Source organism: Paraburkholderia sp. JPY465 (genome assembly GCF_050436725.1).
GTDB classification, from domain to species: Bacteria; Pseudomonadota; Gammaproteobacteria; order Burkholderiales; family Burkholderiaceae; genus Paraburkholderia; species Paraburkholderia youngii.
Genome location: NZ_JBNDMT010000003.1, coordinates 3508842 through 3566512, shown reverse-complemented (window position 1 = coordinate 3566512; position 57671 = coordinate 3508842). Strand labels below are relative to the sequence as shown.

General features: G+C 64.1%; 52 protein-coding genes, 2 tRNA genes and 1 pseudogene (2 of these 55 cut by a window edge). 27 read left to right on the top strand and 28 right to left on the bottom strand.

The annotated features are described in order from the left end of the window. The 6 genes from xerC to hslU form a co-directional block, all read left to right on the top strand. Positions 1–829 carry the 3' portion of a tyrosine recombinase XerC gene (xerC, locus tag QFZ94_RS31090; protein ID WP_410850712.1) on the top strand. 95 nt of this gene lie to the left of the window's left edge, so the window shows 829 of its 924 coding nt (coding positions 96–924); its start codon lies off the left edge, out of view; its stop codon occupies positions 827–829. A gap of 63 nt (positions 830–892) precedes the next feature. Beyond that, positions 893–2095, top strand: coding sequence for a class I SAM-dependent rRNA methyltransferase (locus tag QFZ94_RS31085; RefSeq protein WP_410850711.1), 1203 nt, complete (start codon positions 893–895; stop codon positions 2093–2095). A gap of 233 nt (positions 2096–2328) precedes the next feature. Further along, positions 2329–3429 (top strand): CobW family GTP-binding protein, encoded by a 1101-nt coding sequence (locus tag QFZ94_RS31080; protein WP_368583236.1) that lies wholly within the window; start codon positions 2329–2331, stop codon positions 3427–3429. A 684-nt stretch (positions 3430–4113) separates the two neighbouring features. After that, positions 4114–4533 carry an RNA polymerase-binding protein DksA gene (dksA, locus tag QFZ94_RS31075; RefSeq protein ID WP_429461598.1) on the top strand — a complete coding sequence of 140 codons (420 nt, stop codon included), beginning with the start codon at positions 4114–4116 and terminating at the stop codon, positions 4531–4533. A gap of 339 nt (positions 4534–4872) precedes the next feature. After that, positions 4873–5409 (top strand): ATP-dependent protease subunit HslV, encoded by a 537-nt coding sequence (hslV, locus tag QFZ94_RS31070; protein WP_429461596.1) that lies wholly within the window; start codon positions 4873–4875, stop codon positions 5407–5409. A gap of 10 nt (positions 5410–5419) precedes the next feature. Then, positions 5420–6766, top strand: coding sequence for an ATP-dependent protease ATPase subunit HslU (hslU, locus tag QFZ94_RS31065; RefSeq protein WP_368583235.1), 1347 nt, complete (start codon positions 5420–5422; stop codon positions 6764–6766). 99 nt (positions 6767–6865) lie between these two features. Here the strand turns inward: hslU and QFZ94_RS31060 are convergent, their stop codons facing one another. Together QFZ94_RS31060 and QFZ94_RS31055 are read right to left on the bottom strand one after the other, a co-directional pair. Beyond that, a complete protein-coding gene (locus tag QFZ94_RS31060) occupies positions 6866–7408 on the bottom strand; it encodes a response regulator transcription factor (protein ID WP_013088076.1) in 543 nt (180 codons plus the stop codon). Continuing rightward, entirely contained in the window at positions 7405–8715 is a 1311-nt protein-coding gene (locus tag QFZ94_RS31055; protein WP_429461594.1) for an ATP-binding protein, read from the bottom strand. Before QFZ94_RS31055 ends, QFZ94_RS31060 begins: the two co-directional genes overlap by 4 nt. Before the next feature lie 126 nt (positions 8716–8841). On the opposite strand from QFZ94_RS31055, the pseudogene QFZ94_RS31050 reads away from it, so the two are divergent. Beyond that, positions 8842–9788 (top strand): annotated as a pseudogene (locus QFZ94_RS31050) (tetratricopeptide repeat protein). A 34-nt stretch (positions 9789–9822) separates the two neighbouring features. Here the strand turns inward: QFZ94_RS31050 and QFZ94_RS31045 are convergent. Further along, the gene (locus QFZ94_RS31045) at positions 9823–10050 is read right to left on the bottom strand and encodes a cysteine-rich CWC family protein (RefSeq protein ID WP_368583354.1); all 228 of its coding nucleotides are present in this window, start codon (positions 10048–10050) and stop codon (positions 9823–9825) included. A 265-nt stretch (positions 10051–10315) separates the two neighbouring features. Between QFZ94_RS31045 and argB the strand changes: the two genes are divergently transcribed. From argB to QFZ94_RS31010, 7 genes are all read left to right on the top strand, one after another. Further along, the gene (gene argB / locus QFZ94_RS31040) at positions 10316–11215 is read left to right on the top strand and encodes an acetylglutamate kinase (protein WP_013088074.1); all 900 of its coding nucleotides are present in this window, start codon (positions 10316–10318) and stop codon (positions 11213–11215) included. Between the two features lie 163 nt (positions 11216–11378). Further along, positions 11379–12146 carry a pyrimidine 5'-nucleotidase gene (locus QFZ94_RS31035; RefSeq protein ID WP_368583233.1) on the top strand — a complete coding sequence of 256 codons (768 nt, stop codon included), beginning with the start codon at positions 11379–11381 and terminating at the stop codon, positions 12144–12146. Between the two features lie 41 nt (positions 12147–12187). Next, a complete protein-coding gene (slmA, locus tag QFZ94_RS31030) occupies positions 12188–12898 on the top strand; it encodes a nucleoid occlusion factor SlmA (RefSeq protein ID WP_429461592.1) in 711 nt (236 codons plus the stop codon). Between the two features lie 321 nt (positions 12899–13219). After that, positions 13220–14365 (top strand): homoserine O-succinyltransferase MetX, encoded by a 1146-nt coding sequence (gene metX / locus QFZ94_RS31025; RefSeq protein ID WP_368583231.1) that lies wholly within the window; start codon positions 13220–13222, stop codon positions 14363–14365. Next, positions 14362–14970, top strand: a complete 609-nt coding sequence (gene metW, locus QFZ94_RS31020) for a methionine biosynthesis protein MetW (RefSeq protein WP_368583230.1) — start codon at positions 14362–14364, stop codon at positions 14968–14970. Before metX ends, metW begins: the two co-directional genes overlap by 4 nt. 14 nt (positions 14971–14984) lie before the next feature. Continuing rightward, a complete protein-coding gene (locus QFZ94_RS31015; RefSeq protein ID WP_429461589.1) occupies positions 14985–16379 on the top strand; it encodes an AmpG family muropeptide MFS transporter in 1395 nt (464 codons plus the stop codon). Beyond that, positions 16376–17605 (top strand): M48 family metallopeptidase, encoded by a 1230-nt coding sequence (locus tag QFZ94_RS31010; RefSeq protein WP_429461587.1) that lies wholly within the window; start codon positions 16376–16378, stop codon positions 17603–17605. The genes QFZ94_RS31015 and QFZ94_RS31010 overlap by 4 nt, the downstream gene beginning before the upstream one ends. A 61-nt stretch (positions 17606–17666) precedes the next feature. Here QFZ94_RS31010 and QFZ94_RS31005 read toward each other — a convergent pair whose 3' ends face one another. The 5 genes from QFZ94_RS31005 to gatC all read right to left on the bottom strand — a co-directional run bounded on the left by QFZ94_RS31005 (position 17667) and on the right by gatC (position 22897). After that, entirely contained in the window at positions 17667–18446 is a 780-nt protein-coding gene (locus QFZ94_RS31005; protein ID WP_368583227.1) for an exodeoxyribonuclease III, read from the bottom strand. A 52-nt stretch (positions 18447–18498) separates the two neighbouring features. Then, positions 18499–19338, bottom strand: a complete 840-nt coding sequence (locus QFZ94_RS31000; RefSeq protein WP_429461585.1) for a PPK2 family polyphosphate kinase — start codon at positions 19336–19338, stop codon at positions 18499–18501. Positions 19339–19470: 132 nt separating this feature from the next. Continuing rightward, positions 19471–20946, bottom strand: a complete 1476-nt coding sequence (gene gatB / locus QFZ94_RS30995) for an Asp-tRNA(Asn)/Glu-tRNA(Gln) amidotransferase subunit GatB (protein WP_368583225.1) — start codon at positions 20944–20946, stop codon at positions 19471–19473. A gap of 5 nt (positions 20947–20951) precedes the next feature. After that, complete coding sequence (gatA, locus tag QFZ94_RS30990) at positions 20952–22439, bottom strand: Asp-tRNA(Asn)/Glu-tRNA(Gln) amidotransferase subunit GatA (RefSeq protein ID WP_410850702.1); 1488 nt, start codon at positions 22437–22439, stop codon at positions 20952–20954. A 158-nt stretch (positions 22440–22597) separates the two neighbouring features. Next, entirely contained in the window at positions 22598–22897 is a 300-nt protein-coding gene (gatC, locus tag QFZ94_RS30985; protein ID WP_013088063.1) for an Asp-tRNA(Asn)/Glu-tRNA(Gln) amidotransferase subunit GatC, read from the bottom strand. A 373-nt stretch (positions 22898–23270) separates the two neighbouring features. Here gatC and QFZ94_RS30980 point away from each other — a divergent pair, with 373 nt between their 5' ends. From QFZ94_RS30980 to rodA, 5 genes are all read left to right on the top strand, one after another. Continuing rightward, positions 23271–24314 carry a rod shape-determining protein gene (locus QFZ94_RS30980; protein WP_004189550.1) on the top strand — a complete coding sequence of 348 codons (1044 nt, stop codon included), beginning with the start codon at positions 23271–23273 and terminating at the stop codon, positions 24312–24314. Between the two features lie 154 nt (positions 24315–24468). Further along, complete coding sequence (gene mreC / locus QFZ94_RS30975) at positions 24469–25632, top strand: rod shape-determining protein MreC (RefSeq protein ID WP_429461581.1); 1164 nt, start codon at positions 24469–24471, stop codon at positions 25630–25632. After that, positions 25629–26141, top strand: coding sequence for a rod shape-determining protein MreD (gene mreD / locus QFZ94_RS30970; protein ID WP_176109827.1), 513 nt, complete (start codon positions 25629–25631; stop codon positions 26139–26141). The genes mreC and mreD overlap by 4 nt, the downstream gene beginning before the upstream one ends. 79 nt (positions 26142–26220) lie before the next feature. After that, a complete protein-coding gene (gene mrdA, locus QFZ94_RS30965; protein WP_429461579.1) occupies positions 26221–28596 on the top strand; it encodes a penicillin-binding protein 2 in 2376 nt (791 codons plus the stop codon). A gap of 10 nt (positions 28597–28606) precedes the next feature. Beyond that, positions 28607–29755, top strand: a complete 1149-nt coding sequence (rodA, locus tag QFZ94_RS30960) for a rod shape-determining protein RodA (RefSeq protein WP_368583221.1) — start codon at positions 28607–28609, stop codon at positions 29753–29755. A 79-nt stretch (positions 29756–29834) separates the two neighbouring features. On the opposite strand, the gene QFZ94_RS30955 is transcribed toward rodA, so the two are convergent. From QFZ94_RS30955 to def, 14 genes are all read right to left on the bottom strand, one after another. Continuing rightward, positions 29835–30572 (bottom strand): tetratricopeptide repeat protein, encoded by a 738-nt coding sequence (locus QFZ94_RS30955; protein WP_429461577.1) that lies wholly within the window; start codon positions 30570–30572, stop codon positions 29835–29837. After that, positions 30569–31351 (bottom strand): HpcH/HpaI aldolase family protein, encoded by a 783-nt coding sequence (locus tag QFZ94_RS30950; protein WP_429461575.1) that lies wholly within the window; start codon positions 31349–31351, stop codon positions 30569–30571. The genes QFZ94_RS30955 and QFZ94_RS30950 overlap by 4 nt, the downstream gene beginning before the upstream one ends. Positions 31352–31554: 203 nt before the next feature. Continuing rightward, a complete protein-coding gene (queD, locus tag QFZ94_RS30945) occupies positions 31555–32001 on the bottom strand; it encodes a 6-carboxytetrahydropterin synthase QueD (RefSeq protein WP_429461573.1) in 447 nt (148 codons plus the stop codon). A gap of 6 nt (positions 32002–32007) precedes the next feature. After that, on the bottom strand, positions 32008–32640 hold the full coding sequence (queE, locus tag QFZ94_RS30940; protein ID WP_013088055.1) for a 7-carboxy-7-deazaguanine synthase: 633 nt from the start codon (positions 32638–32640) through the stop codon (positions 32008–32010). A gap of 54 nt (positions 32641–32694) precedes the next feature. Next, positions 32695–33426: a 7-cyano-7-deazaguanine synthase QueC gene (gene queC / locus QFZ94_RS30935; RefSeq protein ID WP_429461570.1), complete on the bottom strand. Its 732-nt coding sequence runs from the start codon at positions 33424–33426 to the stop codon at positions 32695–32697. A gap of 394 nt (positions 33427–33820) precedes the next feature. Then, positions 33821–33896 (bottom strand) — tRNA-Phe (locus QFZ94_RS30930). A 94-nt stretch (positions 33897–33990) separates the two neighbouring features. Then, positions 33991–34680, bottom strand: coding sequence for a response regulator transcription factor EsaR (gene esaR, locus QFZ94_RS30925; RefSeq protein WP_176109833.1), 690 nt, complete (start codon positions 34678–34680; stop codon positions 33991–33993). After that, positions 34681–37107, bottom strand: coding sequence for a sensor histidine kinase (locus tag QFZ94_RS30920; RefSeq protein WP_410850696.1), 2427 nt, complete (start codon positions 37105–37107; stop codon positions 34681–34683). After that, on the bottom strand, positions 37097–37696 hold the full coding sequence (locus QFZ94_RS30915) for a DUF4390 domain-containing protein (protein ID WP_176109835.1): 600 nt from the start codon (positions 37694–37696) through the stop codon (positions 37097–37099). Before QFZ94_RS30915 ends, QFZ94_RS30920 begins: the two co-directional genes overlap by 11 nt. Further along, complete coding sequence (gene rsmB / locus QFZ94_RS30910) at positions 37693–39132, bottom strand: 16S rRNA (cytosine(967)-C(5))-methyltransferase RsmB (protein ID WP_429461567.1); 1440 nt, start codon at positions 39130–39132, stop codon at positions 37693–37695. Before rsmB ends, QFZ94_RS30915 begins: the two co-directional genes overlap by 4 nt. 197 nt (positions 39133–39329) lie before the next feature. After that, positions 39330–40187 (bottom strand): zinc metalloprotease HtpX, encoded by an 858-nt coding sequence (gene htpX, locus QFZ94_RS30905; protein WP_429461565.1) that lies wholly within the window; start codon positions 40185–40187, stop codon positions 39330–39332. Between the two features lie 105 nt (positions 40188–40292). Further along, a complete protein-coding gene (locus QFZ94_RS30900; RefSeq protein WP_410850694.1) occupies positions 40293–40934 on the bottom strand; it encodes a LysE family translocator in 642 nt (213 codons plus the stop codon). A 115-nt stretch (positions 40935–41049) separates the two neighbouring features. After that, on the bottom strand, positions 41050–42045 hold the full coding sequence (fmt, locus tag QFZ94_RS30895; protein WP_429461563.1) for a methionyl-tRNA formyltransferase: 996 nt from the start codon (positions 42043–42045) through the stop codon (positions 41050–41052). A gap of 29 nt (positions 42046–42074) precedes the next feature. After that, the gene (def, locus tag QFZ94_RS30890) at positions 42075–42578 is read right to left on the bottom strand and encodes a peptide deformylase (RefSeq protein WP_176122366.1); all 504 of its coding nucleotides are present in this window, start codon (positions 42576–42578) and stop codon (positions 42075–42077) included. Between the two features lie 275 nt (positions 42579–42853). Here def and dprA point away from each other — a divergent pair, with 275 nt between their 5' ends. From dprA to QFZ94_RS30875, 3 genes are all read left to right on the top strand, one after another. Continuing rightward, the gene (gene dprA, locus QFZ94_RS30885) at positions 42854–44083 is read left to right on the top strand and encodes a DNA-processing protein DprA (protein WP_429461561.1); all 1230 of its coding nucleotides are present in this window, start codon (positions 42854–42856) and stop codon (positions 44081–44083) included. A 101-nt stretch (positions 44084–44184) separates the two neighbouring features. Beyond that, on the top strand, positions 44185–44562 hold the full coding sequence (locus QFZ94_RS30880; protein WP_013088044.1) for a thioredoxin family protein: 378 nt from the start codon (positions 44185–44187) through the stop codon (positions 44560–44562). 310 nt (positions 44563–44872) lie between these two features. Further along, on the top strand, positions 44873–47539 hold the full coding sequence (locus QFZ94_RS30875) for a DNA topoisomerase III (protein ID WP_368587356.1): 2667 nt from the start codon (positions 44873–44875) through the stop codon (positions 47537–47539). A 208-nt stretch (positions 47540–47747) separates the two neighbouring features. Here the strand turns inward: QFZ94_RS30875 and QFZ94_RS30870 are convergent, their stop codons facing one another. Next, complete coding sequence (locus tag QFZ94_RS30870; RefSeq protein ID WP_368587355.1) at positions 47748–48851, bottom strand: LysR family transcriptional regulator; 1104 nt, start codon at positions 48849–48851, stop codon at positions 47748–47750. A 39-nt stretch (positions 48852–48890) separates the two neighbouring features. Here QFZ94_RS30870 and QFZ94_RS30865 point away from each other — a divergent pair, with 39 nt between their 5' ends. Then, positions 48891–49175 (top strand): hypothetical protein, encoded by a 285-nt coding sequence (locus QFZ94_RS30865; RefSeq protein WP_429461558.1) that lies wholly within the window; start codon positions 48891–48893, stop codon positions 49173–49175. A 16-nt stretch (positions 49176–49191) separates the two neighbouring features. On the opposite strand, the gene QFZ94_RS30860 is transcribed toward QFZ94_RS30865, so the two are convergent. Then, positions 49192–51048 carry a phosphoenolpyruvate carboxykinase (GTP) gene (locus tag QFZ94_RS30860; RefSeq protein WP_429461556.1) on the bottom strand — a complete coding sequence of 619 codons (1857 nt, stop codon included), beginning with the start codon at positions 51046–51048 and terminating at the stop codon, positions 49192–49194. Between the two features lie 386 nt (positions 51049–51434). Here QFZ94_RS30860 and QFZ94_RS30855 point away from each other — a divergent pair, with 386 nt between their 5' ends. Next, positions 51435–52448, top strand: a complete 1014-nt coding sequence (locus QFZ94_RS30855) for a D-2-hydroxyacid dehydrogenase family protein (RefSeq protein ID WP_176109845.1) — start codon at positions 51435–51437, stop codon at positions 52446–52448. Positions 52449–52504: 56 nt separating this feature from the next. Here QFZ94_RS30855 and QFZ94_RS30850 read toward each other — a convergent pair whose 3' ends face one another. Both QFZ94_RS30850 and QFZ94_RS30845 read right to left on the bottom strand, forming a co-directional pair. Further along, positions 52505–53383, bottom strand: a complete 879-nt coding sequence (locus tag QFZ94_RS30850; protein ID WP_368587352.1) for a patatin-like phospholipase family protein — start codon at positions 53381–53383, stop codon at positions 52505–52507. 75 nt (positions 53384–53458) lie between these two features. Further along, positions 53459–53863: a PaaI family thioesterase gene (locus tag QFZ94_RS30845; protein WP_429461553.1), complete on the bottom strand. Its 405-nt coding sequence runs from the start codon at positions 53861–53863 to the stop codon at positions 53459–53461. Between the two features lie 200 nt (positions 53864–54063). On the opposite strand from QFZ94_RS30845, the gene QFZ94_RS30840 reads away from it, so the two are divergent. Then, positions 54064–54139, top strand: a tRNA-Lys gene (locus tag QFZ94_RS30840). A 207-nt stretch (positions 54140–54346) separates the two neighbouring features. Further along, positions 54347–55150, top strand: coding sequence for a complement resistance protein TraT (locus QFZ94_RS30835; RefSeq protein WP_429461551.1), 804 nt, complete (start codon positions 54347–54349; stop codon positions 55148–55150). Positions 55151–55261: 111 nt separating this feature from the next. Here the strand turns inward: QFZ94_RS30835 and QFZ94_RS30830 are convergent, their stop codons facing one another. Further along, positions 55262–56779 carry a sensor domain-containing diguanylate cyclase gene (locus QFZ94_RS30830; RefSeq protein WP_429461549.1) on the bottom strand — a complete coding sequence of 506 codons (1518 nt, stop codon included), beginning with the start codon at positions 56777–56779 and terminating at the stop codon, positions 55262–55264. Positions 56780–56805: 26 nt separating this feature from the next. Next, entirely contained in the window at positions 56806–57060 is a 255-nt protein-coding gene (locus QFZ94_RS30825) for a hypothetical protein (protein WP_429461547.1), read from the bottom strand. Positions 57061–57522: 462 nt separating this feature from the next. Between QFZ94_RS30825 and QFZ94_RS30820 the strand changes: the two genes are divergently transcribed. After that, positions 57523–57671 carry the beginning of a LysE family translocator gene (locus QFZ94_RS30820; RefSeq protein WP_429461545.1) on the top strand. It continues 439 nt past the right edge of the window, so only the first 149 of its 588 coding nucleotides appear in the window; its start codon is at positions 57523–57525; its stop codon lies off the right edge, out of view.

Sequence of the window (57671 nt, the reverse complement as noted above, 5' to 3'; positions counted from 1 at the left end):
CGCGGAACTGAAGCAACTCGCCAAAGGCCGACCGCTGGAAAGCCTCACCGCCGTCGACATCCGCGGCGCCGTCGCGCGCGCGCATGCGGGCGGCCTCACCGCGCGCTCGATCGGCCATCGGCTGTCGGCGTGGCGCGCGTTTTATCGCTGGCTCGCGGGCCATGTCGAGCTGCCGGCCAATCCGGTCGCCGCGGTGCGCGCGCCGAAGCAGGCAAAAATGCTGCCGAAGGCGCTTTCCGTCGACGACACCGCACGCCTGATGGACAACCCGCCCGCCGAGTCCCCCGAAGGCCTGCGCGATCACGCGATGCTCGAACTGTTCTACTCGTCGGGCCTGCGCCTCGCCGAACTGGTCGGCCTCGACGTGCGTTTCGCCGACGTCGACGGCTATCGCTCGGCCGGCTGGCTGAAGCTCGATTCCGCCGAAGTCGAAGTACTCGGCAAAGGCAACCGGCGCCGCGTCGTGCCGGTGGGCAGCAAGGCCATCGCGGCGCTGAACGCATGGCTCGCGGTGCGCGAACGGATGGTCCGCCACGATCCGCATCCGCTCTTCCTGTCGGCGCGCGGCAACCGGTTGTCGCCGAACGTCGTGCGCGAGCGCGTAAAGCGCGCGGCGCTCGTGGCCGGCATTCCTGCCAACGTGCATCCGCACGTGCTGCGTCATTCGTTCGCGACGCACGTGCTGCAGTCGAGCGGCGATCTGCGCGCCGTGCAGGAGCTGCTAGGACACGCGAGCATCACCGCGACCCAGGTGTATACGGGCCTCGATTTCCAGCACCTCGCTCACGTCTACGACAGCGCGCATCCTCGCGCGAAGAAACGCAACTGATCACGCGACTGCCGCCGCGCGCCACCACGCGCCGCCCCATCGCTAGTACCTCACCGACACCTGATGAATACCGTTACGCTCAAACCGTCGAAAGAAAAATCGCTGCTGCGCCGCCATCCGTGGGTTTATGCCAATGCGATCGAACATGTCGACGGTCGCCCCGCGCCCGGCGCGACCGTGCTCGTGCGCGCGCACGATGGCCGCTTTCTCGCGCGCGCCGCCTACAGCCCGCACTCGCAGATCCGCGCACGGGTGTGGAGCTTCGACGAAGCCGAGCCGATCGATCACGCGTTCTTCAAGCGCCGCGTGCAGCGCGCGTTCGCGCATCGTCAGGCGATGGTGCGCGACACCGGCGCCGTACGGCTGATCTTCGGCGAGGCGGACGGTCTGCCGGGCCTGATCGTCGATTACTACGTCGCCGAGGACGCGGGTCAGCGCAGCCAGATCGTCTGTCAGTTCATGGCGGCCGGCGTCGAGGCGTGGAAGGACGCGATCGTCGCGGCGCTGATCGGCGCGACCGGCTGCTCGAACGTCTACGAGCGCTCGGACGTGTCGATCCGTCAGAAGGAAGGGCTCGAACAGATCACCGGCGTGCTCGCGGGCGAGCCGCCTTCGGAGCAGCTGATCGCGAGCGAAAACGGCGTGCGCTATCACGTCGACGTGCGCAACGGCCACAAGACCGGCTTCTATGTCGACCAGCGCGATAACCGACTGCTCGTGCAGCAGTTCGCGAAAGATCGCGACGTACTGAACTGCTTCTGCTACACCGGCGGCTTTTCGCTCGCGGCGCTCAAGGGTGGCGCGAAGCGCGTGGTGTCGGTCGATTCGTCGGGGGAAGCGCTCGCGCTCGCGCAGCAGAACGTCGCGGCCAACGGCTTCGACGCCGATCGCGCGAGCTGGCTCGACGCCGACGCGTTCAAGACACTGCGACGCCTCTACGACGAAGGCGAGCGCTTCGACCTGATCGTGCTCGATCCGCCGAAGTTCGCGCCATCGCGCGAGCACGTGGATCGCGCGTCGCGCGCGTACAAGGACATCAATCTGACGGGCCTGAAGCTGCTGCGTCCGGGCGGACTGCTGTTCACCTACTCGTGCTCGGGCGCGATCGATCCCGAACTGTTCCAGAAGATCGTGTCCGGCGCTGCTGCCGATGCCCGCGTCGACGCTCGCATCCTGAAGCGGCTGGGCGCGGGCGTCGATCATCCGCTGCTCACGGCGTTCCCCGAGGGGGAGTATCTGAAGGGGCTGCTGTTGCAAATCGCCTGATCGCCCATATTTCGTGGGCAATTGCGCGTGCCGGCGGCGGCAGCGGCCACCCTCCGCGCAGCCCGCCATCGGCCGGCCGCAAGGCGGCCGCCCTGCGCCCGCCAGGCAAATATGTTTCAATAACCGGCTAGACAGGGCCGCGCCATCTGGCTGCGGCGGCCGGCCTCACGCTTCTGGCTAGCCTTGCGCTAGCGTTCGATCACGCACCGTTTCACGACTTACAGGCGACCCACATGATTCCAGTCACCATCCTGACCGGCTTCCTCGGCAGCGGTAAAACCACCCTGCTCAAGCGCATCCTGAACGAAAAGCACGGCATGAAGATCGCCGTCATCGAGAACGAGTTCGGCGAAGAGAACATCGACAACGAGATCCTCGTGCAGGACACGACCGAGCAGATCATCCAGATGAGCAATGGCTGCATCTGCTGCACGATTCGCGGCGACCTGTCGCGCGTGCTCAACGATCTGGCCGCGAAGAAGCAGGCGGGCGAAGTGGACTTCGACCGTGTCGTGATCGAAACCACCGGCCTCGCGAATCCGGGCCCGGTCGCGCAAACCTTCTTCATGGACGATCAGATTGCGAGCGACTTCCTGCTCGACGCGATCATCACGCTGGTCGATGCAAAGCACGCGGACCGTCAGCTCGACGAGCATGAAGTGGTGCAGCGCCAGGTCGGTTTCGCCGACCGCCTGTTCATCACCAAGGCCGATCTCGTCGATGAGCGGCAACTGGGCGATCTGCGCCACCGTCTGCTGCACATGAACCCGAAGGCGGCGATCAGGGTCGTCAATTTCGGCGAAGCGGACATCAAGGAAATTTTCGATCTGCGCGGCTTCAACCTGAACTCGAAGCTCGAAATCGACCCGGACTTCCTCGCCGAAGACGAACACGCGCACAGCCACGCGCATGCGCACGACGAACACGGCCACACGCATGGCGACCATGATCATGATCACGCGAATTGCGATCACGACCATGGCCACTGCGATCACGAAGGCCACGATCATGGGCATCACCACCATGCGCATCACGACGACAAGATCAAGTCGTTCGTGTACCGCAGCGATCGTCCGTTCGATCCGAACAAGCTCGAAGACTTCCTCGGCGGCATTCTGCAGATCTACGGCGAGCACCTGCTGCGCTACAAGGGCGTGCTGTACATGAAGGGCGTCGATCGCAAGGTCGTGTTTCAGGGCGTGCATCAAATGATGGGCAGCGACCTCGCCGCCAAATGGCAACCGGCCGAAAAGAAGACCAACAAGATGGTGTTCATCGGCATCGAACTGCCGCGCGACCTGATCACCGACGGTCTCGACGCCTGCCTCGCCTGAGCGGGCGCAGCGCAGTCACACAGGCAAGCCCCGTAGAAGTCCCACGACATGCCGCGCGTAACGCGGCATGCGTCGTGCTACTGCTATTGCGCCGAGACACCCGAGGTCGACTGCGCGGGCGTGAATCCTCTGCAGAAACTGCGATGCCGTGGCACCAAAACCGCGCGATTGCCGGCTATATGAAAAACACGTGAAAACCCTGCTGCATTAAAGCGTGCACGACCATCGCTTTTTGGCTTTGTGCGCGTTATATTTTCGGGATATCGCTGCGCCGCAGGCAGAATTCGGCAGTTGCGGTGCCGGATTGTGATTCAGTTACAATACGTGCCCACTGGAGAATGACAACGAATTGCCCGGTCGCGCGTATCCCGCGACGGGCCTGAAACGGCGCCGGAAAATCTTGTCCGGAGACACGCCGAAAACGCCGGCGGGCACGGCCTGAAAGGGCACGCGCTGGTCGGCGAGCGATGCCTCAGGAGCATGTGTGAATCGGTTTCCAGAGGAGTTCGGCCCCGCAGCGGCGTAGCTAGCAACGCCCGGTGTGTGTGGGCGCCAGGCGCTTCGGCGTCACGACAGCCTAACGTTCGTGACCACCCCTGCGCTGCGCGTTCACTCGACGCGTTTGCGGGCAATACGAAAGTGCGGGCACTATGAGTTTTGCCTCACATTGAAGAAGTAAGCCAGATGACGACGAAACGACTCTTGACCGAAGCCGAAATCCTGAAGATGAGCGACAAGGATTACATGAATGAGGATCAGCTCGCCTTCTTCAAGAACAGGCTCGAACAGTTGCAGGCGGACATTCTCCGCAATGCCGGCCAGACGACCGAGAACCTGCGTGAAACGGTCATCGTGCCGGACCCGGTCGATCGCGCCACGATCGAGGAAGAGCATGCGCTCGAACTGCGCACGCGCGACCGCGAACGCAAGCTGCTGAAGAAGGTGCAGCAATCGATCGCACGCATCGAGGCGGGCGACTACGGCTGGTGCGAAGAAACCGGCGAGCCGATCGGCATTCCGCGTCTGCTCGCACGGCCCACGGCCACGCTGTCGCTCGAAGCACAAGAGCGCCGCGAATTGCGCCAGAAGCTGTTCGGCGACTGATGAGCTGAGGCGCGGCTCCGGCCTGGCGCCCTGAAAACGCTGCTTCGTCGAGAGGCGCACGGTGAACCGTGCGCCTTTTCTTTTTGCGCGACATCCGCGCGAGCTCCGCCATCCCTCCTGTCCCACCACGCCTTCCCGCCTCATTTCTCAGGCTTCCTGAGCGGATTTTCAGTTTTTCTCCCTAGGCCTTCCGGCGGATCTTGATATGACCGCGCCCGCCCTAAAATAGATCGGACATGCGCTCACGAGCGCGCCAGCCGGCGCGCCGTCCGCTGACTGGATTCATGCGGTAGCGCGCAGCGCTGCCGCGTCCTACCCGTTTTGCAAAGAGGAACGCATATGGAGCAATTTCACGGCACGACGATCGTTTCCGTGCGCCGCGGCAACAAGGTGGCGCTCGGCGGTGACGGCCAGGTGACGCTCGGCAACATCGTCATGAAAGGCGGCGCGAAGAAGGTCCGGCGCATCTATAACGGCAAGGTGCTGGTCGGCTTCGCTGGCGGCACGGCGGATGCCTTCTCGCTGCTCGACCGCTTCGAGGCGAAGCTCGAAAAGCATCAGGGCAATCTGACGCGCGCGGCCGTGGAGCTCGCGAAAGACTGGCGCACCGACCGCATGCTGCGTCGTCTGGAAGCGATGCTGATCACCGCGGACGCGACCACCACGCTCGTCATCACGGGCAACGGCGACGTGCTCGATCCCGAAGGCGGCATCTGCGCGATCGGTTCGGGCGGTGCGTACGCGCAGGCGGCCGCGAAGGCGCTTGCCGACAACACCGAGCTGTCGCCGCGCGACATCGTGGAGAAATCGCTGGCAATCGCCGGCGACATGTGCATCTACACGAACCATAACCGCGTCATTGAGACGATCGAGTAAGGACCCATCGATGAGCACCATGACCCCCGCCGAGATCGTCTCCGAGCTCGACAAACACATCATCGGCCAAGGCCGCGCGAAGAAAGCCGTGGCCGTCGCGCTGCGCAACCGCTGGCGCCGTCAGCAGGTCGACGAACCGCTGCGCCAGGAAATCACCCCGAAGAACATCCTGATGATCGGACCGACCGGCGTCGGCAAGACCGAAATCGCGCGGCGTCTCGCGAAGCTCGCGGACGCGCCGTTCATCAAGATCGAAGCGACCAAGTTCACCGAAGTCGGTTACGTGGGCCGCGACGTCGACAGCATCGTGCGCGACCTGATCGAAATTTCGGTCAAGCAGACCCGCGAAACCGAAATGCGCAAAGTGCGGACCAAGGCCGGCGATCTCGCCGAAGACCGCATTCTCGACATCCTGCTGCCGACCGCACGGCCGGTCGGCTTCGGTTCGAGCACGAGTTCGACCGATACCGCCGATGAAGGCAGCACGACGCGTCAGACGTTCCGCAAGCGCCTGCGCGAAGGCCAGCTCGACGACAAGGAAATCGAGCTCGACGTCGAGCAGCCACAGGTCGGCATGGACATCATGGGGCCGCCGGGCATGGAAGACATGACCGAGCAGATCCGCTCGATGTTCGCCAACATCGGCGGCGGCAAGAAGACGCGCCGCAAGATGAAGGTCAAGGAAGCGCTGAAGGTGCTCACCGACGAAGAAGCCGGCAAGATGCTGAACGACGAAGAGGTGAAGTCCAAGGCGGTGCAGAACGTCGAGCAGAACGGCATCGTGTTTCTCGACGAAATCGACAAGATCGCGTCGCGCAACGAAGCGGGCGGTGGTGAAGTGTCCCGTCAGGGCGTGCAGCGCGATCTGCTGCCGCTCGTCGAAGGCACGACGATCAACACCAAGTACGGCATGGTGAAAACCGATCACATCCTGTTCATCGCGAGCGGCGCGTTCCATCTCGCGAAGCCGAGCGATCTGATTCCCGAGCTGCAAGGGCGCTTCCCGATTCGCGTCGAACTCGATTCGCTGTCGGTCAACGACTTCGAATCGATCCTCGTATCGACGGATGCGAGCCTCGTCAAGCAATACCAGGCGCTGCTCGCGACCGAAGACGTGCACCTCGAATTCGCCGACGACGGCATCCGCCGTCTTGCCGAGATCGCGTACTCGGTCAACGAGAAGACCGAGAACATCGGCGCGCGGCGTCTTTATACCGTCATCGAAAAGCTGCTAGAGGAAGTGTCGTTCTCGGCCGGCAATCATTCCGGCCGTACGGTGCAAATCGACGCGGCGTATGTCGATCGCGCGTTGAACGAAGTCGCGCAAGACGAGGATCTGTCGCGCTACGTGCTGTGATGTGCGCGGTCACAGCGCCGAGCGCTGATGCATGAAAAACGGGCTGCCTTCGGATATCGGATAGGCAGCCCGTTTTGCTTTGTGCTGTTCGATCGCGGCCTACTGCCTCACCGGCCGCTTCGCCAGCTTGCGCTGCAACGTGCGCCGATGCATGTTCAACGCGCGCGCGGTCGCCGAGATATTGCCGTTGTGTTCGGCGAGCACGCGCTGGATATGCTCCCATTCGAGCCGCGCCACCGACAGCGGCTGCGGATGCTCGATCGCCTCCTCGGCTTGCAACGCGCTCGCCTCGCTTTGCAGCGCCGACAGGATCGTCTCGACGTTGGCGGGCTTCGCGAGATAGTTGTCGGCGCCGTCCTTGACCGCCTGCACCGCGGTGGCGATGCTCGCGTAGCCGGTCAGCACCAGCATGCGCGCATCGGGCTGCAGATCGCGTAACGGTGCGACGAGCGTCAGGCCGGAGTCGTTGCCCAGATGCAGGTCCACGGTGATCTCGCTGAACTTCTGCTGATTCGCGAGCCGGATCGCCTCGTCCGCGTTGTGCGCTTCGCTCACCGTGTAGCCGCGCCGCGTCAAGCCGCGCGCCAGGATGCCGGAGAACACTTCGTCGTCGTCGATCACCAGAAAATTCTTTTCGCTCATGCCTGTTTCTCCGTGTTGGATGGCGCGGCGCCTTGCGGGCTCGCTCCGGAAATCTTGCGCGCGCCGAGCGGCAGTCGCAGCACCGCACGCGTGCCGCGCGGCCGCCCGCCGTTGGCGTCGGTAAGTTCAATCGATCCCTTCAGACGCGCCGCCGCCGAAAACGCCAGATACAGGCCGACGCCGTGACCGCCCTGCGTGCTCTCCACGGGCATCGTGCCGAGCGAGCCGCGTAGCGCGACCGGAATGCCAGGACCGTGGTCGCATACTTCGAACTCTATTTGGTCGCCGCGTGGTGCGAGCGTGCAGGACAGCGTCACGTGATCGCGGCTCGCGCGCGCGGCGTTGTCGAGCAGGATCGTCAGTATCTGGCTGACGGCCACCGTGTCGTTGAGACTGACATCGGCGGGCGGCGTGCCGAGCCGCTCGAACTTCACGTGCGGATGGCGCAGGCGCCATTGCTCGGCAAACGACTCTAGCCATTCGTCGACCGGCTCACGGTTCGTCGTGGTCGTCGCGCGGCTGCGCAAGCGCGCGAGTGCCGACGTGCACAACGTCATCTGCTGCTCGAGCAGTTCGAGATCGGCGCGGTAGGGCGCGAGTCCCGCGTCGGTGCGCGCCGCGTCGCGCAATTCCTCTGACAACATCGCGATTGTAGACAGAGGGGTGCCGATTTCGTGTGCCACGGTGGCCGCCTGAACACCGAGCGCGACCGCCCGTTCGTCCTGGAGCAAGCGCTGCTGCGCTTCCCCAAGCGCTGCGTCACGTAGCCGCAGCGCCCGCGACATGCGCGCGACGAACCACGCGATCAGCCCTACGCTGACCATGAAGTTGACCCACATGCCCGAGCGGTAGTAGTCGAACAGGTTGGCGGGATTCTCGAGATTGAGCGGCACCGAATCGAAACTGAGCATCGCGTAGCAGGCGACCGCGAACGCCGCGAGCCAGGCCATCAGGTACCACGGCAGCACGGCGGCCGCGATCGCAAGCGATGGCAGGTATAGCGACACGAACGGGTTGGTGGTGCCGCCGGACAGGAACAGCAGCGCCGACAACGCGCCGAGATCGACCCAGATCTGCCCGAACAGCTCGATGTTGGACTCGGGACGCTGCTGCGACACGCGAAACCATGTGAGCGCATTGAACAGCACTTCGAGCCCGATCACGAGCAGCATCGCGGGCAAGGGCAGATTGGCGCCGATGAAGATCTGCACGAACGCGATCGTCAGCAGCTGACCGATGATCGCGAGGCTGCGCAGCCAGAACAGGTGACCGAGATTGACGCGGCCGGTGTTGGTTATACGTTGCATGACCCTAGTCTACCCGTTCGGACCCGCATGGCTGACCACGCGGCCGAGTGCCGGTAACATGACTGTGTTCGAAATAGCATTGCACGCCGCCGCGCTGCATCGACGACTGTTCCGCGCCATCCCTTCATGCCGCCCACCGCGATTCGAGAAGCCGACGCTTCCTCCGCATACCTGACTTTACTGCGCGATGCCGCCGCGGCCCGAGCCAGTGGCGCCACGGCGGACGAAGCCCGTTACCTCGACGCCGCGGCCAAGCTGCATCCGCTCGACGGCGCCTCGCCCGACGCGCTGATCGCCGCATGGCTCGCGCAGCAGCGCCATGCGGAGGCGATCGAACTCGCCGCCATTATTGCCAAACTCGATGCGGGGAGCGCCGTCGCGCACTTCCGCGCCGGCTACACGCTGCAGATGGCCGGCCGGCATGCCGACGCGATCGCTCCGTATCGTCGCGCGCTGGCGCTCGATCCGGCACTGCCGCAATTACGCAACAATCTCGCGAGCGCGCTGACGCTTACCGACGGCGATCTGAGCGAACAGCTCGCGCTGCTCGAAGCCGCGATCCGCGATACCCCCGACGATGGCAACGCATGGATCAACTTCGCCAACGCGTATCGCCAGAGTCTGGACCTGCCGCACGCGCTCGAAGCCGGCGCGCAGGCCGTGCAGTACGCGCCTCGCAGTCCGCTGGCTTACAACAACTATGCGCTGACGTTACGTGAAGCGCAACGCTGGGACGACGCCGAACAGGCCGCCGCGACGGCCTGCGAGCTCGCCCCGCAGAACCCGGCGATGCGCTCGAACCCTTCGACGACACCGCCGCCTTCGTCGGCGCGCTCGACCTCGTGATCACCGTATGCACATCGGTCGCGCATCTGAGCGGCGCGCTCGGTCAGCGCACGTGGGTGCTGCTCGACGTCAATCCGCATTGGGTCTGGTTGCTGGAGCGCGGCGACAGCCCGTGGTATCCGAGCGCCACGTTGTATCGGCAGCCGCGGTTCGGCGAATGGGAGCCGGCGCTGGAAGCAGTGGCGCGCGATCTGCGAGCGCTGGCGGCGCAGCATCGCGGCGCGTAGCCGGGTGCGGATCGGCTGTTGGCAAAAGCAGCGTTTACGGGGGTTCAACGCCACTTGCCTCGCGTGTCGCCTGGGCGATCTCAGCGGCGAGACATTCCGGGCACAAGCACGGGCCGCCCGGCTTCAGCCGCTCCGCCGGCAGCGGCGGCAGAGCACGGCACCAGCACGGAGATGTTGTCTCGCCCTGCATGCCGCAGTCGAAGGCATTGCCGCAGCGCGGACAGCGCGCGCTGCGCCCGGAACGGGTAGAAGACGGTTTCATAGCGGATGGGCGCGAAAGGCCGGGGGCATCGGTCAGATCATGATGCCATGACTGATACGCCTGGGTGCAGCCGTCCGTTCGGCCAATGCACGGCCGTCACGCAAGTGCGTTACGCTTGCCGTTTACCCGTCCCGTGACCCGTCATGGTGCGGTACGCCAAACCTGCACCGCCCGTCGCTCGCGCTGCTGCCGAAAACCCTGTTGCAGCGCGCCAGTCCTGTACAATTCGCGCTGTTTTAACTGTTCCGTGCCCGAGCCTGCCGCCATGTCCGAGCTTCCCGACCTCTCGCAGATTGCGCCCACCCTGAAAGCCGAAATTCTGGCCGAGGCGCTGCCCTACATCCGCCAGTATCACGGCAAGACCGTGGTCATCAAATACGGCGGCAACGCCATGACCGAAGAGCGTCTGAAGCAGGGCTTCGCGCGCGACGTGATTCTGCTGAAGCTGGTCGGCATCAACCCGGTCATCGTGCACGGCGGTGGTCCGCAAATCGACCAGGCGCTTAAGAAAATTGGTAAACAGGGCACGTTCATCCAGGGCATGCGCGTCACCGACGAAGAGACGATGGAAGTCGTCGAGTGGGTGCTCGGCGGCGAGGTGCAGCAGGACATCGTGATGCTGATCAACCACTTCGGCGGCCACGCGGTCGGCCTGACCGGCAAGGATGGCGGCCTGATCCACGCGCGCAAGATGCTGATGCCGGATCGGGAAAAGCCCGGCCAGTACGTCGACATCGGCCAGGTCGGCGAAGTCGAAGCGATCAACCCGGCGGTCGTGAAGGCACTGCAGGACGACGCGTTCATTCCGGTGATCTCGCCGATCGGCTTCGGCGAAGACGGTCTGTCGTACAACATCAACGCGGACCTCGTCGCGGGCAAGCTGGCGGTCGTGCTGAACGCCGAAAAGCTCGTGATGATGACCAACATCCCCGGCGTGATGGACAAGGAAGGCAATCTGCTGACCGACCTGTCAGCGCGCGAAATCGACGGCCTGTTCGAAGACGGCACGATCTCCGGCGGCATGCTGCCGAAAATTTCGTCCGCGCTCGATGCGGCGAAGAGCGGCGTGCGCTCGGTGCACATCATCGACGGTCGCATCGAGCACTCGGTGCTGCTCGAAATTCTGACCGAACAGCCGTTCGGCACGATGATCCGCTCGCATTGAGCGTTGCTGCATCCCCGGCACAGGGGTTGCGTCACTGTGGCGCGCCCCTGTGCCCCACCTCGCGGCTGGCAGCCTATGCGCGCCGCCGAGCGTCGCTGCGGCACACTCCCCGCATCCGCATCCGCAGCATGAAACGCCCGTCAGCGGCTGAAGACCCTCCACCATGCGCACCCCCACTTCGCGGCGCCGCCGTCCTGACATCGCGAGCGGCAAGCCAGTCTGGCTGTTCGACCTCGACAACACGCTGCATCGTGCGTCGCATGCCATTTTTCCCGCGATCAATCGCGGCATGACCCAGTACATCATCGACGCGCTGCAAGTCGACATCGACGAAGCCAACCGTCTGCGCACCGGCTACACGCTGCGCTACGGCGCGGCACTGCTCGGGCTCACGCGCCACCATCCGCTCGACGCGCACGACTTCCTGAAGGTCGTGCACACGTTCCCTGACCTCGGTTCGATGATCCGCCACGAGCGCGGCGTCGCGCGGCTGGTCGCGGCGCTGCCGGGCCGCAAGATCGTGCTGACCAATGCGCCCGAAACCTACGCGCGCGCCGTGCTCGCCGAGCTGCGCATCGAGCGGCTGTTCGAGCGGGTGATCGCGATCGAGCACATGCGCGATCGCCGCCAATGGCGCGCGAAGCCCGATCACGCGATGCTGCGCCGCGCGATGCGCGACGCGCACGTGTCGCTGAAAGACGCGATCCTCGTCGAGGACACGCGTTCGCACCTGAAAAATTATCGGCGGCTCGGCATCCGCACCGTGTGGATCACCGGGCACCTGCCGCGCAAGCCGCACGCGGCCGGCGTACCGACGCGCCTGCCGGGCACCGGCCGGCCGCATTATGTCGACCGCAGCATTCGTTCGCTAAAATCGCTACGACTGGGCACGCGCTCGGTTCGATGGAAGGGACGCAAGCCTGGACAGTAGGGACGAAAGCCGCCAACGACATCAGCCGGGGGACGACAGCCATGCAGCCGATCGACAAGCCTGACGAAGCCTCAGCCGCAGCCTCCCCCGCGGCGCCCGCCGCGACACGCGCAACGCGTCCGAAGCCGGGCGAGCGCCGCGTGCACATCCTGCAAACGCTCGCCAGCATGCTCGAGGCGCCGAAGAGCGAAAAGGTCACCACCGCCGCGCTCGCCGCCCGGCTCGGTGTGTCGGAAGCCGCGCTGTATCGCCATTTCGCCAGCAAGGCGCAGATGTTCGAAGGGCTGATCGAGTTCATCGAGCAGACGCTCTTCGGGCTCATCAACCAGATCACCGGTCACGAAAGCAACGGCGTGCTGCAGGCGCGCTCGATCGCGCTGATGCTGCTCAACTTCCCCGCGAAAAATCCCGGCATGACGCGCGTGCTGACCTGCGAGGCGCTGGTCGGCGAGCACGAACGGCTGACCGAGCGCGTGAACCAGATGCTCGAACGGGTCGAGGCATCGCTGAAGCAGTGCTTGCGGCTCGCGCAAACCGAAGCGCTTGCCCGTGCTGATAACCACGCCACAGGCCATACCGACCCGCAGACCGCGCCGCCATGCGCCGCACTGCCCGCCGGCTACGATCCCGCGATTCGCGCGAGCCTGCTGGTGAGCTACGTGATCGGCCGCTGGCATCGCTATGTGCGCAGCGGTTTCGCGCGGCCGCCCGCCGAACACGCGGACGAGCAACTGCTGCTGATTCTTCAGTAGTCCGCGAGGACTCGCCCTCCTTCGCGCGGCGCCGTCCGCGCCGCTGCCGCGTGGAATTTTCCGCTATACTTTGCGCCTGACGCCGCCGCGGTCCCACGATGAACAACAGACCGCGCCAAGGCATCACGAACACGTTGCACCCGGTTTCACACCCTTTCACGCGCCGATTTGCTGACTCGATTGCGGGCGCGCGAACCTTGGGCCTCAGGCCCGCGGTTCACTATAAATGCGGCTAAAGAGGTCGTCAGCTGCGCACACCGCCCTTCTCTCCGTGCTTCGCCGACGCCGTTTAGCCGCCCTGTTGACTCAATGGCGGAATGAATGGACTCCATCGGCATCGTCGCTCCCCAAAAAATGCATTTCACCGAGCCGCTGCGCTTGCGCAACGGCAGCTCGCTCGCGGGCTACGACCTGATGGTCGAGACCTACGGCACGCTCAATGCCGCGCGCAGCAATGCGGTGCTCGTGTGTCACGCGCTAAACGCATCGCATCACGTGGCGGGCGTGTACGCCGACAATCCGAAGGACATCGGCTGGTGGGACAACATGGTGGGCCCCGGCAAGCCGCTCGATACCGACAAATTCTTCGTGATCGGCGTGAACAACCTCGGCTCGTGCTTCGGCTCGACCGGGCCGATGAGCATCGACCCCGCCACCGGTAAGCCGTATGGCGCGACGTTTCCGGTCGTCACCGTCGAAGACTGGGTCAACGCGCAGGCGCGCGTCGCCGACGCGTTCGGCATCACGCGCTTCGCCGCCGTGATGGGCGGCAGCCTCGGCGGCATGCAGGCGCTCGCATGGAGCATGATGTACCCCGAGCGGATCGCGCATTGCATCGTGATCGCATCGACGCCGAAGCTGTCCGCGCAGAACATCGCGTTCAACGAGGTCGCGCGCTCGGCGATCCTGTCGGACCCCGACTTCCACGGCGGCAACTACTACGCGCACGGCGTGAAGCCGAAGCGCGGCCTGCGCGTCGCGCGGATGATCGGCCACATCACTTATCTGTCGGACGACGACATGGCCGAGAAATTCGGCCGCTCGCTGCGTCGCGCGGAAGGCGCGCTCGATGACTACAACTTCAGCTTCGACGTCGAGTTCGAAGTGGAATCGTATCTGCGCTATCAGGGCGACAAATTCGCCGACTACTTCGACGCCAACACCTACCTGCTGATCACGCGCGCGCTCGACTACTTCGATCCCGCCAAGGCCTTCGACGGCGATCTGACCGCCGCGCTCGCGCACACCACCGCGAAGTATCTGATCGCGAGCTTCTCGACCGACTGGCGTTTCGCGCCGGCTCGCTCGCGTGAACTGGTGAAGGCGCTGCTCGACCACAAGCGCACGGTCACCTACGCGGAGATCGACGCGCCGCATGGCCACGACGCCTTCCTGCTCGACGACGCACGCTATCACAACCTGCTGCGCGCCTACTACGAACGCATTGCAAACGAGGTCAACGCATGAACCAGCGAGCACTTGATTACCTGGCATCGCGCCCGGACTTCCGCGCGATCGCCCGCTGGGTCGAACCGCATTCAACAGTGCTCGATCTCGGCTGCGGCGACGGCTCGCTGCTGTCGCTGCTGAACGAGGAACTGGAGGTGCAGGGTTACGGCATCGAGATCAACGACGCCGGCGTGCTCGCCGCGACGCAGAACGGCGTCAACGTGATCCAGCAGAATCTCGAAGACGGCCTGCGCCTGTTCGAAGACGGCAGCTTCGATTTCGCGGTGCTGTCGCAGACGCTGCAGACCATTCATCAGACCGCGGCGATCCTGCGCGAGACGGTGCGGGTCGGCAAGCAATGCATTGTGTCGTTTCCGAATTTCGGCTACTGGGCGCATCGGCTGTCGGTGCTCCAGGGGCGCATGCCGGTGTCGAAGTCGCTGCCTTATCAATGGCACAACACGCCGAACGTGCGCGTGCTGACGATCAAGGACTTCGAAGCGCTCGCGCCCGAAGTCGGCATCGAAATTCTCGATCGTGTCGTGCTGCACGACGGACAGGTGGTGCGGTGGGGCGTGAACTGGCGTGGTAGTCTTGCGGTCTATCGCGTCAAGAAAAGCTAACCTCAGTTATCCACATGTCGAACCCGCCGCACGAGGCGCCCGCACTTACCGCTCACGAAGAACACCCCGGCTGGCGCGCGTTTTTGAATACGCGCATGCTGATTTGCGTCTTTCTCGGCTTTACGTCGGGATTGCCGCTGTTTACGCTCGTCTACCTCGTGCAGGCGTGGCTGCGCTCGGAAGGCGTCAATCTGAAGGAAATCGGCCTGTTCGCGCTGATCCAGTTTCCGTACACCTGGAAATTCGTGTGGGCGCCGCTGATGGACCGCTACGTGCCGCGCGTGCCCGGCTGGCGGCCCGGCAGACGGCGCGGCTGGATGCTCCTCACACAATTGCTCGTGGCCGGCGCGATGGCGACGCTCGGTTTCGTGTCGCCGCGCGAAGCGATCTGGAGCGTCGCCGCGCTGACCGCGCTGGTCGCGTTCTTCGGCGCGAGCTCCGACATCGTGATCGACGCGTACCGGCGTGAATTGCTCAGCGACACGCAGCAGGGCCTCGGCAACGCGGTGCATGTGAACGCGTACAAGATCGCGGCGCTCGTGCCCGGTTCGCTCGCGCTGATTTTGTCCGATCATCTGCCGTGGAGCACCGTGTTCATCGTGACGGCCGCGTTCATGCTGCCTGGCGTTCTGATGACTCTGGTCGTGCGCGAGCCCGAGGTGCACGGCCAGCCGCCGAAGAATCTGCGCGAGGCGATCGTCGAGCCGTTCAGGGAATTCATTCAGCGCGACGGCTGGCGCGGTGCACTCTTCGTACTCGGCTTCATCTTTCTCTACAAGCTCGGCGATACGATGGCGACCACGCTGTCCACGTCGTTTTTCCTCGACATCGGCTTTTCGCGCACGCAGATCGGCGTGATCGCGAAGACCACGGCATTCGGCGCGAGTCTCGCGGGCGGCATCGTCGGCGGCATCTGGCTGATGAGGATCGGCATCGGCCGTGGGTTGTGGATCTTCGGTTTGCTGCAGATGGTGTCGACGCTCGGCTTCGCGTGGCTCGCGCATCTCGGTCCCGATTCGCCCGGACTTGCCGCGATTTACAACATCGCCGTCGCGCTGAGCCAGGGGACAACGAAGCTGCTGTCGTTGATCGGCATCGACTGGAGCGTGCAGCTCGATCCGCGCTCGGTCGCGCTCGCGCTCGTCTACGGCTTCGAGACCTTCGCCACCGGTCTGACGATGGCCGCGTTCACCGCTTACATCGCGAGCACCACCGATCCGCGCTATACCGCGACGCAGTTCGCGCTGTTCACGAGCCTCGCGTCGGTGCCGCGCACGCTCGCGTCGGCGGCGAGCGGCTTCGTGGTCGCGCGGATCGGCTGGTTCGACTACTTCATCCTCTGTACCGCGCTCGCGGTGCCAGGCATGCTGCTGCTGGTGCGCATCGCGCCGTGGAGGGAGCGGTCGTGAAGGTACCGTTTCCGGCTCGCGCGCGCCGCGCCTCATTCCGCGCGGTACGTGTGCTCGGCTGCGCGAGCGTCGCGCTGGCGATGCCGATGGGCGCCTATGCGACCGGCGCCCCAGCGACTGGCGCCAGCCCGGTGAGCGGCGCGCAAGCGCCTGCGCCGGCTGCCGCCGCCGCGACCACGAGCGGTGCAACAGCCAACCCGGCCCCGACGCCTGCGGCCAAGTCCGCGCCAAGCGGCGCCAGCGCAGAAAACGCAACCTCGGCTGCGGCCGGCAACAGCGGCACCGGCGGCGCCAATCCTGGCGCGAATAACAGCACCGGCGCCAACGCCGGTGCCGCGGGCGCGTCCGGCGCTAGCGGCAGCGCTCCGAGCGCCGGCGCGTCGGCCCCCCCGGCCGTCCCGCCGCCCTACTACGTGAGCCCGCAGCTTCGCTACGGCGGCTACATGGTGTTCCGCAACCTGATCCCGTCGTCGATGCTCGAGGCGCAGGCCGCCGAGGAGTTCAACCAGATAGTCTACGGCGCCAGCCACGCGAACCGCCTGTACGGCGACACGGACGCGCGCGTGACGCGCGTGCGCTCGATCATCGACCGGATGATTCCGTACTCGCTGAAATGGAACGAGCGAGCCAAGGGCTGGAAGTGGGAAGTCGCGGTGGTGCGCTCGAACGACATCCGCATGTACTGCCTGCCGGGCGGCAAGATCGTCGTCTATAGCGGGATACTCGATCGCGTGCGCCTGAACGACAACGAGGTCGGCATGCTGATCGGCCACGAGATCGCGCACGCGTTGCGCGAGCACGCGCGCATGCGGCTCGGTCAGTTGCAGGCGAGCCAGCTCGATTCGTCCGGCACGATCCCGCAACTGTTCGGTCTCGCCGACCTGGGCATGGCGCCGCTCGGCATCGGTTCGCGTCTGCTGGAAATGAAGTACGAGAGCACCGACGAAACCGAAGCCGACGTGATCGGCAGCGATATCGCGTCGCGCGCCGGCTTCGATCCGCGCGCGGCGGTCACGCTGTGGGACAAGCTCGCGCAAGCGACGCGCGGCAATCGCGAGCAGGGCTTCATCTACGTGCACCCGTTTACACCGGCGCGCCGCGACGACATCATCAAGCGGCTGCCGGACATGCTGTCGCTGTACGCGAAAGCAATCGGCAAGAACGTCGACGAGTTGCCCGATTACGCGGGCATCGGCCGTCCGGCGCGCAAGACGGCGCGCGACTGAGACGCCGTTTCTACCGGCTGCTGGCAGTCGACGGCGCTGCACGCGCCGGCGGCCGATGGGCTTACTTGCTGACCTTGTGGTCGTAGTCGACGGTCAGCGGCGCATGGTCGCTGAACTTGATGTCGCGGAACACATCGGTGCGCTTCGCCTTGCTTGCGATGCCCGGCGTCGCGATCTGGTAATCGATCCGCCACCCGACGTTCTTCGCATACGCCTGACCGCGATTGCTCCACCACGTGTACTGCTCGGGCCGCGGGTCGAGCGTGCGGAACACGTCCACATAACCGACTTCGTCGAACAGTTTATCGAGCCACGCGCGCTCTTCGGGCAGGCAGCCCGAATTCTTCTGGTTGCTCTTCCAGTTCTTGATGTCGATTTCCTTGTGCACGATGTTCACGTCGCCGCACACGATCACCTCGCGCTCCTTCGCCAGCTCGGCGAGATGCGGCATGAACTCGTCCATGAAACGGAACTTGGCCTGCTGGCGCTCGTCGCCGCTCGACCCCGACGGCACATACACCGAAACCACCGACAGCTTGCCGAAACGCAGCTCGACATAGCGCCCTTCCGGGTCGAACTCCTCGCTGCCGAAGCCGATCACCACTTCGTCCGGCTCATGACGCGTATAGACGCCCGCGCCGCTGTAGCCCTTTTTCACCGCGTGCTGGAAATAGCCGGTGAAATCGTGCGGCGCCATGAACTCCGGCGTCATGTCGTCCTGCGAGCATTTGATTTCCTGCACGCACAGCACATCGGCGCCTTGTTCGCCGAACCATTCGAAAAAGCCCTTCTTGGCCGCCGAGCGGATGCCATTGAGGTTGGCGGTAATCACACGCAACATGTCGTTCCTCTTTTGTTCGATTCGTTTCTGGAGCCAAAGGGCGCGGTCGAGTTCATTCGACCTTGACGCCCTTCAGCGATTCCTTCGCTGGCGGATATTCGAGTTTCAGCGCATTGAGCGTGCGCAGCAGCAGTTCGGCGACCATCACGTTGCGATGCGTCTTCGAGTCGGCCGGAATCACGTACCACGGCGCGTATTCGGTCGACGTCGCGGCCAGCGCGTCGCGATACGCGGACTGATATGCGTCCCACTGCTTGCGCGCTTCGAGATCCGACACGTCGAATTTCCAGTGCTTCAGCGGATCGTCGATGCGCTCCTGCAAACGCACACGCTGCTCGTCCTTCGAAATGTGCAGCATGCACTTGAGGATCGTCGCGCCGCTGTAGGCGAGCAACTGCTCGAACTGACGGATGTGGCAGCAGCGCTGCTGGAAGGCGTCGGCGTCGAGTTCGCCCTGCACGGTCGGAACGAGCAGGTCTTCGTAGTGACTGCGATTGAAGATCGTCAGCTCGCCAGCCGCGGGTGCCTGCGAATGCACGCGCCACAGGAAGTCATGCGCGAGCTCGACGGGCGTCGGCGCCTTGAACGGCACGATGCGCAAGCCGAGCGGGTCGACTTCGTGAAATACCGCGCGAATCGTGCCGTCCTTGCCGCTCGTGTCCATGCCTTGCAGCACCAGCAGAACGCGACGCTTGCGCTGCGCGTGCAGCCGCTCCTGCAGGTTGTCGAGCAGCAGGCCCACTTCCGACAGACGCGCGCGGTCCGCGTCTTTCGAGCCGCTCGAAAACGGCTTGGCCTTAGGATCGAAATGGTCGAGCGAGAAATGGTTTTTCTTCTTGCCGTCGTCGAAGTACGGCACGCGGAAATCGTCGAGATCGGGATGCTTTGTCATGCACACACTCCGTGGTCTGCGCTTAACCGGCTGAAGCGGGTCCGCAAAATAAAACGGGCCGTTGCCCTGCTTCGATCCGGCAACGGCCCGTGATGACTCGGGCGTGACCACGCCCGGCCGCGGCACTTCAACTCAGGACAACTTCTTCTTTAGCAATTCATTGACCTGAGCAGGGTTGGCCTTACCCTTGGTTGCTTTCATCGCCTGGCCGATCAGCGCGTTGAACGCCTTTTCCTTGCCGGCGCGATATTCGTCGACCGACTTCTGGTTCGCGGCGAGCACTTCGTCGATGATCGCTTCGAGCGCGCCGGTGTCCGAAATCTGCTTCAGGCCCTTCGCCTCGATGATGCGATCGGCGGCGGCTTCGTCGGTGGCCTTCTCTTCCCAGATCGCGAGGAAGATTTCCTTCGCGATCTTGTTCGAGATCGTACCGTCGGCAATGCGTTGCAGAACCAGCGCGAGCTGTGCGGCCGAGACCGGGCACGCGGCAATGTCGAGGCCTTCGCGATTGAGCTGCGACGACACTTCGCCCATCACCCAGTTCGCCGCGACCTTCGCGTTGGCCGGACCGACCTTCGCGACCACCGCTTCATAGTACGCGGCCGTCGCCTTGCTCGAGGTCAGCACGTTCGCGTCGTACGGCGTGAGGCCGTACTGCGACACGAAGCGCCGCTGGATCGCTTCGGGCAGCTCCGGCATCTCGCTCTTCACGCGCTCGACCCATGCTGCGTCGATCACGAGCGGCATCAGGTCGGGGTCGGGGAAATAGCGATAGTCGTGCGCGTCTTCCTTGCTGCGCATCGAGCGCGTTTCGCGCTTGTCCGGATCGTACAGACGCGTTTCCTGCACCACCGTACCGCCGTCTTCGATCAGCTCGATCTGGCGACGCACTTCGTACTGGATCGCTTCTTCGAGGAAGCGGAACGAGTTCAGGTTCTTGATCTCGGCGCGCGTGCCGAATTCTTTCTGGCCGAGCGGACGCACCGACACGTTCGCGTCGCAGCGGAACGAGCCTTCCTGCATGTTGCCGTCGCAAATCCCGAGCCACACGACGAGCGTGTGCAGCGATTTCGCGTAGGCAACGGCCTCGGCCGCGCTGCGCATTTCCGGCTCGGTGACGATTTCGAGCAGCGGCGTGCCGGCACGATTCAGATCGATGCCGGTCATGCCAGCGAAGTCTTCGTGCAGCGACTTGCCCGCGTCTTCCTCGAGGTGGGCACGCGTCAGGTTGATGGTTTTCTCGTACGCTTCCTTGCCCGCCTTTTCATTGGCCGGCACCTGGATCGTCACCTGACCGCCCTGCACGACGGGAATTTCGTACTGGCTGATCTGGTAGCCCTTCGGCAAATCCGGGTAGAAGTAATTCTTGCGCGCGAAGATGCTGCGCGGCGCGACCGTTGCGCCGATCGCGAGGCCGAACTGAATCGCACGTTCGACCGCGCCGCGGTTCATCACCGGCAGCGTGCCCGGCAAGGCCAGATCGACGGGGCTTGCCTGCGTGTTCGGCGCGGCGCCGAATTGGGTCGCGGTGCCCGAGAAGATTTTCGAATGCGTCGACAACTGCGTGTGGGTCTCCAGACCGATCACGACTTCCCATTGTTTCGTCATGGTGCTCACACTCCTGCCGGTGCCTGACGGTGCCAGTCGGTCGCGCGCTGGAACGCGTCGGCCACCTGCAGCATCCGGGCTTCATTGAAATAGTTGCCGATGATCTGCAGACCGACCGGGCGCTGAGCATTCGTGCCCGCGCCAAAACCGCACGGCACGCTCATGCCCGGCAGGCCAGCGAGGCTCACCGACAGCGTGTAGATGTCGGCCAGATACATCTGCACCGGATCGTCGCCCTTCGCGCCGATGTCCCACGCCACCGACGGCGCGACCGGTCCCATGATCACGTCGCACTGCTTGAACGCTTCCTGGAAGTCCTGCGCGATGATGCGGCGGATCTTCTGCGCCTGCAGGTAGTACGCGTCGTAGTAGCCGTGCGACAGCACGTAAGTGCCGACCAGAATGCGGCGCTTCACTTCGGGGCCGAAGCCTTCGGCGCGCGACTTCTTGTACATGTCCAGCAGATCGCGGTACTCGGCCGCGCGGTGGCCGAAGCGCACGCCGTCGAAACGCGACAGGTTCGACGAGGCTTCGGCCGGCGCGATCACGTAGTAGACCGGGATCGACAGTTCGGTTTTCGGCAGCGACACCTCGACGAGCGTCGCGCCGAGCGCTTCGTACTGCTTCAACGCGGCGTCGATCGACGCGCGCACGTCGTCGGCGAGACCGGCGCCGAAGTACTCCTTCGGCAGGCCGATGCGCAGGCCGGCGAGCGGCTTGTCCGCGCCGCCGTCACGCCACGACTTGCCGAGGTAGCGCGTGTAATCCTCGTGCTCGTGCGACAGGCTCGTCGAGTCGCGCTCGTCGAAGCCGGCCATCGCGTTGAGCAGCGTCGCGCAGTCCGCGGCGCTTTGCGCCATCGGGCCGCCCTGATCGAGCGACGACGCGAACGCGATCATGCCGTAGCGCGACACGCGGCCATACGTCGGCTTGATGCCCGTGATACCCGAGAACGACGCCGGCTGACGGATCGAGCCGCCAGTGTCGGTGCCGGTCGCGGCGGGCGCGAGTCGCGCGGCCACGGCGGCCGCCGAGCCGCCCGACGAGCCGCCCGGCACGGCCTTGCGGTCCCACGGATTCTGGACGGCGCCAAAGTACGAATTCTCGTTGGACGAGCCCATCGCGAACTCGTCCATGTTGGTCTTGCCCACGCACACCATGCCGGCGTTCTGCAGACGCGCGACCACGGTCGCATCGAACGGGCTCTCGTAGTTCGCGAGCATCTTCGAGCCGGCCGTGGAGCGCCAGCCCTTCGTGACGAACACATCCTTGTGCGCGATCGGCACGCCGACGAGCGGGCCGGCGTGGCCGGTGTGCAGCAGCGCGTCGGCGGCTTTCGCCTGCGCGAGCGTCAGTTCGGGATCGACCTGGATGAACGCGTTCAGGCTGTTGGCCGCGTCGATCCGCTTGAGGTACAACTGCGCCAGTTCGACTGCGGAGCATTCCTTGGCCGCGAGCGCGGCGCGCAGTTCGGTCAAACTTTTTTCATGCATTGCGTTTTATCCTGGAAAGCGCGGCAGCGTAGTGACGCTGCCGTGGAGGCGTTCGGTTGCCCGTCGGCAGACGGCCCGGCAAGGTACGCGGCGACGCCGCGCGGCTGCGGCACGAAAGACTCGCGCCGACGCCGGGCCGAGGGTCTGCCCGGCGGGTCTTATTCGATCACCTTCGGCACGAGATACAAGCCGTCCTGAACGGCCGGCGCGGGGCGCTGGAAAGCCTCGCGCTCGACCGTCTCGGTGACGGCGTCGTCACGCAGACGCAGCGCGACGTCTTCGATCTGCTCGATCGGGTGGGCAAGCGGGGCGATGCCGGTGGTATCGACCGCCTGCATCTGCTCGACGAGGCCGAAAAAATCATTGAGCTGGGCACGCGTGTGCTCTGCGTCGGAATCGGCCAGTTCGAGCCGCGCGAGATGCGCGATGCGTTTTACATCGGTCAGGGTCAGAGCCATGCAGTCACCGGAAAGGGTGGAATCCCACAACAGTTAAAAAGTCGCGCTGTAACAGCGGGTTACGACAAGATAGGACAATCTGAAAAAAGGAGCGGCAACGGAAAAATGTACGCTCCGTTTCCTTCAAAACATCCAAAATTATAAGGTATCATTACGCGTTCGACCCAAACCCGGACCGACTTACCAAGGCCTTACGGACAATTCAAAGAACGTCCGGCGTTTTCCGCCCTGGCTTTGCAACGGCCTCCGGTAGACTCCCCCGCGGCTTCAAGTTCATGTGGCGTCGCTACCGCCCGGTTGAAGCTGTTATTTATTCCGCTGCCGTCCTACGCATACGGTGCGAGGCCCGGCCCCCAGCGAGACAGGATTTTGAATGTTCGGTTTTTTGCGCAGCTACTTCTCCAACGATCTGGCCATTGACCTCGGCACCGCCAACACGCTTATCTACATGCGCGGCAAGGGCATCGTTCTCGACGAACCGTCGGTCGTGTCGATCCGCCAGGAAGGCGGCCCGAACGGCAAGAAGACCATTCAGGCAGTCGGCAAGGAAGCCAAGCAGATGCTCGGCAAGGTGCCGGGCAACATCGAGGCGATCCGCCCGATGAAAGACGGCGTGATCGCCGACTTCACCGTCACCGAGCAGATGATCAAGCAGTTCATCAAGACTGCTCACGAATCGCGCATGTTCTCGCCGTCGCCGCGCATCATCATCTGCGTGCCGTGCGGTTCGACCCAGGTAGAGCGTCGCGCGATCAAGGAAGCCGCCCACGGCGCGGGCGCCTCGCAGGTGTACCTGATCGAAGAGCCGATGGCCGCCGCGATCGGCGCGGGCCTGCCGGTGTCGGAAGCAACGGGTTCGATGGTCGTCGACATCGGCGGCGGCACGACCGAAGTCGGCGTGATCTCGCTCGGCGGTATCGTGTACAAGGGCTCGGTGCGCGTCGGCGGTGACAAATTCGACGAAGCGATCGTCAACTACATCCGCCGCAACTACGGCATGCTGATCGGCGAGCAGACCGCCGAAGCGATCAAGAAGGAAATCGGCTCCGCATTCCCGGGCTCCGAAGTCAAGGAAATGGAAGTGAAGGGCCGCAATCTGTCGGAAGGCATTCCGCGCAGCTTTACGATCTCCAGCAACGAAATCCTCGAAGCGCTGACCGATCCGCTGAACCAGATCGTGTCGTCGGTAAAGATCGCACTGGAACAAACGCCGCCGGAACTCGGCGCGGACATCGCCGAGCGCGGCATGATGCTGACCGGCGGTGGCGCGCTGCTGCGCGATCTCGACCGACTGCTGGCCGAAGAAACCGGCCTGCCGGTGCTCGTCGCCGAAGATCCGCTGACTTGCGTCGTGCGCGGATCGGGCATGGCGCTCGAGCGCATGGACAAGCTCGGCAGCATTTTCTCGTACGAGTAAGCGAGCCTTCCTCCCATGTCAGTAGCGCGGATCTGGCACACGGCCCCTTGCGGGCCGCTTTGTCATTGGCTGGGCCGACCAGCCTCCGCGCGCTGACCGCGCTTGCCTAGCGCGCCGCCGTCTCACCCAACCGCTCACGCCCCCGGCGCCGACCATGGAATACAGTCCGCCGCCCCTGTTCAAGCAAGGCCCCTCCGCTCTCGCGCGACTGGTGTTCTTCGTCGTGCTGGCGCTCGCCCTGCTGATCTCCGACGCCCGCTTCCAGACGCTCGAAATCGTCCGCGGCGTGCTCGGCGCGGGTCTTTATCCGTTGCAGCGCGCGGCGCTCGTGCCGCGCGACATCTTCATGGGCGCCGCCGATCTCGCCGTGACGAGCGCCACGCTACGCAACGAAAACGCGAAGCTGCGCGAGAAGGATCTGCAACTGTCGCAGCAGGCCAACACGGCCGCGTCGCTCGCTGCCGAGAACAGCCATCTGCGCGCGCTGATGCAACTGTCGCAGCAGTTGACCACGCAATCGCTTCCCGCCGAAATCCAGTACGACACGCGCGACCCGTTCACGCAGAAGGTCGTGATCGGACGCGGCGCTCAACAAGGCATCCAGAACGGCTCGCCGGTCGTCGACGAGGACGGCGTGATCGGCCAGGTCACACGCGTGTTCCCGCTGCAGGCCGAAGTCACGCTGCTGACGGACAAGGACCAGGCGGTGCCGGTCGAAATTCTGCGCACCGGCTTGCGCAGCGTGATCTACGGCACGCCGAAGGGCGACACGCTCGATCTGCGCTTCGTGCCGATCAGCGCGGACGTGCAAACCGGCGACGAGCTCGTCACCAGCGGTCTCGACGGCGTATATCCGCCGGGGCTGCCGGTCGCGAAGGTCGTACGCGTCGACAAGCAGGCCGACACCGCGTTTGCCCGCGTGGTCAGTCTGCCGGTCGCGGCGGTGCGCGGCGCGCGTCAGGTGCTGGTGCTGCACGTCCAGAACACCGCGCCGCCGCGCCCGGCCGACGAACCCGACGCGGCAACCGTCGCGAAAGAGGCGAAAGCGAAGAAGGGCGTCAAAGCCGCGGAAGGCAAGGGCGCGGCGGAGAAATCCACCGGCAAGTCGGCGGACAAGAACGCCGCCGATAAAGCCGCGGCCGAAAAGCCGGCAGCCAAATCCACGGAGAAGGCGCCGGCCAAACCCGCCGCCGACAAGAAGCCCGAAAAGCTCGCCGTCGACAAGAAGCCCGAAAAGCCCGCAGCCGACAGAAAAGCCGAAAAACCGGCCGCCGCGAAGAACGCGAAGCCGCAAGCCGAGCCGGGGGCTCAGCCATGAATCGCCCGCAATACATCCTGCAGCCGGTCAACCCGTACTTCATCGCGTTCAGCCTCGCCTCCGCGTTCCTGCTGAACCTGATGCCGTGGGGGCGTCTCGCCGGCGTGCCCGATTTCGTCGCGCTCGTATTGCTATTCTGGAATGTGCATCAGCCGCGCAAGGTCGGCATGGGCATCGCGTTTTTTCTCGGCCTGCTGATGGACGTGCACAACGCGAGCCTGCTCGGCGAACACGCGCTCGCCTACACGCTGCTGTCGTACGGGGCGATCACGATTCACCGCCGCGTGCTGTGGATGTCGCTCGGCGTGCAAACCTTCGCGGTGATGCCGCTACTCGTCGTCGCGCAACTGGTGCCGTTCGTGATCCGCCTGTTGACCGGTGCGGCGTTTCCGGGCTGGAGTTATCTGATCGACGGTTTCGTCGAAGCCGCGCTGTGGCCGCTCGCGAGCATCTTGCTGCTGATGCCGCAGCGCCGCCCGGCTGACCCGGACGATACGCGCCCCATTTGATCCCGCATCGGGCCCGCCGCCCGGGGCCAGTTTGGGCGCACACTCTTGATGGCCGCACGCCGGCCTTTTGCAGAATCGCATGACCGAATTCAAGGACACTCAACAGCAGCTCACGAAATTCCGCCTGCGCGTCGCGGCGGCGGGCCTGTTCGTGTTCGTCTGCTTCGGGCTGATCGGCTTCCGCTTCCTGTTCCTGCAGGTCTGGCACTACAGCAAGTACTCGCTGCAGGCCGATGAAAACCGCATCTCCGTCGCGCCGATCGTGCCGAACCGCGGCATCATCACCGACCGCAACGGCGTCGTGCTCGCGAAGAACTACTCGGCCTACACGCTCGAAATCACACCGTCGAAGCTGAACGACACGCTCGATAACGTGGTCGACAACCTCGCCACGGTAGTCTCGATCGACGCGCGCGACCGCCGCCGCTTCAAGAAACTGCAGGAAGACTCGAAGAATTTCGAAAGTCTGCCGATCCGCACGCGCCTGACCGACGACGAAGTCGCGCGCTTCACCGCGCAGCGCTTCCGCTTCCCCGGCGTCGAAGTGCGCGCGCGGCTGTTCCGCCAGTACCCGCTCGGGCCGACCGCCGCGCACGTGATCGGCTACATCGGACGGATTTCGCAGCGCGACCAGGACCGCATCGACGACGCCAGCGATCAGAACGACAGCGATCCGGACCACTACGATCCGCGTCTGGACGCGAACAACTACAAGGGCACCGATTACATCGGCAAGATCGGCGTCGAGCAGAGCTACGAAACCGAGCTGCACGGCCAGACCGGCTTCGAGGAAGTCGAGGTGACGGCGGGCGGCCGCCCGGTGCGCACGCTGTCGCGCACCCAGGCGACGCCGGGCAACAACCTCGTGCTGTCGCTCGACATCGGCCTTCAGCAGGTCGCCGAACAGGCGTTCGCCGGACGTCGCGGCGCGCTCGTCGCGATCGAGCCGTCCACCGGCGACGTGCTCGCGTTCGTGTCGGCGCCGAGCTTCGACCCGAATTCATTCGTCGACGGCATCGACCAGCAGACCTGGGACGAGCTGAACAACTCGCCCGACCATCCGCTGCTGAACCGGCCGCTACACGGCACCTACCCACCGGGCTCGACCTACAAGCCGTTCATGGCGCTCGCCGCGCTGTCGCTGCACAAGCGCACGCCGAGCTGGGGCTTCCAGGACCCCGGCTACTACACGTTCGGCGGACACACGTTCCGCAACGACGTGCGCTCGGGCCAGGGTTGGGTGGACATGAATCGCGCGATCGTCGTGTCGAACGACACGTACTTCTACATGCTCGCGCACGATCTCGGCGTCAACAACATCGCGAACTTCATGAAGCCGTGGGGTTTCGGGCAGATCACCGGCATCGACATCGCCGGCGAAGCGAAGGGCATCCTGCCGTCGACCGACTGGAAGCGCCATGCGTATCGCCGCCCCGAGCAGCAGAAGTGGTACGAAGGCGAAACGGTCAGCCTCGGCATCGGTCAGGGCTACAACTCGTTCACGATCCTGCAGCTCGCGCATGCCACCGCAACGCTCGCGAACAACGGCGTCGTGATGAAGCCGCACCTCGTGCGCGACATCGAGAATCCGATCACGAAGGACACGCGGCCGGTGGTGCGCGACCCGAGCGACAAGATCGCGGTCAAGCAGCAGGATATCGACTTCATCAAGCACGCGATGGAAGGCGTGGTCACGAACGGCACGGCGGCCAAGGTGTTCGCGGGCGCCGCGTACCAGGCGGCGGGCAAGACCGGTACCGCGCAGGTGTACTCGCTGCAGGGCGCGAACTACAAGGGTCACGCGATCGCCGAGAATTTGCGCGATCACGCGCTGTTCATTGCGTTCGCGCCAGTCGAGCAACCGAAGATCGCGCTCGCGCTGATCGTCGAAAACGGCGGCTGGGGCGCGGAGGCGGCCGGTCCGATCGCGCGCCGGGTGCTCGACTATTACCTGGTCGGCAAGAACAAGCCCGGCGTGGTGGAAGCCGCCGTCGCGGCGGCGGCATCGAACACCGCCGAAGCGTCCGCGCCACAGGTCGGTGAGACGCCAACGCAGCATGAGGGCGCCCAGCCGCTGAGGATTGCGGCGGGCTTCAAGGCACTGCCGGTGCCGGGGGCGGCGGCTGCCGTGGCGGCCTCGGGTGAGTCGGCGGCTGTTGCGGCTTCGGACGCGAATGGCGCGTCCGTGCCGGTGGCGGCATCGGCTGGCGCGGCGGCAACGGTGCCGGCCAGCGCACCGGCAGCGGCTTCGGCCGGCGCGGCGCGGGCGGCGTCGGCGGCCAGGCCGGCATCGGCTTCCGCCGCGGCAAAGCAATCCGCGTCGCGTACGTCCGGCGCCCCGCACAAACCCCGTCCGGCCAGTGAGCCGGCGCCGAGCGTCGCGGCCCCCTCGCGCGAGGACAGCGTCCAGGGCGCGTCACCGCGCCAGCCCGCCACCGGCGGTATCGACGAATAAGGAGAAAGGCATGCAATTCGACAAGCGCGCCTGGCTCGACCGCATCAAGCGGATGTTCGCGGGCTTCGACCGTCCGCTCGCACTGATCGTGTTTCTGCTGCTGTGCGTCGGCATCGTCACGCTGTACAGCGCGAGTCTCGACGTGCCGGGCCGCGTCGAAGACCAGCTGCGCAACATCCTGCTCACCTTCGTGCTGATGTGGGGGCTCGCCAATGTGCCGCCCAATACGCTGATGCGCTTCGCGGTCCCGCTTTACACGTTCGGGATCGCGCTACTGGTCGCAGTCGCGATGTTCGGTCTCACGCGCAAGGGCGCGAAGCGCTGGATCAACGTCGGCGTGGTGATCCAGCCATCGGAAATACTGAAGATCGCGACACCGCTGATGCTCGCCTGGTACTACCAGCGCCGCGAAGGCGTGATGCGCTGGTACGACTACCTGGTCGGCTTCGCGATCCTCATCGTGCCGGTCGGCCTGATCGCGAAACAGCCCGACCTCGGCACGGCCGTGCTCGTGTTCGCCGCCGGCCTGTTCGTGATTTACTTCGCGGGGCTGAGCTTCAAGCTGATCGTACCGGTGCTGATCGCAGGCGTGATCGCGGTTGTGTCGATCGCGGCGTTCCAGGACAAGATCTGTCAGCCCGAAGTGCAGTGGCCGCTAATGCACGACTATCAGAAGCACCGTATCTGTACGCTGCTCGATCCGACCTCGGACCCGCTCGGCAAAGGCTTCCACACGATTCAGGCGGTGATCGCGATCGGTTCGGGCGGCCCGCTCGGCAAGGGCTGGCTGAAGGGTACGCAAGCGCATCTGGAGTTCATCCCCGAGAAGCACACCGACTTCATCTTCGCGGTGTTTTCGGAAGAGTTTGGTTTGGCGGGCGGGATCGTGCTACTCACGCTGTACATGCTATTGATCGCGCGCGGGCTCTACATCGCGGCCAACGGCGCGACCTTGTTCGGGCGATTATTGGCCGGCTCTTTGACGATGGCGTTCTTCACGTACGCGTTCGTCAATATCGGCATGGTGAGCGGGATTCTGCCGGTGGTCGGCGTGCCGTTGCCGTTCATGAGTTACGGTGGCACCGCGCTGACTACATTGGGTGTCGCGACCGGGCTGATCATGAGTGTCGCGCGACAGAAGCGGTTGATGCAGAGCTAAGCGTCGCTAGCGGCACGCAGCAATCGAAAATGCAAAAGGGCGCTCGTTGCGAGCGCCCTTTTGCTTTATTGCTACCTCATTACTGCGGCTTCACTTCCTTCTGATCGCGCAACTGCGCGCTCAACTGCTGATACTTCAGGCGCGCGGCCGGATCGCCCTGCGCCGCCGCGGCCGCGTAATACGCGCGTGCCACATTCAGATTCCGGTCGACACCATCGCCGCCGCGCTCGTAGAACGAGCCAGTCACATACTGCGCGGTCATGTCGCCGCCCTGCGCCGCCTTCTTGTACCAGACGAACGCCTGCTTGTTGTCGCGCTCGGTACCGCGTCCGTCGAGGAACTGGTTCGCGAGCGCGAGCTCCGCCTGCACATGACCCTGCGCAGCCGCCTTCATGAACCAGCGATGCGCCTCCACGGGGTCGCGCTCGACGAACTCGCCATCGTCGTACATCTTGCCGTACACATATTGCGCGTGCGACATGTTCGCGTCGGCGGCCTTGCGCAGCCACTTCTTGCCTTCGTCGACGTTGACCGGCGTGCCTTCGCCGTTGAGCAGCATCATCGCGTAGTTGAATTGGGCGAGCCGGCTGCCGCGCTCGGCGGCCTCGCGGAATTCGGTCAGCGCAGCGGCGAGGTTGCCGGCGTTGTAATCGGCCACTGCGGATTGCGTCTGCGGATCGTTCGCTCTTGCGACGTGATCCTGTGCGTGCGCGGCGCTCCATGCGGTACTCGCAAGCAGCGCCGCCGCCGTAATGGTCACTTGCGCGGTCACCCGCGCAATCCTCGGCCCGGCGCCCCCCTGCACTCTGCCGTTCATGACCTCACCTCCTGCAATGCCTGACGCGTCGCGCGCAACATCCAGATCACGTCGGCGGCCAGCGCCACGAAGCGAAAGCCCGCGTCGCGATGCTGCCGCGCGCTGGCCACGTCCATCGCGAAGATGCCGGCGGCAATACCGGCCTTGTCCGCCGCGCTGACGATACGCGCCATCGCTGCCTGCACGTCCGCGTGCTTCGCGTCGCCCAGATGACCGAGGCTCGCGGCGAGATCGGCCGGCCCGACGAACACGCAGTCGACGCCCGGCGTCGCCGCGATCTGCTCGACCTCCCGCAAGCCGCGCGCCGATTCGATCTGCACAATCGTCGCGATCTGTGCGTTGGCCGTCTGCACGTAGTCGCGTCGCATGCCGTAGCCGGCCGCACGCACGACGCCCGCGACACCGCGCAGTCCGTCGAGGGCCTCGGCGGTCGGATATTGGGTGAGCCGCACGGCGCGTGCCGCGTCTTCAGCGGATTCGATGTTCGGGAACATCAGCGTGCGCGCGCCGGCGTCGAGTACGCGCTTGACGAGCCACGGCTCGCTCGCTGGCACGCGCACCACCGGCTCGCTCGGCAGATGGGCGGCGGCGATCGCGCGCAGTTGCGACTCGACGCCACCGCTATCGTTCGGCGCGTGCTCCATGTCGATCAGCAGCCAGTCGAAGCCGGCGTGCGCGAGCGCTTCGGCGCCGGCTTCGCTGCCGAGCGACAACCACAGCCCGAATAGCGGCGCGTCGTCCTTCAGACGTTGTTTGAGGGAGTTGGTGAAGGTGCTCATCGGCTGGCCTCGCGCAGGGTTGCAATGCGAAGCGGGGCCAGATAGCGAATCAGGCAGGCACCGGGGCGCTGACGGCCTCGATGCCTGCTGCGACGCGATGCGGTGACCGGCATGTCTCGCTCCGTGTGTTGGTCGGAACGATCATACCGTGACAATAACGCGAGAGTTCGCTCGCGCGCCGGGGTGTGGCTTCGGGCTGGAAGCTAGTCGCGGACCACGTCGGCCCAGCAGTTCGGCGTCTCGTACAGACGCACTTTATGCAGGCGCAGATTCACGCCGTAGTGCGCGTCGTAGACGTTCGCGAGAATATCGAACGCAATCGCGGCGAGGTTTTCGACCGTGGGAATGCGATCGATCACGACCGTCTTGTGACCCGCCATGCTGTCGAGAAAGTCACGCACCTGCGTGTCGCCTTCGTAGACGAGAAACGCGTGGTCCCACTTGTCGACCAGGTGTTCGGTTGCGAGCGACTTCACGTCGGCGAAGTCCATCACCATGCCGCGGTCGGGCGCGCCTTCGGTGTCGACCAGATCGCCTTGCAGCGTGATTTCGAGCACATAGCGATGGCCGTGCAGATTACGGCACTGGCTGCGGTGATCGGGGATGCGGTGGCCCGCGTCGAATTCGAGTTTTCGGGTAATCGTCAGCACGGCAAATCAGGGAATGTTCAGATACTTGTGAGTCTGCATCGACAGGCGCCACTGCGGATGACGCTTGCACCAGTCGATCGCGAGCTTCGTGTTGATATCGCGCGAAGGACCGTCCATCGGCTGGACGAGGAAATACTCGAAGTCGAGCTTCGCGTAGTCGGCGAGGCGCTGGTTGTCCTGAGGGATCACGACCTTCAGTTCGTTGCCCTTGGTCACGACGAGCGGCGCGTCGGCCTTCGGGCTCACGCAGATCCAGTCGATCGTGTCGAGCACCGGCAACGAGCCGTTGGTCTCGATCGCGATCTCGAAGCCGGCCGCGTGCAGCGCGTCGACGAGCGGCTGATCGATCTGCAGCATCGGCTCGCCACCGGTGCATACGACGAAGCGTTCGCCCTCGCCTTGCGGCCATTGCGACGCGATCATCGCGACGAGTTCGTCAGGTGTGCGGTACTTGCCGCCGTTCTCGCCGTCGGTGCCGACGAAATCGGTGTCGCAGAAACGGCAGACCGCTTCCGCGCGATCCTCTTCGCGGCCCGACCACAGATTGCAGCCCGCGAAACGGCAGAACACGGCCGGCCGCCCGGCATTCGCGCCCTCGCCCTGCAACGTGTAGAAGATTTCCTTGACCGCGTACGTCATGCTGCTATCTGTCCTGTGTTCCTGAATCAATGATGCGCGCTCTTGCGCGAACCGTCACACTGGCTCGGTGACTTTTTCACCGGCGAGGTAAGCCTCATAGCCACGTTTGCGCAACCGGCATGCCGGGCATTCGCCGCAGCCGAAGCCCCATGAATGCAGCTCGGCGCGTTCGCCGAGGTAGCACGTGTGCGTTTCGACGCGCACCAGTTCGACCAGTGCGTCGCCGCCGAGCTCGTGTGCGAGACGCCATGTGTCGGCCTTGTCGAGCCACATCAGCGGTGTCTCAAGCGCGAAGCGCGTGTCCATGCCGAGATTCAGCGCGACCTGCAGCGCCTTCATCGTGTCGTCGCGGCAATCGGGGTAGCCCGAGAAGTCCGTCTCGCACATCCCGCCGACCAGCACCTGCAAACCGCGCCGATATGCGATGGCCCCGGCAATCGTCATGAACATCAGATTGCGGCCCGGCACGAACGTGTTCGGCAACCCATTGGCCGTGGCTTCGATTTCGATCTCGCGCGTCATCGCGGTGTCGCTGATCGCGCCGAGCAGCGACAGGTCGATCGTTTGATCGTCGCCGAGACGATCGGCCCATGCAGGAAACGCACGCACGACAGCCTGGCGGAACCCCTCGCGGCATTCAAGCTCGACGCGATGACGCTGACCATAATCGAAGCCGATCGTTTCGACCGTGTCGTAACGATCGAGCGCCCACGCGAGACACGTGGCGGAATCCTGGCCGCCGGAAAACAGCACGAGCGCGCTACGCTTAGCGTCTTTGCGGATCACCGTGATACTCCGTGAATGAGAGTGCCACGTCGCGCTGCGCGAGGTGCGCTATGCGAGCAACGCGGCGCGACGTGTGCCGGCATTGTGCCGGCCCAAAGCAGTATAGGTCGCGCGTTGCGCGTGAACGTGGCTGGGCGCTTATACCGCCGATCGTCGGGCGAAGGGTTGGGTGCTTCGGTGCGATACGCTCGGCACCGCATTCGCGCGGTGTACGACCGCGTGCGACGCCTGCAGGCAAGTCTTTGAACTGGCGCGATTTTATCACGCGGCACCGAATGTCACCGACGCCTGCTGTCCTACGCGCGCGGTTCCAACTGCATGGCGAGCCAAAGTGACGACTTGTCCGCCAAACGGAAAAGCCCCAGGAATCTTGCGATTTCCTGGGGCTGAATCCTGGTGGCCTGGGGCGGAATCGAACCACCGACACGCGGATTTTCAATCCGCTGCTCTACCAACTGAGCTACCGGGCCAACGAAGAACGAAACTATATCAAGCGATCCGCAGTTCAGCAAGCCCTTTCATAAAAAATTTTGCCTAGCCGCGTTCGCATGCAACAGGTGGCGCTCACTCGCCCTTGTTCTTGCCGAGATCGACGCCGAGTTGCTTCAGCTTGCGATAAAGATGCGTGCGCTCCAGACCGGTCTTCTCCGCGACGCGCGTCATGCTGCCGTTCTCGCGCGCGAGGTGATATTCGAAGTACGCGCGCTCGAACGCGTCGCGCGCATCGCGCAGCGGAATGTCGAACGAGATCGACGCGGTTTGCGCGGCGAGCGCGCCGCCGCCGACGCCATCGGCCGACAGCATCGGCAACGCGGCCGCCGACGCGACCGACGATGCGCTGACGGGCAACGCCGGCTTCGCGGCCACACCGCCTGGCACGGCCGCCGAGTTGCCGCGCGCGAGTCCTTGCTCGACCGCCTTCAGCAGCTTCTGCAACGCGATCGGCTTTTCGAGGAAGTTGAGCGCGCCGATCTTGGTGGCCTCGACCGCGGTGTCGATCGTCGCGTGACCGGACATCATGATGACGGGCATCGTCAATTGACCTTGCGCGGCCCATTCCTTGAGCAGCGTCACGCCGTCGGTGTCCGGCATCCAGATGTCGAGCAGCACGAGGTCCGGCGCCTGACGCAGCCGGAACTCGCGCGCTTCCTGCGCGTTTTCAGCGGCCTCCACGACGTGTCCTTCGTCGCTGAGGATCTCCGAGAGCAGTTCCCGGATGCCCATTTCATCATCTACCACCAGGATGGTTGCCATTTACGCTGCCCTTGTCTGCACTGTTGCTTTTGTCGTTCCCTGCGACGCTCCACCATGCGCCGGATGCGCACCCGAACCAGGTGCACCCGGCTGCGCGGGGTCGTCCGCCAGTTGAAGGAAGAGAATCGAAATCTGCGCGCCTTCGATCACGTCGCCAGCCTTCATGCGATTGCGAATGTCGATGCGCGCGCCATGTTCGTCGACGATCTTCTTGACCATCGCAAGTCCCAGACCCGTACCTTTGGCCTTGGTCGTCACGTACGGCTCGAACGCGCGCGTGAGGATACGCGCGGGAAAGCCCGGTCCGTTATCCGACACGGTCAGACGCACCGCGACGCGCGCCTTGCCTTGCACGTCGGGGTCTCCGTATTCTACTGTCCTCGTCTCGAGCAAAACACGCGGATGCGCGACTTCGGCGACCGCGTCCTGCGCGTTCTGCAGCAGGTTGTGGATCACCTGACGCAATTGCGTCGCGTCGCCGCGTATCGCGGGCAGGGCCGCGAGCTCAATCTGGATCGCGCCCTTGCCTTCCTCGATACCGTACAGCGTGAGCACCTCGCTGACCAGATCGTTCAATTGCAGATGCGCGAGCACCGCGGGCGGTGTGCGCGCGTAGTCGCGGAAATCGTCGACCATCTGCTTCATCGCGGCGACCTGATTGACGATCGTCGTCGCACCGCGCTTCAGCACGTCCGCATCCGACGGCGCGAGCTTGTCGGCGAGCTTCATCTGCAAACGCTCGGCCGACAATTGAATCGGCGTGAGCGGATTCTTGATCTCGTGCGCAAGGCGCCGTGCGACTTCGCCCCATGCAATCGAACGCTGCGCGGAGATCACGTCGGAGATGTCGTCGAATACGACCACGTAGCCAGAGGTCTGGATGTCTTCGGCATCGCGCTCGTTCGCCGCGACGAGGCGCGCGCCCCGCACGAGCAACGTGAGCGGCTCGGTCTCGCCGGGTACAGGCACCGAGAACTGCTGCTGCCAATGGCCGTTATCGTCATGGCCGTCTTCGCTCGCCGCTTCGCGATCGGCGAATGCCTTGCGCACCATCGCGCCGAATTCGCCGAGCACGCCGATCTGATCGAGCGACGATCCGAGCACCGTCTGGAACGGCTGACGGAAAATCCGCTCGGCGCCGCGATTCGCAGTGGTCAGCCGGAACTGTCGGTCGAACACGAACACGCCCGCGGTCAGGTTCGCGAGGATGCTCTCCAGATACGCCTTCGAATGCTCGAGCGCGATACGATTTTTCTCGACCGCCCCGCGCGCTTCCGCCAACTGCCGCGTCATTGCGTTGAACGACTGCGTGAGGAAGCCCAGTTCGTCGCGCGACTTGATCTCGCGCTTCGGCGTGTAGTCGCCCTCGGTGATTTCCTTCGTGCCCTGCGCGAGCAGGAACAGCGGCCGCGCGAGCTGATTGCCGAGCGCGAGCGCGAGCATCATCGCGATGAAGGTCGCGAGAAACAGCGACAGCGTCAGCGTGCCGATGTACATCTTGCGCAGGCCCGTACGGCCGAGCGCCTTCTCCTGATACTCGCGATACGCGCGCTGCACCGCGTCGGCGTTGCGCGCGAGTGTCGTCGAAACTGGCTGCGTCAGTTGCAGGAAGCGTTCGGCGGGCTGCAATAGCGATGCGTTCGCATCGGGAATACGCTGCACCACGCGCAGACGCAGCGCGCCCTTGCCGCCCTGCGCATGCGCGTCGCCGTCCACCTCGCCTTCGATCGCCGCATAGCCGTGGCCGCGCGCCTGCTCGATCATCAGCGGTGTCGGCAGATCGTTCGGCAGCAGCATCGCGTAATTGCTGGACGCCTGCGCGACCACGTGCATGTCCGGCGTCGCGCCCGACATGCTGCGGGTCGGCTCGACGATCGTCGCGTCCTGCACGCCGAACTGGTCGCGCAGACGCAGCAACGTCAGCGTGGTGCCGGCCGCATCCGCGCTCGCGATCTGCTCGGACATCAGACGCGCCTTCGTCTGCAAATCGGACAGCGACGCGTCGAGCATGCCGCGCCCGAGATTGAGGCCGGACGCTAGCGCGGTTTCGACGTTCACGTCGAACCATGACTCGATGCTGCGCGACACGAACTGATACGACACGATGTAGATGATGCCGCCCGGCACCACGCCGACCAGCGCCATGAAGAACGCAAGCTTCGCGAGCAGCCGTGTACCGAATTTGCCCGTGCGTAATCGCACGACGATGATGACGACGAGCGTCGCCACCACCAGCAGAAAGATCATCGCGACCGCGACGTTGGCCGCGTACAGCCACTGGTAATAGCGGTCGAAGAATTCGGTGTTCGCGCTCGCGGCGGCCAGCAATACGAGCAGCAGCACGGCCGTGACCGCGACCGTCGACACCAGCACGCGCACGACGATGCTGCTGACACTGGTGGAAGATGAGCGCACTTTATTTAGCACGATCTGCCGCCGTGAAAGTGAAGCGCTTCCAATCAGAGGCGAGGTTCCAGTCGCGGTTGTTCACCGCGTCGATCTGGAATGGCTTGGGCATCAGCCCGATATCGAGTTGCATGCGCACCGACGCGTTATAGGTTTCGCCGACACGCACCTCATTGCGGTCAATCACGTGCCACGAGGTCACGTGCTTGATCACCGCGAGCGCGTCCTTCAGCGTGGAAAAGCCGAGCTGCAAGCCGCCCGATTGCACGCTCGACACGCGATATTCGCGCGTGAGCGGCTGGAACGACAGCCGCAAGCTTTGCGATACGCTGACTGGCTGCTCGTCGAACCAGTACCAGCGGGGCCGGCTCAGTTCGAAATCGGTCGTGAAATAAAGCGGAATGCCTTTGTTGACCGCGTCTTCGAGATTGCTGTTCAGCTCGAATTCGAAATGCGCATCGAGACTCCAGCCGCCGTTGTCGGCCTGCAGCGACGCCCGCTGCACCGCGATCGAGTCAGCGTGCGCCGCGCCCGGCGCTGCAAGCCAGACGGCCAGCGCGATCCAGAGCACGGCAGCGAGCCGAAGCGGGAAGAAGCGTTTTATGGTCACCGTTTCTGAAAGCGCGCGTAGAAAAATCCGTCGTGGTCTGAGTTCGTGCCGGCGCTGAAATCAGCGGGTCGTCCAGCATGAGAACCGGCCGATGAGTCGGCGGGCGCGCGGGCAACTGAGGGTAAAAGCTGCCCCGGCGCGTCCAATCGTACCGCATCCTGATGCTGGTTTCCAAACCACTGAGCCTGCAACTCGCCTTCTTCGGGGAAGATCGAACAGGTAACGTAAAGCAGCTCACCGCCGGGTTTCACGAGCGGCCACAGCGCGTCGAGAATGCGGCGCTGTTCGGCGACGAGCGCGGCGATATCCGACTGGCGACGCAACCAGCGGATATCCGGATGACGCCGCACGATGCCCGACGCAGAGCACGGCACGTCGGCGAGAATGCGGTCGAACGGCTGATCAAGATCGTCGTGCCACTGCACGGGGTTGCCCGCGTCGCCGATGCGCACTTCCGCTTCGAGCTTCAGACGCCGCAGGTTTTCGCCGATGCGGCGCGCGCGCGACGCATCGCTTTCGAGCGCAACGAGTTGAATGTTGGCGAGTTCGAGCAGATGGCCGGTCTTGCCGCCAGGGGCCGCGCATGCGTCGAGCACGCGCATGCCGTCACGCACGCCGAGCAGTTGCGCGGCGAGTTGCGCGCCTGCGTCCTGTACAGACACGACCCCTTCGCTGAAGCCCGGAATGCGCTCGACCGGTATCGCCGTGGCGAGGGTGACCGCGTGCTCGCCCGTCTTGCTCGCGGCGATCTGCTGGCGTTGCAGCTCTTGCAGATAGGCGTCGACCGTCGAATGGCGTGCGTTCACGCGCAACGTCAGCGGACCTTGCGTGTTGCCGACGGCCAGCACCGATTGCCATGCCTCCGGCCATGCGCGCTTCACCGCGTCGATCCACCACGCCGGATAGTTCCAGCGCGCGGCTTCGTCGGCTTGCACGGCGGCGAGCAACATGTCGCGCTCGCGCAGGAAGTTACGCAGCACCGCATTGACGAGCCCCTTCGCGAACCCGAACTCGCGGCGTGCGGCAATCGCCCTGACCGCCTGATCGACGACCGTAAACGGCGTGTAAGCGGCGCTCGCTTCGTCGTCGACGAGCAGTGCGAACGCGCACGCCAGCACATGCGCGACGTGCGGCGGCGGCGCTTTCTTCACGAGCTTCGCAATCAGCCACTCGGCGGTCGCGAGACGGCGCATCGTGCGATAGGCGATGTCCTGCACCGCGCCGCGCGCCGCCGCGGCGTTGCCCTCGGGCATCGACACGAGCACGCTCTGCAGCGCCGCGGGGAAGGCCGCGCCGAGACGCACGGCGCCGACGGCCTGAGCCGCGCAGTCGAGCGCGAACCCGAGCGATTCGGGCGACAGATGCAGCGCCGACAAACGGGATTCGCGCGAGCGCGCCGACGAGGAAGCAGAACGCGAAGAAGGCTTTGAAGTCATGAAGGGAGCAAGGGCCAGCCGCACGGTGCGCGCGGCGCAATCAGCGCACATTGTAGCGTGGCGCCGGTGGGGCGCCGCCGTGCGGGGGCGGCGGCAGACGCTGTCGCGCGGTGGCGACGAACGGTGCGAAAAAAAAGCGAGCCTCGCGGGCCCGCTCTTCAGTACTTCAGACTCGACGCGCCGAACGACGCTGCGGCTCAGTCGAAGCGCCCGGTGCGCGCCATTTCCATCAGACGCGCGATGCGTTCTTCGGTCGCAGGGTGTGTCGAGAACAGGTTCGCGATACCGCCGCCCGAGAGCGGATTCATGATCATCATCTGCGCGGTGGCCGGATGCGCCTCGGCCGTCGGGAACGGGATGCCGCTCGCATAGCGATGGATCTTGTCGAGCGCCGACGCCAAGGCCTCCGGGTCGCCCGAAATTTGCGCGCCGCCACGGTCGGCTTCGAATTCGCGCGCACGCGAAATGGCCATCTGGATCAGCGCGCCCGCAATCGGCGCGAGCAGCGCAACCGCGATGCTCGCGATCGGGTTCGCGGGACGCCCGTTTTCGTCGCGGCCGCCGAAGAACATCGCGAAGTTCGCCAATGCGGAAATCGCGCCGGCCATGGTCGCAGAAATCGTCGAGATCAGAATGTCGCGGTGCTTCACGTGCGAAAGTTCGTGCGCCATCACGCCGCGCATTTCGCGCTCGGACAGCACGCGCAGAATGCCGGTGGTCGCCGCGACCGCCGCGTGCTCCGGATTGCGGCCAGTGGCGAATGCGTTCGGCGCGTCTTCGTTGATCAGGTAGACGCGCGGCATTGGCAGGTTCGCGCGCGTGGCGAGATCGCGCACCATCCGATAGAACTGCGGCGCACTGTTTTCGTCGACTTCCTGCGCGTTGTACATGCGCAGGACCATCTTGTCGGAGAACCAGTACGAAAAGAAATTCATCCCAAGGGCGATCACGAGCGCAAGCATCATGCCGCGCGACCCGCCGATCATCCCGCCGATCACGATGAAAAGGGCCGTAATCGCGGCCATCAACATCGCGGTTTTCACCCAATTGAACATGTCTGCAACTCCTTGCCCTGAGCGTGGCCTTCATCTCCGTGCCGCGCGATTGCGGCGCCAGATTGTAAGAGAAATGTTAGATATGGGCGATGCGGGAAAATTCAATCATCGCGAGGCGGTCGCGAGTTTGATGCCGAGGCCCACGAACGCGCTGCCGACGCCGCGATCGAGCCAACGCTTGACCGTCGGCTTGCCCGAGAAACGCTGCGTGACACTGCCCGCAATCCACGCGACGAAACTGTTCCAGACCATGCTCATCAGCACGAAGACCGCGCCGAGCGTCAAAAACGCGAAGGTCTTGTGTTCGCTGCCCGTTGCAACGAACTGCGGGAAGAACGACACGAAGAACAGCACGACCTTCGGGTTCAGCACATTGGTCCAGAAGCCTTGCAGGAACAACTGCCGCAGTGACTTCGGCGTGGACGGCGCACGCGCGTCGCTGGCGGGTGCGCCCGCGGCCGGCTTCGTGAAGATCAGGCGCACACCCAGATAGATCAGATAGATCGCGCCGACGAATTTGACGATGGTGAACGCGGTGGCCGACGCGGCCAGCAGCGCGGTCAGCCCGAACGCGCAGGCCAGCGAGTGAATGCAGCAGCCCGCCGAAATGCCGAGCGCCGACATCAGCCCCGCGCCGCGGCCCTGGGCGACGCTGCGCCCGACGATATAAGCGGTATCCGGCCCCGGCGTGATGTTCAGGAGAAAAACCGCGACGATGAAAAACTCGAAATGGACGATGCCGAACATGTGATGAACCCTCGAAAACCTAGTCTGCTGCATGAGGATTCTAACGCGCGGCTGGCTCGCGGCGGGCGCCGGGAACGCCGGCGGAATCGACGATGCTCTGGCGTGCGCGCCGCGCTTATTGCGCCTCGGGAAGCTCGAAGCGCTGGCCTGCTGCGAGCGGCGAACCGGCAAGGTATTCGCGCACCGGCAGGCGCTTGCCGCCGGGCTTCTGCAATTGCGTCAGACGCAGTGCGCCTTCGCCGCAAGCGACCAGCACGCCGTCGGCAGAAACCTCGGTGATGGTGCCCGGCGCCTTGCTGCTGCCCGACGCCGGCGAGGCAACGGCGCTGGCTGCCCAGATCTTGACGGTGTTGCCGTCGTCGAGCGTGCCGGCGCCACCGGGGAACGGATCGAACGCGCGTACCTGGCGCGCAAGCGCCTCGGCCGGGCGGCGCCAGTCGAGCGCCGCTTCGTGCTTGGCGATTTTCTCGGCGTAGGTCACGCCGTCGGCCGGTTGCGGGGTCGAGGCCAGCTTGCCGCTGCGCTCGAGCTCGATCAGCGCGTCGACGATCAGTTGTGCGCCGTGCTCAGCGAGGCGGTCGTGCAGCGTGGCGGTGGTGTCGTCGGCGGAGATCGGGGTGCGGACTTCGGAGATCATCGCGCCGGTATCGAGGCCGGCGTCCATCTGCATCAGCGTGATGCCGGTTTGGGCGTCGCCCGCCTCGATCGCGCGATGAATCGGCGCCGCGCCGCGCCAGCGCGGCAGCAGCGACGCGTGAATGTTGATGCAGCCGAAGCGCGGAATGTCGAGCACTTCCTGCGGCAGGATCAGCCCGTAGGCGGCGACCACCATCACGTCGTGCGGCGTCGCGCGCAGTTGCTCGATGCCGGCGGCGGCTTCCTCGGGGTACTTGCCGGCGCGGCGCAGCGATGTGGGCTGCGCGACTGCGAGGCCATGTTCCTGTGCGTAACGCTTGACCGGGCTTGCCTGCAGCTTCATGCCGCGTCCTGCGGGCCGGTCCGGCTGCGTCAAGACGAGCGGCACGGCAAACCCGGCGCGATGAATCGCGGCCAGCGCGGCCGCGGCGAATTCCGGCGTACCGGCGAAGATGACGCGCAACGAATGAGTCATGAATGAGCGGCGGGCAAGTTGAAAGCGCGTTACATCGCGTGGGCGAGCTTCTTCATCTTGCTCTTGATGCGCGTTTGCTTCAGCGGCGACAGATATTCGACGAACACGCGGCCCATCAGGTGATCCATCTCGTGCTGGATGCACACGGCGAGAAGCCCCTCGCAATCGAGCTCGAACGTTTCGCCCTTCTCGTTGAGCGCACGCACGCGCACTTTCTCGGCACGCTCGACGTTGTCGTAGATTCCGGGCACCGACAGGCACCCCTCTTCCGACAACTTCCTCTCATCGCTCGACCAGATGATTTCCGGGTTGATGAACGCGAGCAGTTCGTCGTGCGTTTCCGACACGTCGATCACGATCACGCGTTCGTGCACGTCCACCTGGGTGGCGGCGAGGCCGACGCCGGGCGCCGCGTACATCGTTTCGGCCATGTCGGCGACGAGGCGGCGGATACGGTCGTTGACCTCCTCGACTGGCTTCGCCACCTTGTGCAGCCGTTTGTCGGGGTAATTGAGGATGTTCAGTAAAGCCATGATTTCGAGTGTGATTTCAGACGCCGCTAACCATTGGAGGCTCGCGTTGGCCATTTGGCCAGGTTGTGAGCCCGTCGTAATACGCAGAGGATAGATGGTGTCGAACCGGTTCGATTCAACGCGCCTCGCGCGCCCGACGACGAACCCGCGCTCACGCGCGGCGTCGCGGCTATTCGCGGCTCATTGCCGTTCTATATGCACGGTTTTATTTCAGATCATGAAAATTTTAGCATGGCGCCCGCCTGCCCGCAGGCCCCGCCAGAGGAGCGACCCGCATGCACACGTTGCCCGCAACCCGTATCGAACTGACCGCCTGGCTGCGGTTGGCGCTTGCACCGGGCCTCAAACCCGCGGCGTTGCGCCTGTTGCTAGCCGCATTCGGGCTGCCGGAAGCGCTGTTTGCGCAGTCGCCGGATGCGCTCGCCGAGGTCGCCGGTGAGGCCGCGGCGCGCGCCGTGCTGGCGCCGCCGGGTCCGGCGTTCGACGGCCAGCTCGAGGCGGTGCTCGCATGGCGCGAGCAGCCGGGCAACCAGATCGTCACGCTCGACGACCCCGCTTATCCGCCCGCGCTGCTGACGATGCCCGATCCGCCGCCGCTGCTATATATAAAGGGCCGGCTCGACCTGCTCCATACGCGTGCGGTCGCGCTGGTGGGCAGCCGCAGCGCGACGCCGCAGGGCATCGAGGATGCGCGGCGGTTCGCGCACGAGCTGTCGGCGGCGGGCGTGACGGTCGTATCGGGACTCGCGCTCGGCATCGACGGCGCCGCGCATCGGGGCGGGCTGGAAGGTGTCGGCGGAACGGTCGCGGTGGTCGGCACCGGCGCGGATCTGGTCTATCCGGCCGCGCATCAGGCGCTCGCGCGGCAAATCGCGGCGCAGGGCGCGATTCTGTCGGAGTGGCCGCTCGGCACGCCGGCGCGCGCCGCCAACTTCCCGCAGCGCAACCGGCTGATCGCCGGGCTCGTCAGCGGAGTCGTGATCGTCGAGGCAGCTATGCGCTCCGGTTCGCTGATTACCGCGCGCCTTGCCAACGAGATGGGCCGCGACGTGTTCGCGTTGCCCGGATCGATTTACGCGCCGTTGTCGCGCGGCTGTCATCGAATGATCAAGCAGGGGGCGCGGCTCGTGGAAACGCCGGACGAGGTGCTGGAAGAACTGGGTTTTGACCGACGGACGGCGAGCAACGCGGGACGCGCGGCGAAGCAGGCCGTTCCGCCGGATCGGGCGCGTTCGCGCGTTTCGTCGAGCGGGACCGCTTTGCAAGCTGCGAGCGCCGCCTTCGCCGAGACACGGTCGTCCAAGCCGGGACCACTGCCGGAGCTCGCGCCCGACTCCCAACGTCTGCTCGCCGCGCTGGGCCATTCACCGACCACGCTTGAAATTCTCGCCGCCCGCACCGAGATGGAGGACGCGGCCCTGCACGCCGCCCTGCTCCGGCTCGAACTCGCCGGCGAGGTCACGCTGCTGCCCGGCGGCCGCTTCATGCGAGCCCATCATGACTGAGCCGAGACTGACCGGCATCAACGCGGATTGGCAACTTTTCGCGAGCGGCCATGCTACATTCGCGCCAAAGCATCCGACAAAGCACACAAGGAAATCACTTCATGCCCGCGCTGAACCTCGACACCGACCAGGACCGGATCGCCGAGCGCGTCAACGAACCCGACACACTGTTCGTTGCATGCCTGTGCGCGGAGTGGTGCGGAACGTGTCGCGAGTACCGGGACGCCTTCAACCAGCTGGCCGAGCGGCACCCGGAAGTCTGTTTCGCATGGATCGACATCGAAACTCATGCAGATCGGTTCGACGATCTGGACGTCGAGAATTTCCCGACCGTCCTGATCGAAGACTCGGTGACGACACGGTTTTTCGGTACGGTTTTGCCACAGGTGTCGATCGTCGAGCGGATGCTGTCGGATCTGACCGCACTGCCCGGCGTGACCGGTGCGCCGAAGCTGCGGCCGGCGCTGGCGGTCGCCTGAAGGCGGCTTCGCGCGCCGCACGGCCAGACGGAAAGCCTCGCGAAGCGCGGCTTGCGGCACGGGCCGTCGCCGACCATTTCTGGGACAGCATCGCCGCTGGCATCGCTGTCCGCACGCGGCGTTTGCCGCAGTTGATCAACCGCCGGACGCGCAATTATGATTGCGCGCTTTTATCGCACTTGACCCGTTGGGTTCGCGCCTTGTGCTATAAAGCGGTCGTTATTGGGTCGAAAGAGGTCTCAAGCGAGCGTCGCGCGCCATGTTGGCGCTCAAGGCCACCAACCCGGATCTACCAACCTCACATCGAGTCATGTCCAAAGCACTGATCATCGCCGAAAAGCCTTCTGTCGCGAACGACATCGCGCGCGCTTTGGGCGGCTTTACCAAGCATGACGAGTACTACGAAAGCGACGACTACGTTCTTTCGTCGGCAGTGGGCCATCTGCTGGAAATCGCCGCGCCCGACGAATACGAAGTCAAGCGCGGCAAGTGGAGCTTTGCCAACCTACCCGTCATTCCTCCACATTTCGATCTGAATCCGATCGCGAAGAGCGAGTCGCGCCTGAAGGTGCTGACCAAGCTGATGAAGCGCAAGGATATCGACCGTCTGATCAACGCATGCGACGCGGGGCGCGAGGGCGAGCTGATTTTCCGCCTGATTGCGCAGCACGCGAAAGCCAAACAGCCGGTGCAACGGCTGTGGCTGCAATCGATGACGGCCGGCTCGATCCGCGAGGGTTTCGCACGCCTGCGCAGCGACGAAGAGATGCAGCCGCTCGCCGACGCGGCGCGCTGCCGCTCGGAAGCGGACTGGCTCGTCGGCATCAACGGCACCCGCGCGATGACCGCGTTCAACAGCAAGGGCGGCGGCTTTTTCCTGACCACGGTCGGGCGCGTGCAGACGCCGACGCTGTCGATCGTCGTCGAGCGAGAAGAGAAGATTCGACGCTTCGTGCCGCGCGATTACTGGGAAGTGAAGGCGGAGTTCGTCTGTGCGGCCGGCTTTTACGAAGGCCGCTGGTTCGACCCGAAATTCAAGCGCGACGAGTTCGATCCGGAAAAGCGCGATTCGCGCCTGTGGTCGCTGCCCGCGGCAGAGACGATCGTCGCGGCCTGCCGTGGCCAAATGGGCGTGGTGACCGAGGAGTCGAAACCGTCGACGCAGCTGTCGCCTGCCCTCTTCGACCTGACCAGCCTGCAGCGTGAAGCCAACGGCCGCTTCGGCTTTTCGGCGAAGAATACGCTGGGCCTCGCTCAGGCGCTGTACGAAAAGCACAAGGTGCTCACCTATCCGCGAACCGACGCGCGCGCGCTGCCGGAAGACTACCTGGACACCGTCAAGCAGACGCTCGGCATGCTCAAGGAGAGCAACAACTACCTGCCGTTCGCAAAACAGGTGCTCGACAAGGGCTGGGTGAAGCCGAACAAGCGCATCTTCGACAACTCGAAGATCAGCGACCACTTCGCCATCATCCCGACGCTGCAGGCGCCGAAGAATCTGTCCGAGCCGGAACAGAAGCTCTATGACCTCGTCGTCAAACGCTTCCTCGCGGTGTTCTTCCCGGCCGCCGAATACCGTGTGACGACGCGCATCACCGAGGTGGTCGGCCATCACTTCAAGACCGAAGGCAAGGTGCTCGTCGAGCCGGGCTGGCTGCAGGTCTACGGCCGCGAAACCAGCGGCGAAGATGCGAACCTCGTGCCGGTGCAGAAGGACGAAAAGGTCAAGACCGACAAGATCGCCGCGCAGCAACTGGTCACCAAGCCGCCCGCACGCTACAACGAAGCGACGCTGCTGTCGGCGATGGAAGGCGCGGGCAAGCTCGTCGAAGACGACGAATTGCGCGAAGCGATGGCTGCCAAGGGGCTTGGCACGCCGGCGACGCGCGCGGCAATCATCGAAGGTCTGTTGACCGAAAAGTACCTGATCCGCGAAGGCCGCGATCTGATTCCGGCCGCCAAGGCCTTCCAGCTGATGACGCTGCTGCGAGGCCTCGGCGTGAAGGAGCTGACCGCGCCGGAGCTGACCGGGGAATGGGAATACAAGCTGTCGCAGATGGAGCGTGGCAACCTGCCGCGCGACGCGTTCATGCAGGAAATCGCGCGCATGACGCAAACTATCGTCAAACGCGCGAAGGAATACGATTCGGATACGATCCCGGGCGATTACGCGACGTTGCAGACGCCTTGCCCGAATTGCGGTGGCCAGGTGAAGGAAAACTACCGGCGCTTCGCGTGCTCGAAGTGCGAGTTCTCGATCTCGAAGATTCCGGGCGGCCGTCAGTTCGAAATCGCCGAAGTCGAGGAACTGCTGCAGAACAAGACGATCGGACCGCTGTCTGGCTTCCGCAGCAAGATGGGGCGGCCGTTCTCGGCGATCCTGAAACTGTCGCTCGACGACGAGATCAAGAATTACAAGCTCGAGTTCGACTTTGGCCAGGACGCTGCCGGCGAAGACGGCGAACCGCCCGACTTCTCCGATCAGCAGCCGGTCGGCGCGTGTCCGAAGTGTCAGGGCCGCGTGTTCGAGCACGGCATGAGCTACGTCTGCGAAAACTCGGTGGCGAGCCCGAAGTCGTGCGACTTCCGCTCCGGCAAGGTGATCCTGCAGCAGGAAATCGCCCGCGAGCAGATGGCCAAGCTGCTCGAGGAAGGGCGCACCGATCTGCTGACGAACTTCAAGTCGTCGCGTACCGGCCGCAACTTCAAGGCGTTCCTCGTCAAGCAGAACGACGGCAAGATCGGCTTCGAATTCGAGAAGAAGGAGCCGGCGGCGGCGAAGACCGCGGCGGCGAAGACTTCAGGTGCTCGCTCGGCGGCGAAGGCGATGCCGGAAGCGGACGAAGGCGATACCGCGGTGGCAGTGAAGGCCGAGCCGGCGGAAAAGAAGGTGGCGGCGAAGAAGGCGCCCGCCGCCAAGACCGCGGCGGCCAAGAAGGCACCGGCGAAAAAGACCGCGGCGCGAAAAATCGGCTAATAAGGCGGGGATTCGGATCGGCGGCTCGCGGGGGTAGCGGAAATAGCTTCATTCCGCCGCCGGGGTCGACAATCCGTGCATAGCCCGCGGTTTGCTCCGCATCCGCATCCGCATCTGTCCATAGAAAAAGGCGCAGTCACTTCAGGTGACTGCGCCTTTTTATTTTTATTGTCCGCCCGCATCGCTGCGGGCTTGGACATTCAGCGATTTACAACGGCGACAAGGCCGTCGGGCGGCTGCGGTTAGACGACTTCGTCATCGGCTTCGGCACGGCAGGCGACAGCTCGCTATCGAGCAGCCGCGACAGCGGTTCCGCGCCATCGAACGCTTCCGGGGCGCGGGACTCGGCAGTCTCGAACGCGGCCGACGTCGCCGGGCGCTCCAGACCGTCCTTGATCCACTGTTCGCCGAGCACGCTGTTCGGCGTCTGGCTGAAATGCTCGACCAGATGGTCGATGAACGTGCGCACCTTGGCCGGCAGGTGACGGCGGCTCGGGTATGCAATGTTGATCTCGACTTGCGGCAAACGGTAATCGCCGAGCAAACGCACGAGCCGGCCACGCGTCATGTCGCGACCGATCAGATAGCTCGGCAGAATCGCGATGCCCATGCCCAGCAACGCAAACTGCCGCAGCATTTCAGTGTTGTTCGCGACGATCACGTTCGACGGCCGCACGCGCACCTCGCCTTCCGGCCCCGTGAACACGCGTTCATCGCCCCAGTATTCGGACGGCAGGCTCAGGCACGGGTGTTCGAGCAGATGCTCCGGACGCGTCGGCGTGCCATGCTTTTCCAGATACGCCGGCGTCGCGCAGACGGTCATACAGCCCGTGGTCAAACGCCGCGTGACGATGCTCGCGCTGCGCATTTGCCGCGCGATCACGATGCCGACATCGAAGCCTTCCTCGACGAGATCGACCTGACGATCGACCAGCGTCACGTCGGGAATGACTTTCGGATAGCGCTCCGCGTACGTTTGCAGCACGGGCGCGAGGTTGTGCAGCCCGAACACGACGGGCGCGACGATGCGCAGCGTGCCGACGGGTTCGTGATTGCGAGCGACCACCATCTGTTCGACGTCTTCCAGTTCGTCGAGAATCTGACGGGCGCGCTCGAGATAGACCTGGCCGGATTCGGTCAGCGACAAGCTGCGGGTCGTGCGATTGAGCAGCCGCGTACCAAGACGGCCTTCGAGGTCGGCAACATGACGGGTGGCAACCGCGTTGGAAATATCCATCGCGCTCGCGGCGCGGGCAAAACTGCCGAGATCCGCCACCTTGACGAAAACTCGCATCGACTGCAAATGATCCATAGAGCAACTCCCTGCCTTGTTACTGCTTCCTGACAATTGGTGAAAACCAGTGAAGCGAACTTGGAATTCTCCTACGACTCGCAATATCGTGCAGAAGTTGCCCGCAAAACAGGAAATATTGTCAATTTTGGTACGACTGAGCCGATAAAACCGGGCCGGACCAGCGATTGTTCCCAAACCGAAAACAATCTGCTGCGCTGCAGCTTGCACTGTCTTTTTTGTTCGAACAGATGCAACGGTCGTTCCGGCGTTGCGGAAATCGAAAGGATCGCAATTAGCGTGGCCCAAAAGAAAAAGCCGCCCAAGGGCGGCTTTTCATGCTGAGTGGGCACTCACATAGTCAAGTCGTGAGCTTTTCCTCGAGCGCCCGCTTGGCTTCGCTTAGCGCCGGCGGCAGACCGTGTTGCAGTGTGTCAAACAGCTTCGTGTGCAACACGAGCTCATCGCGCCATGCAGCGGCGTCCACGGAAATCACCTGCTCGAACTGTTCGCGGGTGAAGTTCAGACCGCTCCAGTCGATGTCCCCATAGTGCGGCGAAATGCCGAACGCATGCTCTTCGCCCTGCGCGGTGCCTTCGATGCGACCGACCATCCAGCTCAGCACGCGCATGTTCTCGCCAAAGCCGGGCCACACGAACTTGCCGTCCGGACCCTTGCGGAACCAGTTGACGCAGAAGATTTTCGGCAGCTTCGCGCTCAGCTGCTGCAGACGCTCGCCGGTCTTCAGCCAATGGCTGAAATAGTCGCTCATGTTGTAGCCGCAGAACGGCAGCATCGCGAACGGATCCCGGCGCACCACGCCCTGCTGGCCAGCGGCCGCGGCGGTGGTTTCGGAGCCCATCGTCGCGGCCATGTAGACGCCCTCGACCCAATTGCGCGCCTCGGTCACGAGCGGCACGGTGGTCGAGCGACGGCCGCCGAAGATGAACGCGTCGATGGCGACGCCGGCCGGGTTTTCCCAGTCCGTATCGATCGACGGGCACTGCGAAGCCGGCGCCGTGAAGCGCGCATTCGGATGCGCCGCCTTGCGGCCGGTTTCCTTTGCGTCGGCCGGCGTCCAGTCCTTACCCTGCCAGTCGATCAGGTGCGCGGGCGGCTCGTCCGTCATGCCTTCCCACCAGACGTCGTCGTCGTCGGTCAGCGCGACGTTCGTGAAGATCACGTTTTCCTTCAACGTGGCGAGCGCGTTGTAGTTGGTCTTTTCGCTCGTGCCCGGCGCAACGCCGAAGTAGCCGGCTTCCGGATTGATCGCGTACAGGCGGCCGTCCTTGCCCGGCTTGATCCACGCGATATCGTCGCCGATCGTCGAGATTTTCCAGCCGTTCAGGCCGGCCGGCGGGATCAGCATCGCAAAGTTGGTCTTGCCGCACGCCGACGGGAACGCCGCCGCCACATGATGCTTGCGCCCTTCGGGCGACGTGACGCCGAGGATCAGCATGTGTTCGGCGAGCCAGCCCTCGTCGCGGCCCATCGTCGATGCGATGCGCAGCGCGAAGCACTTCTTGCCGAGCAACGCGTTGCCGCCATAACCCGAGCCAAAGCTCCAGATCTCGCGCGATTCGGGGAAATGCACGATGTACTTGGTCTTGTTGCAAGGCCAAGACACGTCCTGCTCGCCCGCCGCAAGCGGTGCGCCGACCGAATGTACGCACGGCACGAACTGGCCGTCCTCGCCGAGCACGTCATACACCTTGCGGCCCATGCGCGTCATGATGCGCATGTTGGTCACGACGTACGGGCTGTCGCTCAACTCGACGCCGATGTGCGCGATCGGCGAGCCGAGCGGACCCATCGAAAACGGCACCACGTACATCGTGCGGCCGCGCATCGCGCCGTCGAACAGGCCGTCGAGCGTGGCGCGCATTTCGGCCGGAGCGATCCAGTTGTTGGTGGGGCCGGCGTCCTCGGCGCGCTGCGAGCAGATGAAGGTGCGATCTTCGACGCGCGCGACGTCGGACGGATCGGACCAGGCGAGATAGGAATTGGGACGCTTGGCGGGATTGAGTTTCTTCAGGGTTCCGGCTTCAACCATCTGCGCGCACAGGCGGTCATATTCTTCCTGCGAGCCGTCGCACCAGACCACTTGGTCGGGCTTGGTCAGCGCTGCGACGCGCTGGACCCAGTCGATCAGCTTACGGTGTTTGACCCATGTGGGCGCCTCGATAGTGGGGTGCCCTTCGAACGAGGGAAGATTCATCGACTTGTCTCCGTTTGAAGCAAAGAAAAACGGTACAAGCCCTGGGACGCTGCATGCGAGAGGCATTGAATTCATCACGCCGACGTGCCAACTTCCGACTGCCGGCGCATGATTGCGCAGATCGTCCCGGGCCACACAGCTTGCCAGGCGGAGGCCCGCTTTCTACAAGGCTTCTGCAACCTTGTGTAAAGCGGCTTGCCTCAACACGCAACAAACTGCTAAAAACGTTCTCAATTCGCCTTCACGTAGCGTTGCCGTTCTTTTTTAGTGCGGCAACTTCTACGGTAGGGCATCTAGCCAGACCAGCGTGTGACCTAAGTCACATGATGGGACAGTCAGCATAACATTCGGTTCGCACCAGCCGGGTGCGCCGCAAATTACATACCATGAAGATTGCCATCCTCGACGATTACCAGGACGCCGTTCGCAAGCTCGACTGCTTTCAATTGCTGGCCGACCAGGAAGTCAAAGTATTCAACAATACCGTGCGCGGTCTCGGACAACTTGCGAGCCGTCTTGCGGAAGTCGACGCCCTCGTCCTGATCCGCGAACGTACGCGCATCACGTCGCAATTGCTCGATAAGCTGCCGCGTTTGCGCATGATCAGTCAGACTGGCAAAGTGGCGAGCCACATCGATCTGGCGGCCTGTACCGAGCGCGGCATTGCCGTGCTCGAAGGCACTGGTTCGCCGGTCGCGCCGGCCGAACTGACGTGGGCACTCATAATGGCCGCCCAACGTCGTATTCCGCAATACGTGGCAAACCTTAAGCAGGGCGCCTGGCAGCAGTCGGGGCTGAAGACGTCGGCGCTGCCGCCGAACTTCGGTTTGGGGCAAGTGCTGCGCGGACAGACGCTGGGAATTTGGGGCTACGGCAAGATCGGCCGGCTGCTCGCTGGGTACGGCAAGGCGTTCGGCATGAACGTGCTGATCTGGGGCCGCGAGCATTCGCGCGAAGCCGCTCGCGCCGATGGCTACGGCGTCGCAGCGAGTCGTGAGGAACTGTTCGAGACCAGCGATGTGTTGTCGCTGCATCTGCGTCTGCACGACGACACGCGTGGCATCGTCAAGCAGGACGATCTGATGCGCATGAAGCCGACCGCGCTGCTCGTGAACACGAGCCGCGCCGAGCTGCTCGAAGAGAATGCGCTGGTCAACGCGCTGTCGCACAACCGTCCGGGGATGGTCGCGATCGACGTCTACGAGAGCGAGCCGATCCTGCAGGGCTACAGCCTGCTGCGCATGGAAAACGTGATCTGCACGCCGCACATCGGCTACGTGGAGCGCGAGAGCTACGAGCTGTATTTTTCGGCGGCGTTCAAGAACATCCTCGCGTTCGACGCTGGCGATACCGCCAGTGTCGCGAATCCGGAAGCCCTGCAGGGCGGGCGTCGGCGGTAATTATGGGGTGATGGCCGGCGGGTCAGGTGTGTCCCGCCCCGCCCTGCCGCATTCACTCACCGCGCTTCGTGCGCTCCCGCCTCCATCAATGCAGGGATGCGTTCAAGAAAGACCTCGCCGTCGGCTCGGCCAAGGTTATAGGCGTGCACCATCTGCGATGGACTCGTGTAATCCCAGCTCGAAATCGGCACTTTGCGCGACGGCTGCACATAAAGCCGTTGCTGCACGCCGTGCGGCACGACGAACATCTGCGGCCGCGGATAAAGACGCGTCACCATCACGAGCACGTTGCCGGGGGTGTCGGCATCTAGTGCGCCGACCGGCACGTTATCGACCATGCCGCCGTCCAGCACCGGCCGGCCGTTGCGCCGCAGAACCGGCGTGAACGGCGGTGTACTCGACGATTGCAGGATCAGGTCCGCCAACTCGTCGACGCTCGCGCAATCCTGCGCACGCACGAATTCAGGATGAAAGCCGAGCGTCCGACCGAGCGTCGGATGCAGCGTCTTGCGCAGATATTTTTCGATGTTGTACGCGACCAGTCCCGCCGCGACCGCGCTTCGCGCGCCGAGCCAGCGCGGCAGATGCGACACGCCGATGCGGATCTCCGGCGCCTGTGCGAGCCTGGAAAACTTGTCGCCGTAGATATCGAGCAGCGCCTGCCGGTAGATCCGGTAATGCGGGAACACCGACTCGCCGCGCAACAGGTTGCCCCAGTAGGCGTTGCGCGTGTTGTGGCGCAGCGCGTCCTCGTAATAGCGCATGACCCAGTCGGAATCGCCGCGTGTGTAGATCATGCACGCGGTGGCCGCGCCGGCCGAAATGCCGGTGATCACGCGCGGACGGATGTCGAGCCGCGGCTGCACGACGTCCCAGAAACCCGCCTGCCACCAACAGCGGTTGCCGCCACCGGCGAAAACGACCTGATCGAACATGCTGCTTTTCCTTGCTTTCCTTTGCTCTTGCTACGGGCGGATTGTGTGGCCAGCCGGCTCCGGTCCGGCAGGCGTTCACCCGAGCAGCGCGTAAGTCGTGGTGGCATGAACGGCCATGTTGCCACCTTCGTCGAACAGTTCGACTTCGCCGAACACGAGATTGCGGCCCATGCGCAGCACGCGCGCCTTGATCAGCACATCGCCCTTGCGGACCGCGCGCATGAAGTTGATGTTCAGCGAGACCGTGCTCATCGGCTTGAAGCCGCCGAGCGCGGCGGTGATGGCGACGACCATCGCCGTATCCGCGGCCGCCATGAACACCTGGCCGCTGATCATGCCGCCCGAGTGACGCCACTCGCCAGAGAACGGCAGACGCAGCGTGGCGCTCTCCTCGTCGACCTTGATCGGCGTCAGCGTGAGCGCCCGGACCCATGGCGCGAGAACTCGGTCGAGCAATTGGGTAATCTCTTTGTCGTCCATGGGAATCCCGGTCGAAAGCCTCAATGCTGCATGCGGCGTAGTGTCCGCGACATGATACCGGCCGCGTTGGACGCGACGATGTTTTCTGGACTGCGGCTTTGTCGAGGGAACGCTCAAGTTGGGGCGATACGATTTTTTTAATAAAACTGCGAATAGGGCTTGGCAATCTCAAAAAGATCCTGCATAATTTCGCTTCTGTTGGGGCGTTAGCTCAGTTGGTAGAGCAGCGGACTCTTAATCCGTAGGTCGAGTGTTCGAGTCACTCACGCCCCACCACCAGATTCAAGCAAAAAGCCCGGTCACCGACCGGGCTTTTTGCGTTCTAGGCGCGGTTATATCGACGATGCCCCCATTCAATCAGCATAATTTCTCGACTTACCCTCAAGTTTCTCAAACAGCAGCCGACATTCACATGCCCTTCCTTTCCTCACATGAATGGAGAGGCGGGCATCTACAAGAAATAAATTCCAATGATTGGCCAGCGTGCAGCAGAGGACCGTAGTGATCTGCTGCAGAAACACAGGGGAAGTTATGAAGTTGAACAAACTTGCACTTACGGCAGTTCTTCTGGCTTCGGTCGGCACAAGCAGCTTGCTGACGGGCTGTGCGGCCACCCAGGTTGCGATCAGCAAGCGCGACCTCGATGTCCAGACCAAGATGTCGGACACGATCTTCCTGGACCCGGTCGCCGATTCGAAGAAGACGGTATTCGTGCAAATCCGCAATACCTCCGACAAGCCTGACTTCGACATCGCGGCCGAAGTGAAAGCGGCCGTCTCGGACAAGGGATACCGCATCGTCGGGGACCCCGAACACGCGCAGTACATTCTTCAGGCGAACATCCTGCAGGTCGGCAAGGTGGCTCCGTCCGCAGCCCAGCAAGCATTTGGCGGATATGGCGCCCCTCTTGGCGGTGCCTTTCTTGGCGCAGCCACTGCGGCATCGCTTGGTAGCACGCGTGCGGCGCCGATCGCTGGCGCGGCCCTCGCTGGCGGTTTGATCGAACTGGTCGCCAACGCGGCGGTTAAAGACGTGTACTACACCGCCATTACGGACGTGCAAATCAAGGAGCGCCAGCGCAATGGTGTAGCGAGCCGCGAAGACTCCACACACAATCTGCGCCAAGGCAGCAGTGGCGGCACGACCGTAACGTACAGCGAAGATACGAACTATCGTACGTATCAGACTCGTATCCTGAGCGTCGCCAACAAGGTGAATCTCGAGTTCGCTGAAGCCGCGCCGCCGCTGCGTAGTGGGCTGGTGCGCGTGATTGCTGGTCCGTTCTAAGTCGTCGACCGTTAGCGTCAGTTAGCACGACGCGGAAATTTAAAAAGGGTTGCACGCGAAGGCGTCGCAACCCTTTTTCATTTCCGGCGCACAACCATCACGAGCGACCGGTCACCCAACTCCCATCTGCGCGACCATGTTCCGGCCACCGGCCTTGGCCGTATACAACGCCTCATCGGCCGCCCGAACGACGGCGCCCACATCCGTCACCCGATCCGGACGAGACGTGGTCGCGCCGATGCTGACCGTCACCCGACCGAATTCGCAGCCCACGTGCGCGATGCCCAGCTCGCCGATCGCAGCGCGGATTTTCTCGCCGACCACCCCGGCGCCGGTCACGTCGGTATCCGGCAGCACCACGACGAACTCCTCGCCGCCGTATCGGCCGACGCAATCGCCCGGCCGCTGGATCACCCCGCGGATGCAGCGCGCGACCGCGGTCAGCGCGACGTCGCCGGCCTGGTGACCATACGTATCGTTGTAGGCTTTGAAGTGATCGATATCGACGAATAGCAGCGACAACACGCTGCCGGTGCGGCGCGCGCGCAGCCATTCGCGGTCGAGCGTTTCGCACAGTGCGCGGCGATTAGGCAAGCCGGTGAGGCCATCCGTGCCGGCAAGTCGTTCGAGCTCGTGCTCCACCCGCTGTCGTCGCCGCAACTCTGCGCCGAGCCACGCCGCCAACACGATCACGCCGATCCCCAGAATCAGCATCAGCGAACCGATCGTCAGCGCGCGCTTCCACCATCCCGCGTAGATATCGGCAGTCGAATCGGCGACCAGCACGATCAGCGGCAATTGCGGAATCCGTCTGAACGAGTAGAGGCGCTCGACGCCATCGAGCGGCGAAGGCGCGATAAAGCTGCGCTCGTCTTTCGCGAGCAGCCGCTGGAAGAACTCCGTCTTGCTGATATCGGTGCCAGTTACGTCTCGATCGTCGGGCCGTCGCACGATGATCTTGCCGTCCGTTCTGACGATCGATACCGAGCCGTGCTGCCCTATCCGCAAGTCAGCGAACAGGCTCGCGAAATACTCCTGATCGATACCGAGCGCGACGATTCCCGCAAACGATCCATCCGGCCGCGACAGTCGCCGGCTCAGCGCGATGCTGCGCGAACCGGGTCTGAGTCTCGAGTTATACGGCGCGCTGACATAGAGCCCGAAGTTCGGATCTTCGCGATGAATCGTGAAGTACTGGCGGTCAGAGAGATTTCCCCTGCGCGGCACGTCGTTTTCCGAATCGATCACGACGTTGCCCGCTGCGTCGAGCACTACCATCGCGCCGACGTATTGCCCGGTCGCCGCGCGATCGAACAGGATCTCGCGCCACAACCGCGGCGAATCGAGCACGCCCGGACGGCCGAGGCCATCGGCGACGGCCTGCAGCGACAGCGAATACAACTCGAAATTGCGCGCGATGTCGCGCTGGGTGATCGTCGCGACATCGCGCGTCGAATCCAGTGCACGCGCGATCGCATCCTCGCGGCTCTGATACAGCGTATAGCCGCACAACGAGAGCATTGCCAGCACCACGCCGCATCCGGCATAGATGACGCCATCGCGCGGCACCCGCCATCGGCGCGCCCGTGCGATCAGCACGCGAAACCGGTCCTTTCTTCTGTGGATCATGTGCTCTGCGTTCCCAACGGCGGGAGTCAGTTTGTCGAAGTGCTCACTACGCTTCCGGTTTGTTGGGACAGAACACCCAGCAGATAGCGAATCCTCCCGCTATCTTCGTCGGACAGGTCGTTCAGGTGCCAGCATTCGAGATCACGCAGGTTGTCGCGCAATCGCTTGAACGAGCGCTGCGTCGCATCGACGATCGGCCAGACGTGCAGCAGATACGCGAGCGGAATCACGCATCTGCGCTCGCACCAGCCGTCGAATAACGCGAGACAAAGCTCGTTCAATTCGTCCGCAATTTTCTGCCTGCTCACATGGGGACCCACATGCACTCCCTTTATCCATTCGACTGGTCGTTTCCAGCAGAAACGGACCAGCCTATTGATACTGATGCAAAGCATTCACCGCGCGCCCGATGCATTTAACTTTTTGCGCGTCAGTCGTTAAGCCCTGTATCGCTGGTTTTTCGAGGTCTCGACCTGTTTATCGGGCCGAATACTTGCACGCTGCATAGGGACATATCATAGCTATCGATCGGTACCATTTGCCTAATAATTCAGAAATTAATTTTGGGGTAACTTTGCGCGTAATTACTTCTAAATTCAAACGCGTGTTCGTTATCCAATCACCGCGTCGTCGGATTATGTTTGGGTTTCGAATGGGGGCAATTTCCTTCAATACATGCCCTTAGCGTCTCGTTACCGTTGAGCGTCGCAATTCTTTCGCACACTCACGTTTCGAGGCATCCAATGACCGCATTACTCTCGATGGCCGCGTTCGCGCTCGCCAGTTCCATTTCTCCCGGCCCGGTCAACGTCGTCGCGCTGAGCGCCGGCGCACAGCACGGGCTCGCCGCGAGTCTGCGGTACGTCACTGGCGCGACGGTCGGCTTCACGTT

Bases quoted from the DNA above. Each gene is read 5' to 3' on its own strand.
- QFZ94_RS31085 (WP_410850711.1), top strand. From the start codon at position 893: ATGAATACCGTTACGCTCAAACCGTCGAAAGAAAAATCGCTGCTGCGC.
- QFZ94_RS31080 (WP_368583236.1), top strand. From the start codon at position 2,329: ATGATTCCAGTCACCATCCTGACCGGCTTCCTCGGCAGCGGTAAAACC.
- dksA (WP_429461598.1), top strand. From the start codon at position 4,114: ATGACGACGAAACGACTCTTGACCGAAGCCGAAATCCTGAAGATGAGC.
- hslV (WP_429461596.1), top strand. From the start codon at position 4,873: ATGGAGCAATTTCACGGCACGACGATCGTTTCCGTGCGCCGCGGCAAC.
- hslU (WP_368583235.1), top strand. From the start codon at position 5,420: ATGAGCACCATGACCCCCGCCGAGATCGTCTCCGAGCTCGACAAACAC.
- QFZ94_RS31060 (WP_013088076.1), bottom strand. From the start codon at position 7,408: ATGAGCGAAAAGAATTTTCTGGTGATCGACGACGACGAAGTGTTCTCC.
- QFZ94_RS31055 (WP_429461594.1), bottom strand. From the start codon at position 8,715: ATGCAACGTATAACCAACACCGGCCGCGTCAATCTCGGTCACCTGTTC.
- QFZ94_RS31045 (WP_368583354.1), bottom strand. From the start codon at position 10,050: ATGAAACCGTCTTCTACCCGTTCCGGGCGCAGCGCGCGCTGTCCGCGC.
- argB (WP_013088074.1), top strand. From the start codon at position 10,316: ATGTCCGAGCTTCCCGACCTCTCGCAGATTGCGCCCACCCTGAAAGCC.
- QFZ94_RS31035 (WP_368583233.1), top strand. From the start codon at position 11,379: ATGCGCACCCCCACTTCGCGGCGCCGCCGTCCTGACATCGCGAGCGGC.
- slmA (WP_429461592.1), top strand. From the start codon at position 12,188: ATGCAGCCGATCGACAAGCCTGACGAAGCCTCAGCCGCAGCCTCCCCC.
- metX (WP_368583231.1), top strand. From the start codon at position 13,220: ATGGACTCCATCGGCATCGTCGCTCCCCAAAAAATGCATTTCACCGAG.
- metW (WP_368583230.1), top strand. From the start codon at position 14,362: ATGAACCAGCGAGCACTTGATTACCTGGCATCGCGCCCGGACTTCCGC.
- QFZ94_RS31015 (WP_429461589.1), top strand. From the start codon at position 14,985: ATGTCGAACCCGCCGCACGAGGCGCCCGCACTTACCGCTCACGAAGAA.
- QFZ94_RS31005 (WP_368583227.1), bottom strand. From the start codon at position 18,446: ATGTTGCGTGTGATTACCGCCAACCTCAATGGCATCCGCTCGGCGGCC.
- QFZ94_RS31000 (WP_429461585.1), bottom strand. From the start codon at position 19,338: ATGACAAAGCATCCCGATCTCGACGATTTCCGCGTGCCGTACTTCGAC.
- gatB (WP_368583225.1), bottom strand. From the start codon at position 20,946: ATGACGAAACAATGGGAAGTCGTGATCGGTCTGGAGACCCACACGCAG.
- gatA (WP_410850702.1), bottom strand. From the start codon at position 22,439: ATGCATGAAAAAAGTTTGACCGAACTGCGCGCCGCGCTCGCGGCCAAG.
- gatC (WP_013088063.1), bottom strand. From the start codon at position 22,897: ATGGCTCTGACCCTGACCGATGTAAAACGCATCGCGCATCTCGCGCGG.
- QFZ94_RS30980 (WP_004189550.1), top strand. From the start codon at position 23,271: ATGTTCGGTTTTTTGCGCAGCTACTTCTCCAACGATCTGGCCATTGAC.
- mreC (WP_429461581.1), top strand. From the start codon at position 24,469: ATGGAATACAGTCCGCCGCCCCTGTTCAAGCAAGGCCCCTCCGCTCTC.
- mreD (WP_176109827.1), top strand. From the start codon at position 25,629: ATGAATCGCCCGCAATACATCCTGCAGCCGGTCAACCCGTACTTCATC.
- mrdA (WP_429461579.1), top strand. From the start codon at position 26,221: ATGACCGAATTCAAGGACACTCAACAGCAGCTCACGAAATTCCGCCTG.
- rodA (WP_368583221.1), top strand. From the start codon at position 28,607: ATGCAATTCGACAAGCGCGCCTGGCTCGACCGCATCAAGCGGATGTTC.
- QFZ94_RS30955 (WP_429461577.1), bottom strand. From the start codon at position 30,572: ATGAACGGCAGAGTGCAGGGGGGCGCCGGGCCGAGGATTGCGCGGGTG.
- QFZ94_RS30950 (WP_429461575.1), bottom strand. From the start codon at position 31,351: ATGAGCACCTTCACCAACTCCCTCAAACAACGTCTGAAGGACGACGCG.
- queE (WP_013088055.1), bottom strand. From the start codon at position 32,640: ATGACGTACGCGGTCAAGGAAATCTTCTACACGTTGCAGGGCGAGGGC.
- esaR (WP_176109833.1), bottom strand. From the start codon at position 34,680: ATGGCAACCATCCTGGTGGTAGATGATGAAATGGGCATCCGGGAACTG.
- rsmB (WP_429461567.1), bottom strand. From the start codon at position 39,132: ATGACTTCAAAGCCTTCTTCGCGTTCTGCTTCCTCGTCGGCGCGCTCG.
- htpX (WP_429461565.1), bottom strand. From the start codon at position 40,187: ATGTTCAATTGGGTGAAAACCGCGATGTTGATGGCCGCGATTACGGCC.
- QFZ94_RS30900 (WP_410850694.1), bottom strand. From the start codon at position 40,934: ATGTTCGGCATCGTCCATTTCGAGTTTTTCATCGTCGCGGTTTTTCTC.
- fmt (WP_429461563.1), bottom strand. From the start codon at position 42,045: ATGACTCATTCGTTGCGCGTCATCTTCGCCGGTACGCCGGAATTCGCC.
- def (WP_176122366.1), bottom strand. From the start codon at position 42,578: ATGGCTTTACTGAACATCCTCAATTACCCCGACAAACGGCTGCACAAG.
- dprA (WP_429461561.1), top strand. From the start codon at position 42,854: ATGCACACGTTGCCCGCAACCCGTATCGAACTGACCGCCTGGCTGCGG.
- QFZ94_RS30880 (WP_013088044.1), top strand. From the start codon at position 44,185: ATGCCCGCGCTGAACCTCGACACCGACCAGGACCGGATCGCCGAGCGC.
- QFZ94_RS30875 (WP_368587356.1), top strand. From the start codon at position 44,873: ATGTCCAAAGCACTGATCATCGCCGAAAAGCCTTCTGTCGCGAACGAC.
- QFZ94_RS30870 (WP_368587355.1), bottom strand. From the start codon at position 48,851: ATGGATCATTTGCAGTCGATGCGAGTTTTCGTCAAGGTGGCGGATCTC.
- QFZ94_RS30860 (WP_429461556.1), bottom strand. From the start codon at position 51,048: ATGAATCTTCCCTCGTTCGAAGGGCACCCCACTATCGAGGCGCCCACA.
- QFZ94_RS30855 (WP_176109845.1), top strand. From the start codon at position 51,435: ATGAAGATTGCCATCCTCGACGATTACCAGGACGCCGTTCGCAAGCTC.
- QFZ94_RS30850 (WP_368587352.1), bottom strand. From the start codon at position 53,383: ATGTTCGATCAGGTCGTTTTCGCCGGTGGCGGCAACCGCTGTTGGTGG.
- QFZ94_RS30845 (WP_429461553.1), bottom strand. From the start codon at position 53,863: ATGGACGACAAAGAGATTACCCAATTGCTCGACCGAGTTCTCGCGCCA.
- QFZ94_RS30830 (WP_429461549.1), bottom strand. From the start codon at position 56,779: ATGATCCACAGAAGAAAGGACCGGTTTCGCGTGCTGATCGCACGGGCG.